Below are 50,641 nucleotides of genomic sequence, written 5' to 3'. Positions count from 1 at the left end.
ACCCGTCACGGGCGGAGGGACCGGCCGACTGCCCGCCGCAGGAGAACTGGCAACCTCAGTTCGAACCGCGGCAGCAGCCGGTCTACTCAGCGGACGGCGCATCCCGCGCCCGCAGGTCTTCTACGATTGGCGGCAGATCCCGACGGCCGACGAACTGCCGGCGGGCGGGCAGCTCGCGGAGTGTCCGGCCGCTGCTCGCGGTTGCGCCGTTGGGAGTCACTGCTCCACCCCGCTGTACGGGAGCAGCTCCCGCAGCACCCGGGCGAGCCCGCAGGGGTAACTGCGGCTCGACGGGGCCAGTTCGACGGGCACCGCCAGCAGGGCTCGGGCCCCCCGGATCGCCAGGCGCGCGTCACGTATGCCCGCCGAGTCCGGCCACTCATCCCGCAGCCGCGCCTCGGTGAGCTGAAGCAGCCTGGTGACGGAGGCATACAGACAGTTGCGCAGACCCCGGGCCTCTACTGCGGTCAGCGGCGCATCGGAGAGGGCACAGTCGATGGCCTCGCGGACACGGACGAGATCGACGGCGGTCGTCATCGGTCGCCGCTCTCTGCCGCTGCCGACACTTGGAGGGTGGCGAAGGTGTGCTTCCCGTCGGCGCTGGTTCCCCAGGTGTCGAACAGCTCCTCGACCAGGATCAGTCCCCGGCCGTGCTCATCATCGAGGGAAGGTTCCAGGCGTTCTGGGCGCGCCGGGGTGCCGTCGCAGACGACGATGTATAGCGTGCCGTCGGCGGCGTACATCATGTAGAGACTGACATCGCCATGGGCCATGGCGTTGGTGACCAACTCGCTGACCACCAGCACCACGTCGTCCGCAACCGCCTCCAGGCCCCAGTGAGCGAGTATGCGGCGGCACGCCTCGCGGTACAGGCGGACCAGCTTGGGGCTGATCTCGGTCGCCAGGATCATCTCCCGAGAACTCCGCGGCCACGTGGCCTCAGCCATCGGCGGTTCGTGCGTCTCCAGGCTCCTTGCGTAGGGGGGTGGGCCTTCCTCGCGGCGGGGAGTGGCGGCGAAGGCGGTTTCCTCCAGTTCCTCCAGCACGGTCATGCGAGGCTCCTCCACGGCGATACGGGTGGCTCCGCCCGAGGCGGGGGTACATAGCGGCCACGGCGCGTTCCTCAACGAGATCGGGTGGCGCTGAGGAAGTTGCTCAGACTCCGCGAAAGTGGTCGGGCAAGCCTGAACAATCGGCACATGCAGCGGGGGTGCTCGCTGGCCGCTGCACGACAGCTTGCCAGCAGAAGCGATACCGTGGGACATCCACCGCAGAATTCTGCATCGGACTTTGAGCGGTGAACTCCGTTATCCCGTGGGAGGGTTCGCGCGAGGCCGGAATCGTTCGCGCTGCTGCGGGATATGCGTTGCCAACGTGGAACATCCCAGGTCAGACTGATAGCTAACACCGGGAGGAACCAAGATGACCGGGCCGATCGAGTCGGCAACACCAGCACTGTGTCGGTTCATTCTCGGCAGCGAGCTACGTCGGCTGCGGATCGAGTCAGCCATGACGGCAGCCGCAGTCGCCAAGCGGTTTCACTGGGGAGCTTCCAAGGTGAACCGCTTGGAGACGGCAGCCAATGGCAGGGTCCCGGTGCTCGATGTCCGGGTGCTGTGCCAGTTGTATGGGGCATCGGCGGAGACAACGGCGATGTTGGAGGGGTATGCCCAGGTCACGACGAGCAATCGGGACTGGTGGCAGTCTGAGGAGTACCGACCTGTCATCAAGCCGGGGTTCAAAGCGTTCTTGACAGTGGAATCCACAGCACAATCCACGCACACCTACGAGAGCGAGTTCGTCCCGGGGCTCTTGCAGAACGAAGCCTACGTTCGCGCGATTCACCAGCGCGGTCACACAGGGCTCGATGAGGAGACCATCGACAAGCTCGTCGCCGTACGAGTAATGCGACAGGAGGCGCTCCAACGCACCCTGGCTCCCCTCAAGCTGACGGCGGTCATCAACGAGGCTGTGCTGCGCCGGAGGGTGGGTGGCCCTCGGGTCATGCGTGACCAGCTCCTACACATGATCGAACTGGCTGCGCTTAGCAACATCAAGTTGCAGGTCGTGCCGTTCTCGATCGGGGTACATCCCGGAATGAACGGTCCCTTCGCCACTTTCAGGTTCCGTGACAGCGCCTTCAAACCGATCGTCTACGTCGAGAACCTGGCGTCGGCAGGCATCAGCCGCCGAGAGGACGACGTGGAGAAGTACGAAGAGGCGTTCAGCGACCTTCAAGCTGTCGCACCGGGGCCCGAAGAGTCCCTGAAAATGATCGAACAGGCAAGCAAGGAGCTTTGATACTGATGTTCACACCCAGGGCCGACAACCTGGCCGGGGCTGTCTGGTTCAAGTCCAGTTACAGCAACAACCAGGGCGGCAACTGTGTCATGGGCGCTCGCATGGACGACGGGATAGCCGTATGTGACTCCAAGAACCCGGCAGGCCCCGCACTGCTGTTCAGCGGATCGGCCTGGGCTGAGTTCGCTTCCGCCCTCAAATCAACGGGGCTGGGCGAACGGCAGTACTAGCCGACGCGCACACCGGCTGTCGGGCGGGGCTCTCTCTATTGAGGGCCCCGTCGTCGTGCGCATGCCGATGGCCCGCGGGTCAACGGCAGGAGCAGGTTGCCCTTCGGCTCGCCCTGCTGGTGATCTGCGACGGCAACCCCCGGCAGCGTCGAGGCGGATCGCTTCGACGCACTGAGTGAGCCCGTGCGCTCTTGCCGCCGTACACGCTCTCAGCGCACAGTGTTTTTGCCAGGCCCGAATTCCCGCTGTCGCGCGGGGCGTTGGCTTGTCCATCCAGAGAACTGGAGGGAGTGCAGGCAATGGAAGATGCACCCGTAGCACCCGCACGTCGTGAGGCTCTGGTTCGGGCGGTGGAGGCCCTGACGAGTGTGCAGGACCGGTTCGACACCAGCCGCTCCGACCCGCCGCCCCATGCGACCGGCGACGCGCAGCCGGACGGTGACGGCCTGAACCACCCCGCCGAGTGAGAGGTGTCCAGGAGCCCCACGGCTCCCCCGCTCGCAGGCTCCTGTACGGACATGCCCCACCGCCCGACATCAGGGAGAGCGCGTGCAACACCGGCTGGTCAGTGCTGTCGAGAAGGCGCTCGGGTGGAACGGGACCGGCCCGCTCGGCACCGGGTTCGTCCGCGGCCACATCAGCGACCCGGGCCTGATCGAACGGCTGCTCACGCCGTCGCGGTTACTGGACCTGATGATGCGGCGCAGCGTCGCGCACCCGCAGATCCGCGCGTTCCGGGACGGCGAGCAGCTGCATACCGACACCTACCTCACCACCCAGACCACGCGCCGTGGCCAGACGGTTCCCATGGCCAACATGCGGCGTCTGGGGCAACTCCTCACGGCCGGGGCCACGCTGGTTCTGGACCAGGCCAACGTCTTCGACCCGACGATGGAGGTCGCCTGCCGCGCCGTGCAGTGGTGGGCGCGCGAGCGCGTCCAGGTCAACGTCTACCTGACGACGAACGACGCATCGGGCTTCAATCTGCACTGGGACGATCACGACGTGCTGGTCGTCCAGCTCTCCGGCGAAAAGACGTGGGAGGTGCGCGGGGCGTCCCGGCCGGTGCCGATGTACCGTGACGCGGCTCGCAACGACGAGCCGGGCCAGGACAGCGTCTGGTCAGGGGTGATGCGGGCCGGGGACGTGATGCACATCCCCCGCGGCTACTGGCACCAGGCCACCCGCACCGGCCAGGGTGCCGGACACAGCCTGCACATGACCCTCGGCATCACCCAGCGCACCGGCGTGTCCTGGCTCGCCTGGCTGGCCGACTGGTCCCGCGAGAGCGAACTGTTCCGCCACGACCTGGACCGCTGGGCAACCGCCGACGCGCAACACCGGCAGCAGCAGGGCCTGGCCGAAGCCGCCGCCCGCCTCATCGAGGCCCGCGGCACGGCGGAGTTCCTGGACGCCGTCCAGCACGACGCCGGCCCGGCCCGGCACGTGCCGTTCGTCGCCGCCTTCGGCCCCCTGGAGGGGGCCGTGTGCATCACCGAGTTCCCGCCCCGGATCCGCGAGCTCGGCGCGGAGGTGGAGGTGACCGCGGCGGGCAAACGCCTGGTCTTCGACCCGAAGGCGGTGCCCGCGCTGCGGCTGCTGCTGAGTGGCCGGCCCGTACGGCTGGAGGAAGCCGCCGCCCGCGCGGTCGCGGAGGTGATGACGGTCGCCGAGATCCTGGTCGAGGAGGAACTGTGCGCACCGCTGACCCCCGAATTGTCCTCGGGCTACACCGGACTCGTCCCACCCGCGCCCTGCTGACCGCAGCTCTGAACCTCGGCGTCACTGCCCTGGACACCGCCTTCAACTACGGCAGCTTCGCCTCCCACACCACCCTGGCGCAGTACAGCGACCTGCTCCCCGAGTTCGGCATCTCCACGAAGGTGGGCTTCTTCCCGGGAGGGTCCGGCGGCGCGGAGCACAGCCTCGCTCCCGAGCGGCTGCGCGCGGCCGTCGAGCAGTCCGCACGGGAGCTGGGGCGTGAGCCCGACACCGTGCTCCTGCACAACCCGGAGCGCGCCCTGCACCACCGCCCGCCGGAACATGGTCACGAGCTGCTGGCCGCCGCGTGCGCCGCCCTGGCCCGCGCGAGGGCAGACGGCCTGTGCCGCTCGTGGGGCATCGCCACCTGGAACCCGGCCCCGCTGCTCGCCGCGTACGGCCGTGACCTGCCTGTCCTGCCCGTCCTCATGGTGCGCGCCGGCCTGCTGGTGGGCATCGCCACACTGGACGCCGCCGACGCCCTGACCAAGCGGTGGCGGCCGACGGCACGGTGGGGGATGAGCCCGTTCGGCGGGGACGCCGGCGCGCCGGTGTGGCAGCGGGTCGCCGCGCACGCCTTCCTCCAGGACCCCAGCGCGAGCATGTCACCTGCCGCGGCCGCCTTCCGGGCGGCCTACCGCCTGCCCGAGGTAAGCGCCATCGCCGTCGGGACCACGAACCCCGAACACCTCAGGGACCTGCACGCCGCGCTGCGCATCCCGGTGGAGGACGCCGCGGTGGCGCACTACCGGAGCCTGCTGCGCGAACGGGCGGTCGTCACCGGAGTTCCGCGATGAGCTGTCGAGCCGCCGTACGGGCAGGTTCCAGCTTGGGGTCAGCCACGTCAGCGTAGGGCCCGGCGATCTTCGCGCAGGCGAACAGCATCATCAGCCGGCCATCCCGACTCCCCAGATCCGCACGCCGCTCGTACCGCACCCGTCCGGCCAGCTCCGGCACCGCCAGCGACGCCGCCCACAGCGAAGCCGCATCCAGCCCCCGCGGCGCCGCGCCCCAGTCCTCCCAGTCGAAGAGGCAGCAGGTCGGGCCGGTGACGTTTGCCCAGTTCAGGTCAGCGTGCGCCGGATGCCAGCGTTCGACGGTCGTATCCACCGCCGCGCCGAAGGCGTCGGTGATCAGGCTGGTGACGCCCTCCTGTGTGATGGTCACGGTGTCCGGCGTCGCCACCCGGGTCGTCGCGGCCCGGGCGAGTGCGTCCAGCGACGAGTTCAGCGTCCGCCACCAGGAGTCCGGCAACGTCGGAGCCGCGGTGAGGGTACCCCCTGCCGGCTTGACCGGCGCGTCCGGCAGCAGCGTCGTCTCATCCGCCCGCCATACCGCCGAGCCGTCCGGGGCGCGCCAGGCCAGTCCGGCAAGCCACTGCGGCATCGCGACCCCGGTCAGCGCAGCCGCGGCCTCGGTGCCGTTCCAGCCCTGCCCGTCAATCCGGCCTGCCGCACGGCGCTCCACCCGGACCCAGGTATCACGCTCCGTCCGCACGCCCACGCTGCGGCGCTTGCGTACCATCGTGCTCCGCTCCAGCCGCGTCCCGAGACCCTGTTCGACTCGGTCGAGGACATCATCGACGGGCTGTCTTCTGAGATCGACGACGGGCTGGGGAGTCACTCGCCCAATGTGACACAGCAGGGGCAGAACGAGCCGCTTGCCGCCGCCGGAGCGAGCGCCGGCTGATCAGCGGAACGCTCCATACGGCAAGCCTCCGCTGGCACATTGCTGGAATACATATGTTCGATGATGGGTCAGGTGGGTCACGACGTAGCGGTGCTGGGTGCAGCTAAGGGCGGTGGCTTCATCGGCGGACACCGCGGCACCGCCCCGGCGCGCGAACCGACGAACAACCGGCGAAACCACGAGCGTTGTTCCTGCCAGATGCCGCACGCCGTACGCTCGGAAGGTTCGTCGGCACTTTGGCGGAAGGGCCCCGATGGGACAGACCGGCGGCCGGTTGCCCAACACCCTCCTGAGCCACTTCATGGACCGGGCCCAGCTCTCCAACGCCCAGCTCGCGCAGGCGGTCACCGCGGGGGCGCGGGCCGCAGGGCACCGGCACATCAACCCGGACGAGAGCCGGGTACGGCGCTGGCGCGCAGGGGAATGCCCGCGACCGCCCGTGCCGCTGCTCATCGCCCAGGTCCTCGGGGCCCGGCTGGCACTGCCGCTCACCCCGGCGGACGTGGGCCTGCCCGGGCCGCAACAGCTCCCCGGCCACGGCGCCGATCTGCCGTGGCAGCCGGCCTCCACCATCGCCGCCATCGCTGCCCTGACCCGGAGTGACCTGATGCTGCCGCACACCCGCACCAGCCACGACGCCGCACAGATCCACAGCGCCGACGCCCTCCTGGAACCGCTGCGCCGCTGGCCCTCCGCGAAGCCTGCCACCCTGCCGAACACCACGGCCCGCCCCGGCATGCTGGGCACCGCCCAGGTCGAATCGATCGAGGCGCTGACCGCCGCCTTCCGCGACGCCGACAACCAGCACGGCGGCGTGCTCTCACGCCGGGCCGTCGTGGCGCAGATGAGCGAGATCAACGATCTGCTCGCCACCGCCTCCTATACCGAAGCCACCGGCCGCCGCCTCTTCCGCGCCGTCGCCGACCTGGGCAGCGTCGCCGGATGGATGTCCTTCGACGCCGGAGCCCACGTCAGCGCCCAGCGCCTCTTCGTCACCGCGGTGCACGCCGCCAGCGAAGGCGGCGACCGCCAACTCGGCGCGCACATCCTCCAGTGCATGGCCCGCCAGATGTCCCACCTCGGATATGTCGAAGACGCCCTCGAACTCGTCGCCCTCGCCCAGTACGGAGCCCGTCGGCATGCCGGTCCCGGCACCCGCGCCATCCTCGCCGCCCTCCACTCCCGCTTCAGCGCCATGCGCGGCGACCTGGAAGAGAGCCAACGGGCCGCCGGGGAAGCCGAAGACGCCTTCGCCCGCATCCGCCCGGACGACGAGCCGCCGCACACCGCCTTTTTCGACGAAGCGGAACTCTGCGCCACCCTCGGCGTCGCCCATCAGATCGCCGCCAAACACGCCTCCGGCCCCCACCGCACCCAACGCGCCGACCAGTCCCTCACCCTGCTGAACAACGCCCTGCGCCTGCGCCCCGCAGGCCGCGTCCGCTCCCGCGCCTTCGACCACATCGGCCTCGCCCGCACCCACCTGGCCGTCGGCGAACTGGCCGGAGCCTGCCAGGAAGCGACCACCGCACTCACCATCGCCGAGGGCCTGCACAGCACCCGCATCGCCGACCGCCTCAGCGAACTCCACGAAGAAACCGAACCCCACGCCGCCAGCGGCGACATCTGCGCCCTGCGCGAGCGCCTGGAAGACGCGGTCTCCACCGCACGTTGAACGGAGACGCTCCCGTCTGCTCGCCCACCTCGGCTGCGTGGAGGCCGAACAGGCAGCCACCGACCTTCGATCCCCGGCACCCCCTGCTGCCCCTGCACCGTGGCCCCACCGGTGACGGGGCGGGGCATGGCGGCGGGCGGCGCGCTGGCTAGCGTGCGCTGCCCCAGGCGCACGGCAGATAGGTGATGTCCTGGATGACTCCGCGTGATTGGCGGGTGGGTGGTGCGGTGGCTCGGATGTCGGGGATGCGGGTGAGGAGTTCGGTGAGAAGTGCGGTGAGTTCCCGGCGGGCGAGGTGGGCGCCGATGCAGTAGTGGGGGTTGGGGGTTCCAAAGCCGACGTGGGGATTGGGTTCTCGCAGGATGTCGAATTTCTCGGGGGCGTTGAAGGCGGATTCGTCCATGTTGGCGGAGGCGAAGTAGAGGATGACTTTGTCGCCGGGCTGGAACGTGTGCTGGCGCAGTTGTACGGGGCGGATGACGTTGCGCCGGGTCCAGGCCGCGGGGGATGTGTGGCGGATGAGTTCTTCGACGGCGGAGGGGAGGCGGGCCGGTAGATCACCGAGCAGGAGCCTGCGCTGTTCGGGGTTTTCGGTGAGCAGGACGAGTGCCTGGGAGAAGGTATTGCGCACTGTTTCGTTGCCGCCTCCCACCAGGGTGAGGAAGAAGGAAGCCACTTCGGTCTCGTTGAGGGTTTCTTCTCCGGGCAGCCCTGTGACGAGCGCGGAGACGAGATCCTCTGTCGGGTGGGTGCGGCGCTCGTGCACCAGGTCGCTCATGAGGGTGCGGAAGGTGGCGAGCGCTTCGGTGAGTTCGTACGGGTCGAGGCGGCTGTCGATTTCGTTGAAGCGTTGGAGCGTGTCGACGGCCCGCAGTGCGTCCGCGCGCGCCGACCGGGGTATTCCGGTCATGGAGCAGATGATCTCCAGCGGAAGGCGGCCGGCCGCGTGCTGGACGAAGTCGCAGGGGCCACGATTCAGGAGGTCGTCCATGATGTGGCCCGCGGTCGCGCGCATTTCGGCTTCGAGCCTGTTGATGGATTTCCGGGTGAAGGCGCGCGCCACGATTTTTCGGAGACGAGCGTGCCGGGGGTTGTCCATGTTGATGAGGGATGCCTCGTCCTGGCGCATCTGCGGTGGCGTGGAGTCCAGGGTGAGGGCGGTTGGTTCGGAGCTGAAGGCTTCGGTGTTCCGGCCGGCTGCCACGACGTCGTCGTAGCGGGTGAGGGCGTAGAAGCCGTCATCCATCTGCCAGGTTCCCGATGCGGGGCGACGCAGGAAGGGCGGGGTGTCCATGGCGCGTAACCGCGCGAAGACCGGGTTCCGGTCGTGCGGCTGACGTTCCCAGAAAGCGGGGGACAGCGGGTTGTCCGCGTCGCGGGAGGGCCGGTATTCCTCCGGGGCGAAGTGGGCGGTCGTGGTCTGACCGCCGTGGTGCGCTGTGCGCTGGTCGTGCGTCATCGGTGCACCTTCCCGCCCGCGTGCATCTCGCGGGCGACGCGGTCGTAGTCGACCCGGCGGAACAGGGCGTGCGCGAGGTCGGGGGCCTGCGCGGCCAGCGACGCGCTGAGCCGTACCGGAAGGGGGGAGACGACGGTCTCCCCGCGGTCGCGCTCGATGGCGCGGGTGGTCGCGCGGGCGATTTCTTCGGGACTGTTCGATCCTCCGGTCCAGCGCGGCAGTTTCACCTCCGGCTTGGTGGAGTGCGGCTCCCGGATATAGCCGGGGAGAATGGAGGAGACGCCGACGTTGTGGGGGCGGAGTTCCTGCCGCAGGGCACGGCTGTAGCCGCGGAGGCCGAATTTCGCGCAGTTGTACATGGAGAGACGCTGGGAGGCGTACTTCCCGGCCACGGAGAGGATGAACACCAGGTGTCCGCTCTGCTGGGCGACCATGTGCTCGGCTGCCAGGCGCGTCAGGTGCACGGGGGATCGCAGGTTGATGTCGAGCAGGTAGTCGACTTCTTCCGCGGTGAATTCGGATAACAGCCCGAAGGCCAGCATCGCGGCGTTGGCGATGACGACGTCGACCTCGCCCGCGGCCTTCATGAGGCGGCGGACTTCCTTGGGGCTGGACAGATCGGCCGCGACGGCGCGGGCGTCGAGTTCTTTGGCCAGCGGGTCGAGGACGTCCGGGCGGCGTCCGGTGAGCACCAGGTCTGCGCCTCGTTCGGCCATCTCATGGGCCAATGCCTGGCCTAGGAGTCCGGTGGCGCCGGTCAGAAGAACGGTGGATCCGTGGATTCGCATGCTTGCTCCATGGGTTGCCGGGGGCCGCGTGCCGGGATCTGCTCCGCGGCAAGCGGCCCGTCCGATCAGGGAATCTCCACTCCGACCTGGCGGAGCAGCGACAGCATGTCGTAGTACTCGTAGCACTTCACGACTTTGCCGTCACTGTCGTACTCGTAGGTGCTCGAACCGTGCAGGATGACGCTGCTCCCTCGTTTTCCCTTACTGACGAGCGGGAAGGGGGAGAAATCTCCTGTCAGCGTGGCTTTCATCCACCAGCGGTGCACGCACGCACGGTCCGTCGCGATGATGTCATCGTTCCCGAACGTCATGTCGGAGAATGCCGCGAACCACTCCGTGGCGTATTCCATGAACTCGTCGGCGGTGGAGGACGCCTTCCCGGTGCCCCAGTCCTTGTAGTCCAGCCGCTCGTCTGTGAGTGAGGCCGGGAATTCTTTTCCGGTGTTGAACGCGTCGACGATTTGTTTGACTTGCTCGATGTGGTCTTGCGCTGTTGCCATGTGCCCTTTCCTCGCTTCAGGGGAGGGTGCGCAGAAACTTCCGCAGCGCGTGGAGATAGTCGGCGGTGCGGCTGTGGTGGATGGTGTGGTCTGCTCCGGGGACCTGTGCGAGACGGCCGTGTTCGGGCAGGTACCGGCGGGCACGCCCCCAGGCGAGCGGGTCGATGCCGGGGCGGACGGCCGGGTCGGCGCGCAGCACGAGAACGGGCGCGGTGACGCGGGCGAGCAGTGGCAGCAGGTCACCGGCGGCGGCGCCGTCCGCCATGATGCTGTGAAAGATCTCAGGGGTGGTGTGGCGCAGGCCGTCCAGGGTCGCCTCGGCCGCGGCGGAGTTGTGGCATGGGGACATGCCGCGCACGACGGTGGCCCGGCGATGGTCGGGCAGGCCCATCAACTCCTCTCCCGCTGTGGCGAATTCGCGCAGGAGCGGTGAGGCGAACGAGGACGGCGGCTCTTCGAGGACCAGGCCGGACAGGGCGCTCGTGTCCGGGGTGTAGTTCGCCCGGGCAGCCAGGGCGAGGGCGACGGCGGCGCCCCAGGAGTGCCCGATGAGGACCGGGCGGATCAGGCGAAGTTCCCGGAGGAACGCCGCGAGGTCGTCGGCGGCCTGACGGAAATCGTAGTGGCCGCGAGGAGGGTGGGGGCTGGCGCCGTGCCCCCGCTGGTCCAGGGCGAAGACCTCGGCGTGCCGGGCCAGTTCAGGCCCGATGCGGTGCCAGGTGGCGGCGGAGTCGAGGGCTCCGTGCAGCAGGACGAGCGGGGGGCGCCCCGCGCCCGGCCCCGTCCAGTGCCGGCAGTGGAATCGTCCGGCGGGCAGGTCGACGTACAGGCTCCTCACGGGGCGCTCCCTGGGAAGGACGGGGCGGGCGGTGCGGGGCGGCGGTCTACTCGGCGATCATCGTGCGGTAGCTCCACCTGTAGACCGGGTGCCGGGAGGCGCGGGTGGCGGCCTCATCGAGCTCGTAGTGCTCGTAGCCGTTGCGCCAGCGGATGGTCAGCCGTTCCGGGTCCTGCCGGTCGGGCGGTCGCGGGTGCCGGACCAGTTCGGGAGGGCCGTCGACGAGTCGGTAGCGGGCCGTGCGGGTCATGGTTCACCTGCCCAGATGGTCGTTGAGGTTGGTCAGGATGTTCTCCACGAGGGCCTCCACGGTGGGCGAGGTCCAGATGACGATGCGCGGGATGGCGGCCTGCAGCGTCCGCTCCAGCCGTACGCGCAGTTCCAGGGCCATCAGCGAGTCCAGACCGAGCGAGGAGAGCGTCGTGGTGGGGCCGATGGCGGCCGGGTCACGGCGCAGGATGGTGCCCAGTTCCTCGGTGATGTGGGCGCCCAGCACCTCGTACCGCTCGGCGGCCTCGTCAGCGGTGCGCAGCGTCCGCAGCAGGGAGGCGTCCGCGCTCGCGCCGTCGTGGGCGTCGTCCATCAGGTCGGCGAAGAAGGAGTTCCCCGCCAGGGCGCTGAAGGAGGCCAGCCAGTCGGTGAACGAGGTCGGCGCGTAGCCGGTACGGCGCCGGGCGTGCGCCAGGAGGTACTCGAAGGCGGCGACGCCCTCGGCGGGAGGAATGGAGGCGTAGCCGCGCTGTTCCAGCGCCACGCCGCGCCCGTATTCACTCCAGATCCCCCAGTTGATGCCCTTGGTCTCGACGTGTCCCTGTGCGGTGCGCCAGGTGAGGAATTCATCCAGCCAGGAGCTGGCAGCCGCGTAGGAGCCCTGTCCGGGCGCGCCGAAGAGGGAGGCGATGGAGGAGAAGCCCACCCACCAGTCGGGAGTGTGCTGCCGGGTGGCCTGGTGCAGGCGCCAGGCTCCCAGGGCCTTGGGCCGCCACACCCGGTGCAGGATGCGGGGGTCGAACCGGTCGACGGTGATGTCCTCGACGACGGCGGCGCCGTGCAGCACCCCCCGCAGTACGTATCCGCCGTCGGTGGCCGCGGCCACCAGGCGCTCGGCCACGTCTTCCTCGGCGATGTCGCCGGTGACCACCGTGACGCGGGTGCCCGCCTCGCGGAGCGGGTCGAGGACCTGGCGGGCGTAGGGGCTGGGTTCGCGGCGGGAGTTGAGGACGATGTGGCCCGCGCCGCGTTCCGCGAGGTGCGCGGTGATCAGCAGCCCGAGTCCGCCCAGCCCGCCGGTGATGATGTAGCTGCCGTCCGGGCGGGCGAGGGGGATCTCCTCGGGCGGCAGCACGGCCGTGGCCGTACCGTCCTCCGGCCAGGTGAGCACGACCTTGCCGATGTGCTCGGCGTTCGCCAGCGTGCGGAAGGCGGTCTCCGCGTCGTCGACGGGGAAGGCGGTGCACGGCAGTACGGGCAGACGTCCGGCGGAGATCTCGTCGAGGACCTCGGTGGCCAGGCGGTGGACCAGGCCCAGGTCGACATGGCACAGCAGGGCCAGGTCCACGCTGTGGAAGGTGATGTTGCGGCGGAAGGGGTACAGGCCCAGGCGGGTGTCGTTGTAGATGTCCTTCTTCCCCACCTCCACGAAGCGGCCCTGCGGGGCCAGCAGATCCACGCTCGCCTTCTGGGCCGGTCCGGCCAGCGAGTTGAGCACCACGTCCACCCCGTGCCGGCCGGTGGCCTGGCGTACCTGGTCGGCGAAGTCCAGCGAACGGGAGTCGAAGACCGTCTCGACGCCCAGCGAGCGCAGGTAGTCGCGCTTGGCAGGGGTGCCGGCGGTGGCCAGGACGCGGGCTCCGCGCGCGCGGGCGATGTGCACCGCGGCCAGGCCCACCCCGCCGGTCGCCGCGTGGATGAGGACGCTCTCGCCCTCGCGCAGGCCGGCCAGGTGCACCAGCCCGTACCAGGCGGTGACGTACACGGTCGGCAGCGCCGCCCCGGTGGCGGTGTCCATGTCGTCGGGCAGGGCGAAGGCCCAGTCCTGCGGAACGGTGACGAACGAGGCGTGCGCGCCCCCGAAGCCCAGCATGGGCGCCACCACCCGCTCGCCCACCCGGTGCCGGTGCACGCCGCTGCCGACCGCGGTGATCACACCGGCGCACTCCATGCCGGTCAGCTCCATGGTGGGCTCCCGGCCCGGCAGCATGAGCTCGCCCAGGGCCGGGTCCTCGGTCGGGTAGATGCCCATCGCGATGAGGGTGTCGATGAAGTTCAGGCTGCTGGCCAGGACCTGAATCTGTATCTCGTCCTCACCCGGCTCCCGCCGGGGGCGCGAGACCATCTCGAAACTCGCCAGATCGCCGGGGCGGCGGATGTCGAGCGCGAAGCCGTCGCGGCCGAAGCGCACGGAGCGCGTCTGCCGTTCGTCCTCGGTCAGGGGCGCTTTGCACAGCCGAGCCCCGTAGCGGCGCCCGTCGCGCCAGGCCACCTCGTCCTCGCTGCGCGGGCCGGTCAGCACCTCCGCGGCCAGTTGGTCGGGGGTGGTGTGCGCGTCGATGTCGACGCTGGCCGGGGCGAGTTCGGGATGCTCGTAGCCCAGGACCCGTATCAGCCCTTGCAGCCCCGAGTGATGCAGATCCACCACGTCCGCGTCGAGGATCTGCTGGGCGCCGGCGGTGAAGGACCACAGCCGCGGCGGATCGTCCACCTCCGCGTCGGCCAGGGCCTTGCACAGCATCGCCAGGCGGCGCACGCGCGCCTCGGACTGCTCAAGGGTGAGCGTGTCGACCTCGGTGCGGGCCGCGCCCGGCAGGACCACCACGCCCCGCCACTGCGGCTGCTGGGCCAGGGTCCGGGTGAACAGCGCGGTCTGCTGTTCGGCGGTCAGGTCCAGGCCGCAGGCCAGCGTGTCGCACTCCGCGCCGTGCTGGTGCAGGCGTTCGGCCAGTCCGGTGGCGCGCGGGTCGGGTCCGTCCTCGGTGACCAGCAGCCAGCGGCCGGACGCCTCCAGCGGCTCCTGGGGCAGGGGGGCCTCCGGCCACTGCGCCTCCAGCAGGCGGCTGTTGAACATCTCCCGGTCGCCGCGTGCGTCGGATCGAGCGAAGCGCACGCCGGTGGCGTCGGCCAGCACCGTGCCGTCCGCGGCGAGCCACTGGACGGAGCCGGTGCACCCGTCGGCGTCGGCTTCTTCCAGCCGCGCCAGGCAGTACCGGCCCGAACCCGTGGCGTCGTGGACGCGGACCTCGCCGATGGCGGTGGGCAGGGACAGCCCGCCACCGTGCTTTCCGGAGGCCGTCCAGGCGGCGGCCAGGGTCTGCAGGCACGCGTCGAAGACCACCGGGTGCCAGTGCATCCGGGACGACGCGGGACGCGCCTCGTCCGGCAGCGTGATCTCGGCGAGGGCCGAGGTGCTCCCGGCGTCCAGGTGGAGGGAGCGCAACGCGGCGAACGCCGGGCCGTGCTCGACGCCGTGCCCGCGCAGGGTGGCGTAGAACTCCTCCACCTCCAGCGGCGTGAGGTGGCTCTCCCGGAGCCCGGGAAGATCCGCCGGCGCGGGGCGTACGACCGCCTCCGCGTCCTGCCCGGTGCGGCGCAGAGCGGCCGTCGCGTGCGTGGTCCGCATACCGCTGTCGTCCCGCGTCACGAGGTTCCAGCGGGCGTGGTCGGGCGAGCGGGGCGTGGCCGTGGCGGTGACCGGCGCGTCGTCGGCGACCCGCAGCACCGCGCGGAGCCGCACATCGGTGACGCGGACCTGTGCGGGCTCGGCCTCGTACAGGGCGCAGGCAGCGGCCAGGGCGCTCTCGCAGTAGCCGGTGGCCGGGAACACCGGTACGTCCTCCACCCGGTGATCCGCCAGCCAGGGGAGCTGTGAAGGGCTCAGCCGGGGTTGCCACCACCGCAGCCCTTCCCCGTCCGGATCGGCCAGGTGGGCTCCCAGCAGCGGATGCTCCCCCGCGGAGTCATGGGCGCCCGCGACACGGGTGGGCTCCAGCAGGTAGTGCTCGCGCTCCCAGGTGGTGGGGGGCACCTCGACGAGCTGCCCCTGCCCGTAGCAGCGGCTCCAGTCCACCGGGTGGCCGGCGCAGTGCACGCGGCCCAGCTGAGCGGCGAAGACGCGGCGTTCGTCCTCGTCACGCCGCAGAGTCGGCAGGACCACCGCCTCCGCCGCGGCGGAGGACAGGTTCTGCTGCACCGTGGTGAGGACCACCGGGTGCGGCGACACTTCGATGAACAGCCGGTGGCCGTCCTCGACGGCGGCCGCGACGGCGTCGGCGAACCGCACCGGGCGGCGCAGGTTGTCCACCCAGTAGGCGGTGTCGAAGGCGGGTACGGCCCGCGGGTCCTCGCGCACGGTGCTGTAGAAACCCACCGCCGGAGCAGCGGGCGACAGCTCGGGCAGTTCCGTGCGGATGGACTCCAGTACCGGATCCATCTGCGGTGAGTGCGAGGCCACGTCCACCGCCACCCGGGCGGCCGGCACCCCCGACTCCTCCCAGCCCCGCACCAGTTCCTCGACCTGGTCCCGGTCTCCCGCGATCACGGTGGAGCCGGGGGATGCGTGCACCGCGATGTTCACGCCGTCGGCGCCGGCTGCCGCGAGCGCTGCGGCCGTCTCGTCCTGGCCGAGCTGGACCGAGGCCATCGCCCCGCCGTCGGCGGTCCGCGCCACCAGCCGCGAACGGCGGCACACGATCGCCACACCGTCCCGGAGGGGGAGGGCCCCGGCGACCACCGCCGCGGCGATCTCCCCCATGGAGTGCCCGATCACCGCCGCCGGCTCCACTCCGTGCGCCCGCCACATCGCCGCGAGCGACACCTGCATGGCGAACAGCACCGGCTGCACCCGGGCGAAGCCCTCGACCACCTGCCGGTCGGCGAGCGCCTCGCGCAGTGACAGCCCGGTCTCCGCCGCGATCAGCGGCTCCAACTCCTCGACGGAGGCGGTGAACGCCGCGTCCGACCCCAGCAGGGAATGACCCATCCGGGCCCACTGCGACCCCTGCCCGGAGAAGACCCACACCGGCCCCGGCCCGGCTTCGGCGGCCGCCTGCCCGGCCACGACGTTCTCCGCCTCCTCGCCCTGCGCGTGCGCGCGCAGAGCGGTCGCGAGCTCCTGCGGCTTCGCGGCGACCGCGGCCAGCCGGTGCCTGCCGGGCGTGCGCCGAAGCGCCAGGGTGTGGGCCACGTCCAGCGGCGGCGCCGAGCGGCCGCCGTCCTCCAGCCAGTCCGCGACCCGCCCGGCCGAGGCCGCCAGCGCCGCGTCCGACCCGGCCGAGAGTACGAACACCTCCGGCCGGTCCGCCCGGTCCTCTCCCGACAGCGACTCATCCGTGCCTTCTGCGGCGGGCAGGGCCGGGGCGGGCGGCTCCTCCACGATGACCTGGGCGTTCGTGCCGCCCACGCCGTAACTGGACACCGCCGCCAGGCGCCGCCCGGAGGTCACCGGCCAGTCGGTCACCTCCTGCGGCACGAACAACCGCGTCCCCTCGGGCGACATCTGCGGATTCCACGAGCCGAAGTGCAGCGAGGGCGGCACCTGTCCGTGCCGGACCGCCAGGATCGCCTTGAGCAGGCCGGCGACTCCCGAGGCGGGCTCCGTATGCCCGATGTTGCTCTTGATCGACCCCAGGGCGCACCGGTCGCGCCCCTGCCCGTACACCGCGGCGGTCGACCCGAACTCGACAGGGTCCCCCACCGGGGTGCCCGGCCCGTGCGCCTCGACCATCCCCACCTCGGCCGCGTCCACGCCCGCCACCTCAAGCGCCTGCCGGAACACCTGCTCCTGCGCCGCCTGGGACGGCGCTGTCAGCCGGGTCGACTGGCCGTCCTGGTTGACCGCCGAGCCGCGCAGCACAGCCAGCACCCGGTCGCCGTCGCGCTGGGCGTCCGCCAGCCGCTTCAGGATCAGCACGCCGCACCCCTCGCCCCGTACGAAACCGTCCGCGTCGGCGTCGAAGGACCGGCACCGGCCATGCGGCGACAGCATCTCGATACGGGCCTCCGCCACCGTGAACTCCGGGGAGAGCAGCAGCTGGACCCCGCCGACCACCGCCAGGTCCGACTCCCCCCGGTGCAGGCTCTGGCAGGCCAGGTGCGCCGCCACCAGGCTCGACGAGCACGAGGTGTCCACCGCGAGGCTCGGGCCCCGCAGATTCCACAGGTACGACACCCGCCCCGCCAACGTGCCGTGCATGTTCGTCAGTCCGTAATACGCGTTCAGCTCCTGCGGCTGCGGGCGGATGCGCAGCAGATAGTCGTCGCTGTAGACACCGGCGAAGACCCCCGTACGCGAACCGCTCAAGCCCGCTAACCGGATACCCGCGTGTTCGAACGCCTCCCAGGTCACCTCAAGGAACAGCCGGTGCTGCGGATCGACCCAGGCGGCCTCCTCCGGGCTGATCCCGAACGAGGCCGGATCGAAGGCGCCGACGTCGGACTCCAGGAAGCAGCCCCGCCGCACGCGCTCGAACGTCTCCGGTTCGAGATCGGCGAGATCGCTCACCGACCAGCGGTCCTCCGGCACCTCCCCGACGGTGTCCGTTCCCTCGCACAACATGTTCCACAGGGCCGCCGGCGAGTCGGCCCGACCCGGGAAACGGCACCCCGCACCGATCACCGCGACCGGTTCCTGGGACATGCTGACGGGCGAGTGTGCAGTGGACGGTGGAACCATGGCGATGACTCCTCGCGCTCTGGGAGCCGCTCGCAGGCGGCCCGTTAGAAGGTCTCCTTCCAGAAAGCGCCACCGGGCCGAAGCGGGAAAGGGAGCCATCGCCACGGAAGCGTGAACGTGTTGAACGCTCGCGCGATTGTGAACCGGGATCTCTTGGTGTTCTTTTGCGAACTACGACTGAGAGGAACGCCGAGCGAGTGGCCGTCCGGCATTGCTTGACCTGCGGTGCCCAGGCGTGAGCATCGACGCCGAATGCCTGGTCAGCCGCCCGCCATGCGTGAGCGATGCGTGAGCGGACGGCGTGACACAGGCTGGTCCGGAGCTGGAACCGGCGTCAGCCACATGTCCCGTGACCAGGGAAAACGAGACTCCGGGGGACTACGCGGGATCGTCAGTCCCGTGTTCGCCGGGTCTTTTAATCCATTGGTTCAGGGTTCGAGCCCCTGATGGCCCACCGCGAACACCGCAGGATCGGCCGCCCGGCCTGCGGTTCGGCGCCTCTGTGGGCGAGTCGTGGGGCGGCGGGGACGCGACTCGCGGCGGCGCGGGAGACGACGTTCATCCCCCTGTCCCCCCGTGCGTGTCGCGGCCTGTACGTGCACCCGTCACTCCGACGTGCGCCGGTCCAGTTGCTCCAGCACCATCGGCCACGCGTCTGCCATCCCGTCGCGCGCCTTGTCGTGGGGGAAGCCCGCCTGGGTGAGCCGCAGGTGCGTACCGCTCGTCGCGCCAGTACCTTCCGTACTGCCCGTGCCGCCCGTCCCGCCCGTACCGCTTCCGCGCGGGGTGAGTTCCACCGTCACCACGGTCTCCGCGCCCTCGGTGCCGCCGGCGCCGGTGACCCAGGTCAGTTCGACGAGTTCGGGCCGCTTGAGCCGCAGGAACCGCCCGTAGTGGGGGTGGCGGCGCACCCGGTCCTGGGATTCGGGCTTGTGCTCCGTCTCGAAGAAGAACGGCGCGTTCACCTCGGCCGCCGCCATCAGCACCGACCCGGGGGCGGCGAACCAGCTGTCGAAGCGGTCGGTCCAGGCGCGGTAGAGCGTTTCGGGCGATGCGCCCATGGTGCGCTCGGCGGTCAGGCGGTAGGGCCGGTCCGACAGGTCAGGGGGACGGATCGGGTCATTGCTCATGAAAGCTACGTAACCATGGCGAATGGTGGGGCGCGTGCCGGGGCGGAGCGCGCGGTCCGTGTGCCGGGCGGGCGGCGGCGCCCGGAATCCGGCCGATGCGCTCCCACGCGCCCCCTGAACCCCGTCTGACGTGCGCGGGCAGTACGTATGCGGTACGGGAGCGACGTAGATACGGAGGCACTTCGGCCGAATCCGGCCCGTGGTGCGTGTTCGCGCCGCTACCGTAAGTGCGCGAGACCAAGTGCGCGGGGCGGGTTCGGCGAGAGCCGGGAGGTGCGGATTCATGGAGAACTCGCGAGTGGGCGAGGGCGGCGGCGGGTGCGGCGCGCCCGCGGGGCAGCTGTCGGAGTTGCTGGCCCGTGCTCAGAACGGGTTCGAGGTCGACGAGCCGGTGCTCGCGCGCCTCGGCACCGCGCTGATGCACCAGGCCGAGCTCCGCTCGTACCGGCAGCGCAACGAACTGCCCCGGCCGCTGCGGTGCAACACGTACCGGCACATCTTCCTGCTCGCCGACGGCAGCAGCCTGCTGCTGTACGAGCTGGAGCACGACGCCGGCCCCGACGAGCGGTATCTGTACGAGGTGTACACCGACGAGGCGGCGCTCGACCGCGCCGAGCGGCGCGTGCACGAGTGGATCGGCGGCAGCGGCCCGGCCTCCGAGGCCGAGGAGCTGCCGCCCTGGCTGGCGGAGGAGCTGCTGCTGGCCATGGTGCCGACGCAGCCGCGGCGGGAGTACGCGGCCGAGGACTCGCCGGACCACGCGCGCCGGCTGCTGCGCCGCGCGGAGAACGAGGACGGCCCCGGCGAGGTTGTCCGCGAGCTGCTCCAGGCCGCTCAGGGGCACCACATCTCGCTGATCACCAAGCCGCGGCGGCGCGGCTGCGGGCGGGACACGACCTGGTGCCGGTTCTACGAGCACGCCTTTCTGCTGGAGGGCGGCGGCGAGGTCAGCTTGTGGGAGCTGGAGCACAACATGACCGAGGGCGGCCGGCTGGTCTGCGAGGTCTATCTGGACGAGGCGGAGGCCGAGGTGGCCGCCGACCGGCACGCCCGGGCCAAGGGCGTCGAACTCTGATCCGAATACCCCGATCCCGGCTCGTGGCGCGAGCCGGGCCCGAGATGTGCTACGGTTGTTCGAGTTGCAGTTGTGGTACCCATGAACTCGTGTGCGCCTGACGGTTATGTAGCCGAAGGCGCATTTTTGTTTTTCGCCGGTCTATTCCGGTGTGGGGCCCACCCCATTGAAGGAGATAGACATGGCATCCGGCACCGTGAAGTGGTTCAACTCGGAAAAGGGCTTCGGCTTCATCGAGCAGGACGGCGGCGGCCCCGACGTCTTCGCCCACTACTCGAACATCGCCTCCTCCGGCTTCCGTGAGCTGCTTGAGGGCCAGAAGGTGACCTTCGACGTCACGCAGGGCCAGAAGGGCCTGCAGGCCGAGAACATCGTCGCCGCCTGATCGCTCGATCAGACGTTGCACCACCGCCATGGGGCCCGCACCGCTGGGTGCGGGCCCCATCGCTGCGTCCTCATCCAACGGCCTCATCGCCGTTTCGATCGCTGTCCCGGCGCTTCACCGCTCCGGAAAAGCTTCATCGCTCCACCGCACCACCGCCCAGTTTCTCCCCGCGCGCCCCGGCTTTTTCCGCGCCCGTCCGTCTCGGTACGGGCTCGCGACGCGAAGTCGTTCCTGAGGCGTGCCACCCCATTGAGGGAAGGTCCTCTCGAATGACCCGCTCCGAACGCCCCGCCCGCACGCCCCGCTCCCGCCCGCAGTCCGGCGAAGGCCGCCAGTTCGGCGGCAGCCGGCAGTCCGGTGGCCGCCAGTCCGCCGGCCGGCAGCCGAACCGGCGGCCGGCCGCGTCCCAGGGCGGCGAGTTCGCCCTGCCCGTCAGCACCACCCCGGCGCTCCCGCCCGTGGAGACCTTCGCCGCCATGGACATGCCCAACGGGCTGCTCGCCACGCTGGACAGGGAGGGCGTCACCGAGCCGTTCCCGATCCAGGCCGCCACGCTGCCCAACGCGCTGCACGGCCGGGACGTCCTGGGCCGCGGCCGTACCGGCTCCGGCAAGACCCTCGCCTTCGGGCTGGCGCTGCTGGCCCGTACCGCGGGCCGGCGCGCCGAGTCCAAGCGCCCGCTGGTGCTCGTACTCGTCCCCACCCGCGAGCTCGCGCAGCAGGTCACGGACGCGCTCACGCCGTACGCCACCGCCGTCAACCTGCGGCTGACCACGGTGGTCGGCGGCATGTCGATCGGCCGCCAGGCGAACAGCCTCGCGCGCGGCGCCGAGGTGCTGATCGCCACGCCCGGCCGCCTCGCGGACCTCATCCAGCGCGGCGACTGCGCGCTCGGCGACGTGTCCATCACGGTCCTCGACGAGGCCGACCAGATGGCCGACATGGGCTTCCTGCCGCAGGTCACCCGGCTCCTCGACCAGGTGCGGCCGGACGGCCAGCGGATGCTGTTCTCCGCGACCCTGGACCGCAACGTCGACCGGCTCGTACGCCGCTTCCTGAACGACCCCGTGACGCACTCCGTCGACGCGTCCGTCGGCGCGGTCTCCACCATGGAGCACCACCTGCTGCACGTCTCGGACGACGGCAAGCGCGACGCCGTGACCCGGATCGCCGCCCGCGAGGGCCGCGTGATCATGTTCGTGGACACCAAGCGCGGCGCCGACCGGCTGGTCAAGCGGCTGCTGGCGAGCGGCGTACGGGCCGCGGCGCTGCACGGCGGCAAGAGCCAGCCGCAGCGCAACCGCACGCTGGACCAGTTCCGTACGGAGCAGGTCACGGCGCTCATCGCGACCAACGTCGCCGCCCGCGGCATCCACATCGACGGCCTCGACCTCGTCGTGAACGTCGACCCGCCCGTCGACCACAAGGACTACCTGCACCGCGGCGGCCGCACGGCGCGCGCGGGCGAGTCCGGCACCGTCGTCACGCTCGTACTGCCGGAGCAGCGGCGCGAGATGAGCCGGATGATGGTCACGGCGAAGATCACCCCGCAGGTCGCGAAGGTGGGCCCGGAGGACGCCGAGCTGGTGCGCATCACGGGGGCCCGCGTCCCCAGCGGCGTCCCGGTCGTCATCACGCCCCCGGCTCCGGCGCAGCCCCAGGGCAAGCCGAAGTCGCGGACCTCGCGGCCGGGCACGGGTACGGGCTCGGGCTCCGGTTCAGGTTCCGGCGGTCGCGGCCGGGGCAGCCGGGGCGGTCGCGGCCGTACGTACCAGGGCTCGGGTTCGGGCTCGGCCGGTGGCGGCGGGCGCGGCGGCAGCGGTGGCAACGGCGGCTCGGGGCGCGGGCGGGGACGGACTCCGGCGGCCTGACGGCTGTCTCTGTCTCTGTCTCTGTCTGTCTCTGGCTGGCCCCTGTCTGACTCTGGCTGATCCGCCCGGCCTTCTGTCTGACCCTTGGCTGACCCCCGTCTGTCCACCGTTCGTTTCTGCCCGTCCTTGACCGTCCTCGCTCGGCGCCCGTCCTTTCCTGCCCGTCTCTGCTGTGACGTGCTGGGGGCGGGCGCTGCCTGGTGCGGGGTGCTTCCGGGGGCGGGGGTGTCGCCGACTGCGGGGCGCGCGGTGTTGCGGCGCGCCTGGCCCTCCTGACGCGCGCGCCCGCTGCGGCGGCTCGCGCGCTCCCCGCCTCACCACTCCCACCAGCGCTCACGCCTGTACCTCGCTCCGATCCGCCGTCGACGGCCCCGTTTGAGGGGGCGGGCAGCGGCCACCCGATTGGATGAGCAGCGGTCGCCGGGAGCGGCGTCGGCCGGAAGCCTGGGAGGGGCGCCGCGCGGGACGGACCGGTCAGGAGAGAACGGTGGGGAAGCGAGGTCCCGGAGGCCGGGCACGCGGGGGCACCCGCGCACGAGTGCCCGCGGGAGCGCCCGCGAACGGGCTCTCGCGCCGCGGCGTCGTCGCGAACTGCCTGGCGCGCTGGGCGCCCGCCGTACTCATCGTCGGCGGCGTCCTCTTCGACCTCCTGACCCCGCCGAAGTACACCGGGGCCCCGTTCCTGTCGGCCGCTCCGCTGGTCGCCGCCCCGCTCTTCGGGCGGCGCGGCACGGCCGCCACCGCCGTTGCGGCCGTCGCCGCCGCGGCCGGGACCAACGCCTATCACCGCGCGGTGAACTCGTTCGAGTCCGCGACCAAGGTCGCCACGGTCCTGACCGTCGCCGTGCTCGCCCTCGGCATCAACCGCATCGTGCGCCGCAGCGACCAGCAGCTGGAGTCCGCGCGCGGCATCGCGGAGGCGGCTCAGCGGGCCGTGCTGCCCACGCCCCCGGACCGAATCGGCGAGGGGCTGAGCGTCGCGGCGCGCTATGTGGCGGCGCAGGCGGACGCCCGTATCGGCGGCGACCTGTACGCGGTACAGGACACCCCGCACGGCGTACGCGTCATCGTCGGCGACGTCCGGGGCAAGGGCCTGGAGGCGGTCGAGGCGGTCGCCGTCGTGATCGGCGCGTTCCGGGAGGCGGCGGAGCAGGAGCCGACCCTGGAAGGGCTCGCCGCGCGGCTGGAACGGGCGTTGCAGCGGGAGGGGGTGCGGCGGGAGGGGCTGGACCAGTTCGAGGGGTTCACCACGGCCGTACTCGCGGAGGTGGAGGTGGCGGCCTCGGACGGCGCGGTGTTGCGCGTGGTGAACCGCGGCCATCCGCCGCCGCTGCTGCTGTACGCGGACGGCAAGGCGGTGGAGGCGACACCGGAGGTGCCGGCGCTGCCGCTGGGCATGGGCGACCTGGGCGTCTGGCCGGACCGGGTGGACGTATGGGACTTTCCGGCGGGGGCGACGCTGCTGCTGTTCACGGACGGGGTCACGGAGGCCAGGGACAAGCGGGACGTCTTCTACGACCCGCAAGCCCGGCTGAACGGGCGGCTGTTCGACGGGCCGGACCTGGTGCTGGAGGCGCTCGCCGCGGACGTGGCGCGGCATACGGGCGGGGGGACGTCGGACGACATGGCGCTGCTGGCGATTCGGCGCTGCGGGGATGGGGTGGCGGCTGTGCCGGGGGAGGAGCCGGAGGGGTAGGGCGGAATTCCGGCGCGTATAGGCGCGTATAGGGGGCACGGCGCTGACCGGGAACACGGCGCGGGTCGGAACACGGTGCGGGTCGGAACACGATGCTGACCGGGAACACGGTGCGTAGTGGATCTTGATCCCTGTGCATAACGACTGGCGCACGATCGCCGCCGAGGGGTTTCGGCAGGCGAGGCGACTCGACCGCTTTCGCCGACGCGTGTCCATAAAGTCCTCGCCAAAGCCTGCGCGGATTACGGGCAACAGCTTGGTATCCGGGTCTCGCTTCTATTAACGTTCGATAACGCAGCGCGGTCGTCACAACCGCCGCAAGAGGCGGCACCGTGCGCCTTCGCCGAATCCCGCAGGCACCAGCAACACCGGCCACACCGTACGTACCCAGCACCATCGGCAGCACCGGCAACACGAGGCACCAGGGAACCGGGGAACCACCAACCTTGGGGTGAGTCGGGCGCCTTCGCGAGAAGGGGCCCGTAGGAGACCTTCCTGCTCCGAACCCGTCAGCTAACCCGGTAGGCGAGAAGGAAGGAAAGGAGTGCGCCCCCGTGGCGTCCAACAAGCCTGCCCTCGACGAGCCGACGTACGACCCGGCCTACGACCCGTCGGTCTACGACCAGTCGGCCTTCGACCAGTCGGCCTTCGACCAGTCGTACGCCCCTTCTTACGCCCCTCCGTTCGAGCCGGCTCCCGGCACTCCGTCCGGCGTTCCCACCGGTGCGGAACTCGGCTCCGGCCCTGAGGCCGATGGAGCCCACTCGGGCGCCGGCCTCGGCCTCGGCTCCGGTATCGACACCGGTCCTGGTTTCGACATCGGCCCCGGTATCGACATCGGTCCTGGTGACGGCCTCGCGTCGGCCGCCGGAGCGGACTTCGTGGCAGGCCCCGCAGGCGGCCCCGCGGACCTCGCCGACTTCGTAGATCCCGCAGATCCCGCAGATCCCGTAGACCCCGCAGACCTCGTAGACCCCAACGAGGGCTGGTCGGGGGAGCGGGGGGCGGAGCTGTGGGAGGAGTGGAATCCCACCGAGGACTCCGCGGGCCCTGTCCGCGGCAAGCACCGGATCGGCAAGCAGCGCGGCGGCACGATGGCCCGTAGCGGAGCGGTGCTCGGCGTCGGCGTCATCGCGGCGGTCGGGGCGGGCGGGATGGCCAGCGCCAAGGACCGCCCCGCGCCCCCGATATCCATGCCCGACCTGGCGCATCTGGCCGACCAGATGGGCGAGTTGCCGGGGAAGCTGCCGGCCGTGGAGGACCTGCCGGGCATCGGCTCGCTCCTGGCGGACGACTCCGCTCCGGAGGCTGCCGAGGCCGCCGAGGCTCCCGGCGCGGACCAGCCGCTGTCCCGGATCGGCCTCTCCGCGGAAGACGCGGCGAACGGCGTCGCCGACGCGGGCGAGGCGCTCCGCGCCCGCATCCTTCAGCAGGCCGAGCACCAGCAGTCCGCCGCCGACAGTGAGGCGCGCGACGCGGTGGTCCGGGCGGCGGCGGACAAGGCCGCCGACGAGGCGGCGAAGCGGAAGGCCGAGGCGGACGCCGGGGAGAAGGCGAAGGCCGAAGCGGCGGCCAAGGCGAAGGCCGAGAAGGAGGCCGCGGCCAAGGACGCGGCCGACAAGAAGGCCGCAGCGGCCGCCCAGGAGAAAGCGTCGGAGAAGGGGCTCGTGAAGCCGGGCGCCGCGTACACGCTGCCCGTAGGTTCGTACACGCTTACCGCCGGATTCGGCCAGTCGGGCGACATGTGGTCCGCCAACCACACCGGGCAGGACTTCGCGGCGCCGACGGGTACGCCGATCAAGGCGGTGCACGGCGGCACGATCACGCAGGCCGGGTGGGCGGGCTCGTACGGCTACCGCACGGTGCTCACCCTGGACGACGGCACTGAGCTGTGGTTCTGCCACCAGTCCTCGATCGCCGTGAACTCAGGGAAGGTGCAGGCGGGCGACGTCATCGGCCGGGTCGGCGCGACCGGCAACGTCACCGGCCCGCACCTGCACCTGGAGGTGCGGCCGGGTGGGGGCACGCCGGTGGACCCGATGGCGTGGCTGCGGGAGCACGGGATGAAGCCGTAACGGGCGGTGGCGCCGGGCCACTTGAGGCCACAGCGGCCGCAGTGATCATAGTGACCACAGCGACCGCAGTGGCCAAAACGGAACGGGTGAATCCGTCCAAGCCGTTAACGCGTCCGTGCGAGGCGTTAAATGGGCTTATGGCTGAGAAGCGCAAGAAGATCGGCAATCTGTCCGTCCATCCGCTCTGCCTCGGCGGCAACGTCTTCGGCTGGACGGCCGACGAGACGGAGTCCTTCGCCGTACTGGACGCCTACACGGCGGCCGGCGGCAACTTCATCGACACCGCCGACGTCTACTCCGCGTGGGTCCCCGGCAACTCGGGCGGCGAGTCCGAGACCGTCCTGGGCGACTGGTTCGCCACGCGCGGCAACCGCGAGGACGTCGTCCTGGCCACCAAGGTCGGCGCGGGCGTTCCGGAGCGGCGCGGCCTGGCGGCCAACGCCATCAAGGCGGGCGTGGAGGAGTCCCTGCGCCGCCTGCGCACCGACTACATCGACCTCTACTACACGCACTACGACGACCCGTCCGTACCGGTGTCGGAGTTCATCACGGCCCTCGACGAACTGGTGCGGGAGGGCAAGGTCCGTGAGATCGCCGCCTCCAACATCACGGCGGACCGGCTGGCGGAGGCGCTGGCCTTCTCCGACGCGGAGGGGCTGGTCAAGTACGTGGCGGTCCAGCCCAAGTACAACCTCGTCTCGCGCGATTCGTACGAGGGCGACCTGGCCGCGACCGCCGAGAGCCACGGGCTGGCGGCGGTCCCGTACTACAGCCTGGCGTCGGGCTTCCTGACCGGCAAGTACCGCCCGGGCGCGGCCGTGGACAGCGCGCGGTCGGGGACCGCCGCCGAGTACGTACGGACCGAGCGCGGCCTGCGCGTACTGGAAGCGCTGGACAAGGTCGCGGAGGCCCACGACGCCGAGCCGGCCACGGTGTCCCTGGCCTGGCTCGCCGCCCGGCCGACGGTGGCGTGCCCGCTCGCGAGCGCGCGCAACACGGCGCAGCTGCCGGCGCTGCTGGCGGTGGCCGACCTCCAGCTGACGGCCGATGAGGTGGACCTGCTGACGGAGGCGTCGCGGTAGCGGCTCCGCCCGGGCCGTGCGGAAGACGGCTGTACGGCCCGGGGCCCTCCGCCTCCCGTCCCCCCCTCGTCGCCCGTCAGGCCTGGCCCCGCCGCTCGACGGCCCAGGAGGCGAGGGCGACGCCGCCGGCCACCACGAAGACGGAGGGCCAGGAGCCGACCTTCTTGGCGAGCGGGTGCGAGCCGGCGAAGGCGGCCACGTACAGCCCGGTCAGCGCGGCGGCGGCGCCGGTCCCGGACCGCTGCTGCCACTGCCGCGCCGCGACGGCGCCGGCCGCGGCCAGCGCGGCCCCGCCCAGCGGCCGCTTCTTCGTCCAGCGGGCCACCCCGTAACCACCGACCAGCCCACCAGCGGCCACTACAGACGTCGGAACCCCAGCCATTCCCGCAACCTCCACGATCCGTGACAAGACAACCTGACAAGACAACGTGACAAGACAACTCGAACGTTTCCTCGACCCTACGCCTGGCGGGGGCGGCGGCGGTGGGCGGCTGACGCGCCGCGGAGGAAGCCGCCCGATGACGTGGCGCGAACGTCCGCGGGGCTCCGGGGCGGGGCGCGAGGAACTTCGCGAGGGACTCGGGGAAGAGGCACCGTTCCTGCTGGGCAGCAACGGGCCATGCCTACACCGCTCTCGTACGACCGGGCGCCGCTGTCCCGGTTGGTGAGCCGCCAACGCGGCCTCGCGACCCACGCTCAACTGCGCGCCCTGGGCGTCTCCCAGGGCGCGATCTGGAACAGGGCGCGCGAGAACGGCCCGTGGCAACGCGTACTGCCGCGCGTATACCTGCTCCACCCCGGCGTGCCGGACACCATCCAGCGCCTGCTGGCGGCGGTGCTGTACGCGGCGGGGCAGCGCGCGGCGGCGGCGCCGCTCTCGGGCAGGTCGGCGCTCCTTACGGGCCGGGCGGCGCTCCATATGGCCCCGGGTTCCACGACGCGACACGAGGCGGCGCGGCTGGCACCGGTCGAGGTCCTCATTCCGGACGGCCGCCGGGTCGTCGACGCCGGATACGTCCGCGTCATCAGGACACGCCGCTGGCCCGCCCGGCACCTGCTGGTCGACAGCATGCCCATCACCGGAGCGGCCCGCGCCGCGGCCGACACGGCAGCCCGCTGGACCGGCCGCCCGAACGGCCTGCGGGCGATCCTCACCGCAACGGTCCAGCGCGACTTCTGCACAGCGGGCGACCTGATCGACGAACTCTCCGCGGCCGGCCTCGACCGCAGCCCCACGGTCACCCTGGCAGCGGAGGAACTGACGGCATGCGTCGCATCGTCGGCGGAGAACCAGGCGAGAACGGTGATCGCAGGGTCACCCCTCCCGCCCCCACTGTGGAACCCCGACCTCTACACCGCCGCCGGCGAATTCATCGCCAGCCCCGACGCGTACTGGCCCCGCGCGGGCGTAGCCCTGGAGGTCGACTCCTCAGCCCACCACTTCCGCCACCCCAACCCCTGCCACCCCCGCCGCCAACGCCTCGAATCCCACGCCGTCCACGTGTTCACCAGCACGCCCGCAACGCTGCGCGACAGCCCGACGACCCTGGTCGCGGCGCTGACCGAGGCCCTGGCGGCGGGGAACCGGGCGGGGCCGCCGCGGGGGGTGCGGGTGGAGACGATGTGATCACGAGGAGCCCGGGGGCAGGACGGGATTCCTGGCCTGACCTGGCCTGGTTTGGCCCGACCCGCCCCGCCCTGTCAGCTCACCGCACCTCGCCGCACGGAGTCGACGAACGTTCCCCAAGCCTGCCGTGAGAACCCGAGTACGGTCCCCTCCCGGTCCTTGGAATCGCGTACCAGCATCCCGTCGCGGGGACCGCGGGGGACGGCTATCTCAACGCAGTTGCCGCCGGAGCCATTGCTGTGGCTGCTCTTGCGCCAGCGGAGAGGTATTGAACCGGTCATCAGGAAAGTCCTTGCATCGCGTGTCTGATCAGGTCACTCGAACGCCGCGGACTCAAAGACAACGCACGCAAGTTGTCGAAAGCCGTCGTGTACCGAGCGATGTCTTGTGAGCTTTCCAGGTAGACCGCGTCCGAGAGACCGTCGCGGTACACGACATCGGGGTCCTCCTGCTCGGGAAACCCCAGGAGCGTGAAGGCTCCGGTAGCCGGATAAGTCCCGGCATCGAACGGCAGCACCTGGACCGTGACGTTCTTCAACTGGGTCATGCCCAGTATGTGCTGGAACTGCTCACGCATCACCTCGGCGTCCCCGACGACATGACGCAACACGCTCTCGTGCACGATGGCCCACAGCTCCAGCGGCACGGGAGCGGTGAGCAGGGCCTGACGCTCCATGCGCACGGCGATCATTCGCTCCGTGTCATCCGGGTGCGACTGCGTCGTCGCACGGTGCAACTCCCGCGCGTACTGCGCCGTCTGAAGCAGCCCGGGAACAAACTCGCATTCGTACGTGCGGAGGCCTGAAGCCGCCTGTTCCAACCCGACATAAACGGAGAACCAAGCCGGCACGGCATCGCCGTACGCATGCCACCACCCGCGGGTCTTCGACTCCTTGGCGAGAGCCTTCAGCAGTTCCCGCAGCTCGTCGGAGGTCTCGTAGTAACGGCAGAGAGCATCGATGTCCGACGGCTGCACTCGCCCTTGCCCCGTCTCCAGACGATTGACCTTGGAGCCACTCCAGTCGAGCGCCTCCCCGACCTGGGCGCAGGTGAGTCTGTTGTCCTCGCGGAGCTGGCCTGGGAGATTCCCTTCCTGGCCGAGCCCAAGGAAGTGGCCGCCCTGCGGCGAATCATCCGCATGCGTCTGACGACATGGAGGCTGCAGGCCCTCATCGATGCGGCCTAGCTCCGCACCAGCGAACTCGTCACCGACGTCATCACACAAATGAGGCCTGGAACGCCCACCACCTTGGCCCTGTCCATGAACGGCCCGAACCTCCGCATCGAGGTCCGCGACCCGGACCGCCGAGCCCTCCCCACCCTCTTGGCTGCGACTCCCAACTCAGAAAAAGGCCGCGGCCTCGGCCTCATCAGCGCAGTGGCCGAACGCTGGGGAGTCTGGAATCCAGTGACCTAATTATTGGCGACGGGATTATTCTCCTCGTGGTGCTCGCGATGGTATGCGAGATGCCTATCGTCTATGAGGTGTTGTGGGTGCTCACGCAATACATAACCATGATGTGCTGATCCGTGTTCAATTACTCTTCTGTTTGAATCAATTGTGATCATTCCGAAATCGAATGCTACGTGATGATTTGGGCAGAGGCAGAGGACGTTGTTGGTTCTGTCTGGCCCATCATGTGGGCGCCCTAGCGGGCGGATGTGGGCGGCTTCGGAGTAGGCTCCGGTGGGGGTTTCAATGCGTGTTCCGCATACTTGGCACGTATGGTCGTGTAGTTGCTTTACATGGTTCGCCACTTCCGTGCTTCGAACTATGCGCTGAGTGATCGTTGCTTTGCGCTCCGGGGAGTCTTTTCCTGGGTTCTTCTCTTGGCTGGGTGGGTCTATGTGAGAAGCGTTGATTGCTGCGTTTTCATCTGTCGACTTGACCGCGCTCAGGTGATATCGCCAAACGAGGAATCCGGACTTTCCTCGCTGGCTCCAGTGCTGTTCCACACGGAATAGCCCGTCGTACCTGAGGCCGGATTTTGGGGAGTGGTCTGGGTTGCCTCGGGCGCCTCGGATGACTCGAATGGGCCTGCCTGTCGCGATACTGTTGACCAGCGCGGCATTCCCGCGTGTGAGAGTCTGGTCTCTTACCTGGCGCCCGGACTCGTCTTGTCCGCCCTGTCCCGTATAGATGATTTTATCGCCGTAATCTTGGTCGTCCTCGTAGCCTCCAGATACGACGATAGATTTTGCTTCTTCCTTTTCTTTTCCCCAGATCCCTGACTGGATCGGGCGGTGCACATCCGCTGCTGCAAGGGCTTTGCGGTTTTTGAATTCTGCCCCTTTGGGGATGCGTGGGGGGTGGCCGTATCCGTCAAACTCGACCTTTGCTAGCCGAGTGGCTTTGAGTAGATCTCTGTGGGTGTCACTCGAAAAATACGTGTCTAGCAGTACTTCGACTGCTTGATCGCGAACTGTTTGGTTCGACGCGAGCAGCTCATAGGCGGCCGACTCAAGCCCTGCCTTGGGGTCTTGTTTTCCCAACCAACTACGGAGTGATGGCCCATGCGTTACGGGGATTTCTCCTTGAGCTCCAGAGAACTCCCCCAAGCCGGACTGGCCGAGTGCAACAAAGGGGTACTCGGGGCCGGAGGCGAAGCCATGGCGGCTATACGTCTCGAATAGCGGTTGTAGTTCTTGCTGAGCTTCATGCCAGGAAACGAGGCGATTCTGTTGGTTAGCCGCACGGCCGATTGCCCACAGCAGGGCGATCGGTAGATGCCGCGCAGGCTGCCCTGATGAGCGATCAACTCGGAGTGAGCTGAGGGCGTTCAAGAGGCTGGCTGCGGGGTCTCTCGCATCATCCGGCACAGTGCTGCTCCCTCGCTGATCGTCTGGGGTCTACAAGACAGTAGAACTCTCCAGCCGTTCATGCACGTGGGTTCCTGCCACTGTGGTCTTGCGCGCTGGCTGGTATCTCTTCCACCTGGCGGAGAGGGCATCCACCGTGTCGTGTGTTGTCCTGGAGCCGACGTCAGCGAGGACTGTCAGGCGGGGGATAGATCGGGGGCGCGTACTGGGCCCGGGGGTGACCGTTCCCAAGATATGGCCCAGGCCACAGAGGCTGCGGCATCGCATGAGCCAGAGCCGGCTGGGCTGTCGACTTGCGTTGCCACAGGTGGTGGAGGAGTTCCTGTTCCCTGGCCGTGAAGTCCGGGCCCGTCGCGCCGCGGTAGGCGCGTTGGCGGAGGAAGGCGAGGGAGGTGGCGAAGGAGATGTACTCGGTCACGGCTCGGGCCGCCTCGGGGCCGCCGGTGCGGCGGGCCAGGTGGCGGGCTATGCCGCGGGCGCGCATCGAGGAGAGGGCGATGGGCTCGGGCGGGGTGAGCCAGCCGGCGGCCTGGTAGGCGGGGAGGTGGGTGCGTATGGTCCGTAGCTCGTTCTGGCGGGACCAGACGGTCAGCCAGGTCAGCACGCCGAAGACGGGGACCATGAAGAGCCCGTAGACGATGAGGAAGCCGAGGCCGGGGAGGGTCGAGGCGCCGTTCCAGACGCCGTGCAGGACCATCGCGGTCAGCAGGGCCGCCAGCGGCACCAGGACGCGGAGGAGGCGGCGCCGCGGGGCGAACGTCGCCGCTATGCCGAAGCCGATGCCCGTCATCGAGGTGAAGAGCGGGTGCGCGAACGGCGACATCAGCACGCGGATGAAGAACGTCGCCATCGTGGTCGACTGCATGCCCGAGTAGCCGAAGTTCTGGTCCGAGGCGAAGGCGTTGCCGAGGTAGAGGATGTTCTCGGTGAACGCGAAGCCCGTCGCCGTGATGCCCGCTATGACGACGCCGTCGACGATCCCGTTGAAGTCCCGGCGGCGGAAGAGGAACAGCAGCAGTACGGCCGCGGCCTTCGCCGACTCCTCGATCACCGGCGCGACGAACGTGGCGCCCCACGTATTCGCGTCGGCATGCCGCGACACGTCTATGGTGCTCAGCAGCCATTTCGTGGCGAAGCCGTTGGCCAGCAGCGCGACAAGGGTCGCCGCGCACGCGCCCCAGGTGAACGCGAAGACCAGGTCGCGCCACGGCTTCGGCTCGACCCGGTCCATCCAGCGGAACGCCGCCACCAGCAGCGGTACGGGCAGTACGGCCAGGGCGAGGCCCACCAGGAAGCCCTCGGTGCCCGTCTGCTCGCGTACGAGCGCCAGGATCACCAGTCCGGACAGGGCGAGCAGCAGGATCAGGGCCGTCGCGCGCAGCGCCTTGTTCTCCCACAGCGCCCGGCGCGGCTTGTAGCGCCAGCCGGACGGCGCCGGCACCGCCGCGAACTGCGGGCGCTGCTCGTACGCCGGTATCGGGAGCGGAGCCGCCGGGTACGCGGCCGGTCCGGCACTCGTTCCGGCACTCGGCCCCGGGCCCCAAGAGGTACCCGGGCCCCAAGAGGCACTCGGGTCCTGAGAGGCACCCAGGTCCCGAGAGGCACTCGGGTCCCAGGAGGCGCCCGGGCCCCAGGACGGGCTCGGGCCCCAGGACGGGCTCGGGCCCCAGGGCGGAGCCGCGGCGGAGTGGTCGGTCGGCTGTCGGGGAGGCGGGGACTCAGGCACTCGAAGACCCTAACCAGGGGAGAGTGGGAGATAGTCGGATTATGGCCGACAACCGGGCGATCAGTGCTCAGCGGCGACGGAACAGCAGGTCATGGACCACATAGCCCTTGTCCAGGCCCTGGCCCTCGAACCGGGTCAGCGGCCGGAACTCGGGGCGCGCGGCGTAACCGCCCTCGGGCTGCACGTTCTCGAAGTGCGGATCGGCGTCGAGCACCTCCAGCATCTGCTCCGCGTACGGCTCCCAGTCCGTCGCGCAGTGCAGCACCGCTCCCGGGGCCAGCCGCGTCGCGGCCAGCGCCAGGAACTCCGGCTGGATCAGCCGCCGCTTGTGGTGCCGCTTCTTCGGCCACGGGTCCGGGAAGTACACCCGCATCCCCGCGAGCGCGTCCGGTACGAGCATCTCGCGCAGCAGGATGATCGCGTCGCCGTTGGCCACCCGCACATTGGACAGGCCGTTCCGCTCCGCCAGGCTCAGCAGATTGCCCTGGCCCGGCGTGTGCACATCGCAGGCCAGGATGCCGGTGCCGGGGTCGGCCGCCGCCATCTGCGCCGTCGCCTCGCCCATGCCGAACCCGATCTCCAGGACCACCGGCAGCTCCGGGTCGCCGAAGAGCTCCCCGAGGTCCAGCCGACGCAGCCCGTCGATGTCCAGCCCCCACTTCGGCCACAGGCGGCGCAGCGCGTCGCCCTGGCCCGCCGTTACGCGGCTGCGGCGCGGCTGGAACGAGCGGATGCGGCGCTCATGGTGCGAGCCCGCCGGGTCCGGCGCGGGGCCGTCGGGGAACATCGGCTCGCGGCGGTCGCGGACGCGCCCCTCGTCGGCCTCGGGCACGGCGGGGGCGGCACTGGGGTTCGCAGTGGGGTTCTCGGACACAATCACTCGATTCTACGGAACCTGGGCGGGAGCGAGCCCTGTAGATGGCATGTCTGCCATGTTCATGGCATCCCGTCCCCATCTCGTGCCCTCCACTCGCCCTCGTGCCCGCTACCCGCCCGCCATCGAGGCCAGCGCCCGTCGCGCCACCTCCCTGCCGATCGGCAGCGACGCCGTTGCCGCCGGCGACGGCGCGTTCAGCACATGCACCACCCGCGGCGACTCGGCGAAGAGGAAATCGTCCACGAGCGTCCCGTCCCGCAGCACCGCCTGCGCCCGCACCCCGGCCGCCGCCGGTATCAGATCGTCCTCGGCCACCTCCGGCAGCAGCCGGCGCACCGTCTCCGTGAAGGCCCGCTTGGACAGCGACCGGCGCAGCTCGCCCGCACCATAGCGCCAGTGGCGGCGCGCTATCCGCCACGCGCCGGGGTACCCCAGCGTCCCGGCGAGCTCCCCCGGCCGTACGGTCCGCCAGTCGTACCCCTCGCGGGCCAGGGCGGGAACGGCGTTGGGCCCGACGTGGACGCCCCCGCCGACGCCTCGGGTGAGATGGACGCCCAGGAAGGGGAACGCCGGATCGGGGACCGGGTAGACCAGACCGCGCACCAGGTCCGTACGGGCCGGGGGCAGGTCGAAGTACTCCCCGCGGAACGGCACGATCCGCATGCCCGGATCGTCGCCCGCCAGCCGGGCGACGCGGTCGCAGCGCAGCCCCGCGCAGTTGACCAGGGCCCGCGCCCGTACGACCTCGCCCGCCGCCGTACGGACCGCGACCGCCGACCCGCGCCGGCCGATCACCCGGACCTCCGCCCCGTAGCGAACCGACGCCCCGGCGTCCGTCGCCAGCTCCGCCAGCCGCCGCGCCACCGAGCCGAAGTCGCACACGCCGGTCGTGCCGACGTGGATCGCCGCGAGCCCGCGGACGTGCGGCTCGAACTCCGCTATCTGCGCGGGGCCCAGCTCCCGCACCGGGATGCCGTTCTCCCGGCCGCGCTGGACCAGCGCGTGCAGCCGCGGCAGCTCCGCCCGCTCCGTCGCGACGATCAGCTTGCCCGTGATCTCGTGCGCGATGCCGTGCTCGACGCAGAACTTGACCATCTCCGCCGCGCCCCGCATCGCGAACCGCGCCTTCAGCGACCCCGGCCGGTAATAGATGCCGCTGTGGATCACGCCGCTGTTGCGGCCCGTCTGATGGCGGGCCGGACCGGACTCCTTCTCCAGCACGACCACGCGGGTCCCGGGCGCGGCACGGGTGATCGCATACGCCGTCGACAGGCCGACGATCCCGCCCCCGATCACCAGCACATCGCACTCGTACGCCGCCACCACGTCACCTCCCGCCCCGAATCCCCCGAGGCGCCGCACCGGCCCCTCTCCCAGCGTTCCCCATCATGGCGCGTGCCACTGACAATGCCGCTGACAATGGGGTGAAATCCAAGGGCCGCCCGGGTTCGGACCGCTGCTGCTGGGCCCTCGGCGGCCACGGTCGGCCTTGCCGCGCCCGCTGCCGCCGGGCCTTCGGCGGTCACGCTCAGCCTCGTCGCGATCTCCGTCGCCGGGCCCCCGGCGGCTACGGTCAGCCCCGCCGCGACCACGCCCGCCGGGCTCTGCGCGGCTACGGTCCGCCCCGCCGCGACCACGCCCGCCGGGCCCTACGCGACCCCGGCCGACCGCGCCGCAACCGCCGCCGACCCCGTCGCAACCTCCGCAGCCCATCCCGACGGCCCCCGGCCGCAGCCTCACCCAGCCCGCCCGTCCCGGCAGAGCCCCGCCCCGCACGCCCCGGCCGTCCCGCCTGGGCAGCACTCAGCCACACCCATCCCGCCCGGGCGGCATCCAGCCACGCACACCCCGCCCGGGCGGCGGCACCCAGCCACGCCCGCCAATCCCGTCCCGCCCCCGCAGCACCCAGCCCCGCTCGCCGTCCTCACGCCGGCGTGACCAGCAGCGGCCGCGCCCGCTCCCGCAGCTCGACGACGCGCGGCTCGTCCCCGTACGGCTCCAGCCGGTGCAGCAGGTCGCGCACGTACTCAGTCGTACGGGCCGACGAGATCCGCCCCGCCACTTCCACCGCCCGCGTCCCGGCCGCGCACGCCGCGTCCAGATTGCCCGACTCCAGCTCGGCGACGGCCGAGACGACCAGCCGCAGCCCGTGCGAGCGGACGAATTCCTCCGTAGGCCGGGACAGCGCCTGTTCGGTGAAGCGCTGCACCTGCCGCGGCATTTTCAGGTCGCGGTAGCACTCCGCCGCGTCGGCGGCGAACCGCTCATGGGAGTAGAAGTCGAGCCACGACGGGTCTCCGTCGCCCTGCCGGGCCCGTTCCAGCCACCCCTCGGCGGCCTTCAGCGCCGTGCCGCAGGCGGGGCCGTCGTTCGCCTTCGCGTGTGCGCGCGCCTCGACCAGCCGGAAGAAGCTCATGGTGCGCGCCGTGGCGAGGCCGCGGTTGCGCTCCAGGGCGGCCTGCGCGAGGTCCACGCCCTCGTCCGCGAACCCCCGGTACGTCGCCTGGAGGCTCATCGACGCCAGTACGTACCCCCCGAGCGGCACGTCCGCCGCCGCCCGCGCGAGCCGCAGCGCCTGGATGTAGTAGCGCTGCGCGGCCTCCTGCTGGCCGGTGTCGAAGGCCATCCAGCCGGCCAGCCGGGTCAGTTCGGAGGTGGCGCCGAAGAGCGAACGTCCCACGTCGTCGCTGTACGAGCCGAGGAGCAGCGGCGCGGCGTCGACCCGCAGGCACTCGGGCACCATGGAGGAACGCCAGTCGCCGCCGCCGTACTTGGAGTCCCAGCGGCGCGCGTCGTCCGCCGCCTCGCGCAGTTTGGACACGTCGGAGTGGCCCACGCGCTGGGGTAAGCCGTCCGAGCCGCCGCCCGCGTCCGCCTCTTTGGCGGCCTGGTGCGCCTCGCGCGCCACCGAGCCGTCGGCCGGGGTTATCAGCCAGCGGGACGCCGGGGTGGCGTACGCGCTGACGGAGAAGGAACCGGCCAGGCTCTGCCAGATCCCGCCGCCCCCGCGCCGGCCGGCCAGGTCCAGCCGATAGAGGTCCGTGGCGGCCCGTACGGCCTGGCCGACGTCGCGCGGGAAGGCGAGGCCGACCTCGGGTGCGGGGTCCGCGTCGGCGAGGCCGATCTCGTGCAGGGGCACCGGCCGGCCGAGTTTGCTGCCGATCGCGGCCGCGATCAGGTGGGGCGCGGCCCCCTGGGGCACCATGCCCTTGGACACCCACCGGGCGACCGACGTCTTGTCGTACCGAAGCGTCAATCCGCGCTGCGCGCCCAGGTCGTTGACCCTGCGCGCGAGACCCGCGTTGCTGATCCCCGCGAGGGCGAGTACGGTCCCGAGCTTCTCGTTCGGCCCGCGTAGCTCCCTGGACATACGCACCCCTCGCCAGCACCGACGGCCGCCCCGGCATAGGCGCGAGGCATTCGTAAACCCAGCGTAGTTCCCCGCATCCCGACCGTTAAGAGGTCAAGGCTCGGATGGCGGGAATCTGGTCCACATGCACGTGCAGAGAGGGGCATGTGCTCCGCCTGTGTGTGGCCGTGCGCCTACCGTGCGCTCTGCCCGGGTCGTCGCGGGAGCGCTTCCATGGAAGTTGCGTGGGTCGGCCCGCTGTACTGGATCGAGTGGGCTGGGGGACACCGTCGCCTCATTCCCCGCGGGCGGCGGAACGGTCCGGGGGGCGGAGTCCGCCTCCCGGACTGTGACATCGCGGTCCGGGCATCGGGGACGCGCGCGCCCAAGTAGGGCGCGGCCGAGTTTGGCTGAATATGGCGCATGCCGTTGTGGCCGGCATGCGCGTACGAGCCGAACTCCCGCCCGGGCCGGGGAGGGGGCGGTCCGGCGGGTGACGGCCTGGTGCGCATCGGCCCAATGGGTCGGACCGGGTGTGCGGCAGTCCGGCGCACGGCAGCCCAGTGCGCGACAGCCCGGCCGCCCCTTCCTTTCTCGCGCCCGCATCTTCCGTTCTTATGCGTCTTTTTCGGCCTACTGGCCATTCTTGAGCCCGCGCGGCCCCCATGGACACCCGCCCTCCGTAACCCCAGGGCTACCCGCCCCGCTCCCGCACGCCCCGCGCGCCGCCATCCGGCGCACGCCTCCTACGTGCCTCCGGTGCGCCGCTCACGCGCCCCACTCATGGCAGCATGGACCCAGCACGGTCCATGGCGGTGCGGCATTTCGCCCCAGTTGAGGCCGAGTTGGGTGATAAGGCGCGATCAACACGCTGACCGAGCGATGCCGAAACTGTCAGCCTCTTGTGCATGATGACTGCAAACTGTTGATTGTCCACACCCTGTGGAGGCGGCGATGCGGTGGTTGGTGGGGTGGAGCAGTGCCGCCTCCGGGACCGGTCCCCGTGCTACCCGGCGAGGCGCCGGGGCCGACGGTTCCACGGTGCATCCGGTCGGCGCGCAGCTCCTGTGGGGCGACCCCGACCCGCTGTGGGCAGTCGGGGACTGGCGGCCCGACGAGGTCCGCGTCGTCCAGGCCGACCCCTTCACCCGCCTCGCCGTCCTCGGCTGCTGCGGCGCGAGCGACGAGGAACTGCGCGTCGGCCTGCTGGCGGCGCGCGGGGGCGCACTGCGCCACCTGACGGCGTGGAGCGGCAGTTACACGGCGGTCGCCCAGGTCGGCCGCCGCATCACCGTCGCCGGCGACCTGGCGGGAGCGCGCCCCGTATTCCACACCGAATGGGACCGCGGCACCGCCTACGCCACCGCGGCCCTGCCGCTGGCCGACCTGGCCGAGGCGCAACTGGACGTCGGCCACCTCGCGGCCCTGCTCGCCTGCCCCGACTCCCCGGAGGCGCTCGGCGACGGCACGCCCTACCTCGGGGTGCGGCGCGTGCCGCCCGGCCACGCGCTCGTACTGCGGGACGGCGCCCGCGACATCATCGGTTACGAGCCGACGGCCTCGCTCGCCGTCGCGGCGCCCCAACTCGCCGCCGACGACGCGGTGGCCGGCGTCCGGGAAGCTCTCGTGGAGGCCGTACGGGCGCGACTCGACGCACCGCGGCACGCGCCGGAGACCGAGTTCGGCGACCTCGACCCCGGTCCCGTACCGGGCATGGGCCCGGCGTACCGGCGCGCCTCGCGCGGCGGGCCGGCGCCCGGCATCGGCGCCGACCTGTCCGGAGGCAGCGCCTCCGCGACCCTCGCGCTGCTGGCCGCCGGGCTGCCCGGCGTCCCCGGCACGCTCTTCGGCCACGGCAGCGGAGCGGGCGAGCGGCTGCTCGCCGTCACCTTCAACGACCTCGCGACCGGCAACGGCCGCTCCCGCCAGGCCGAGTTGGAACGGGCCCGCGCCATCGCCGACAACCCCCGGCTGCACCACGTCGTCGTCACCGCGGGCGAAGAGGCGCTCCCCTACGCCGACCTGGAGTCCGGGCCCCTCACCGACGAACCCGGCCCCTCCCTCGTCACCGCCGAACGCCACCGCCGGCGCCTCACCGCGGGCAGCGCCGACCATCTCGTGGGCCACGGCGCCCGCCAGGTGCTCGACGCCCACCCGGCGCGCCTCGCCGACCTGCTGATGGACCGCCGCCGCCGGCATCTGCTGCGCCCCGTCTCGGCGCTCGCGCGCGCGGACGGGCCCGCCGCGCACTCCTTTTTCGTCCCGTTCACCGTCTACCGCGCGGCGCGCAAGCTGGCCCGTACGTCCTACAAGGACGGTCTGGAGGCCGCCGCCGGGCGGCTCCTGGAGGCCGGCCATCCGGGCTCGGAGCTGGAGCCCGTCGTCCCCGGGGCCGTGGGCGCCTCCCTGGCCGCCCTCACCTGGTTCCGGCCGGGCCCCGCCGCGCGCTGGCTCACGGGCGAGGCGCTTGCTGAAGTATCGGTTCGCCTGGGGACCGCCGCGGCCCGCCCCGGCGGCCTCCGGCGCCCCGGCGAACGCCGCGCCTCCGCCGCCCTGGCCCGGCACGCCGCCGACCACCGGATCTTCGAGCAGGCCGCGGAGGTGCGCAGCCAGCGCCTGCACGCGCCGTTCCTCGACAACCAGGTCGTACGGGCCTGCCGCGCGCTCCCCGAGTCGCTCCGCGTGCAACCGGGGGCGCGCGCTTCCGTCCTACGCGCCGTCCTGGCCGGCTCGGGCATCCGCGAACTGCCGCCCGGCTGGGGCGCCACCTCTCACGCCTCCCATGCGGCAGCGGTACGGGCGGGGCTGCGGATGTCCGTGGGACGCCTGGTGGAAATATTTGAGACACCGCTGCTGGCCGACGCCGGGCTGGTCGAGGCGCGAGTGGTCCGCAAGGCCCTGCGCGCGGCGGCCGAGGGCGAAATCCTGCCGCTCGACGGGCTGGCGGAACTGGTCTCCACCGAACTGTGGCTGCGCCGCCTGCTCTCCCGCCGCGGCAGCTGCTGGACGGGCTCGGAAGCGCCCCGGCAGCGGGCGGTCGCGGGCGGGGTCATGCCGCGGCCCACCTTGTGAGCGGTTTCTGATACGAGCCGGGGGCGGGCTCTGACGCGGGCCGGGGACGGGGCGGGGCGCGGCACCCGCCGCCGGGGGCGGACGAGCCCTCTCGCGTACGTCCGCCCGCATATCGCGTCCGCCCGAACCGGGCCCGTCCGTCCTCCGCCCGCCCCTACCGGCAGTTGAGCCGGGACTGAGCCCAGTCGGCGACCGCGACCGTGCTCATCGCGGACGTCGACTCCACGACCAGCCGTATCGTCTTGCGGCCCGTCAGCGGCACATGCACCGGCACCGCCGGGTCCCCGCCGTGCACCACACCCGACCGCCACAGCCGCGCCGCGTCCCCGAACACCGAGAACCGGACCTCGCCCAGGCCCAGCGTCATGTCGTCCACCCCGGCCACCGCGTCGTACGACGAGCAGGGGCGGTTGAGGTCGATGGTCACCGACGACGGGGCGTGCACGGTGACCCCGTGCCCGTACTTCGTGTCGTTGATGCGCAGGCCCCAGCGCTGCCACAGCCAACTGCTCGCGCCCGGCCGCACCTCCGGCTTCGTGCCGTCGCCCAGCCCCGCGTACCGCAACGTGTTGAGCTGGTAGGCGGCCGGAGCGGGCGCCGGGGGAGTGGGCTTGGGCGTCGGCTTCGGTGACGGCGGCTCTGGTTTCGGCGTCGGCTTCGGGGGCGGTGGTTTCGGCGCGGGCGGCTTGGGCTCGGGTTTCGCCGGCGTCGGTTTCGGGGGTGGCGGCTTGGGTTTCGGCGATGGCTTCGGCGGCGGCGGTTTGGCGGCCGGAGGCTTGGGCTTGGGCGTCGGTTCGGGAGCCGGTACGACCGGTGCCGCGGTGGGCTTGGCCTGTGGCTTCTTCGGCGGGTCGGGGTGGCCGCTGGTCAGCGCGTAGGCGAGGACCGCGCCCGCGGCGACCACCGCTGCCGCCCCGATCCCGATCTTCGCGGGCGCGCCGAGCCCCTCGCTCGCGGCGGCGCCGCCCGCCACCCCGCCCGCCGAACCTCCTGCCACCCCGCCCGCTGCCCCGCCCGCCGAACCTCCTGCCGCGCCGCCCCCGGTGGCGGCGGCCGCGACCCCCGCGCCCGCGGCGGCACCGGCGCCGGCCAGCCCCACGGCGGCGCCGGCGGCGGCCTTGACCGTGTACGCGGCGGCGAACCACCCGATGACGGCGACCGGCAGCAGCAGGCGGATGCGCTCGTTGACGTCCGCGACCTCCAGGGCCGCGGTGCGGCACTTCGCGCAGTCCTCCAGATGCTTGCGCAGCCCCCGCTCGGCGCGCATCCGCAGCCCGCCGCGCGCGTACGCGCCGAGCCGGTCCGCGTACCGGGCGCAGTCGCCGCCCGACGTCAGGGACGTGTTCACATGGGCCTGGAGATACGCCTGCTTGAGGCCCTCGCGCGCCCGGTGCGCCAGTACCGCCGTCGCGTTGGCCGTCAGCCCGAGCAGCGGCGCCACCTCGCTGGGCGACTCCTCCTCGACGGTGGTGTGCCACAGCACGGTCTGCCAGCGCGGCGGCAGGCTGCGGAACGCCTGCACGGCCAGCGACGCCTCGGCCTCCTGCATGGCCCGTACGTCCGCGCCCAGGTCGAGCGTCTCCTCGTCCGAGGCCGAGGTGCGGGCCGAGGACGAGGCGAACACCGCGAAGTCCTCGACCAGTTGCTCCCGCTTGGCGGTCTTGCCCCACGCCGCGGCGACCCGCCGCACCGTGGTCAGCAGGTACGCGCGCACGGCGGAGTCCGGGCCCGCGCCGCGCTGCACGGCCTGCAGCGTCCGCGCGAAGACCTCGTTGGTCAGGTCCTCCGCGGTGTGGTCGTCCCGGCAGCAGCTACGGGCGTACCGGCGGACCGAGTCGGCGTGCCGCCGGTACAACTCCTCATACGCCGCGTTGGCGTGCGCGGCGTCCGCGTCCAGCGCGCCGCCCCGCATACGGGCCACCAACTCGGTGTCCGACGGCGGTGCTGCCGAGCCGTCGCCGTCCTCACCGTCGATGCCGCCGCCGACGCCACCGCCGACCGCGCCACTGCGGCTCGCGCCATCGCGGCCCGTACCGCTGCCGCTGCTGTCTGCGCCGCCGCTACGTGCGGGGTCACCACTACCTGCGGCGCTGCCGTCCGAGGCGCTACGGCCCGCAGTGTCGCGGTCCGAGGCGCTGCGGCCCGTATCGCCGCCCGTGTCACCGCTGCCGGCGGCGTCCCCGAGGGAGCCGCCGCGGTTCCGCTGCTGCGGCACGCTCGGTTCGGCGTTGCCTGCGGTGCCCTCCGTGCTCTCGGACGCGCCCGAACTGCCGGACGAGCCCGAGCCGCTCGGAACACCCGAACCACCGGACACGTTCGAACCGCCAGGCGCGCCCGAGCCGCCGGGAGCTTCCGAGCGACTCGGTCCGCCCGCGAACGGGCCTCCCTGGCTCGGCACTTGAGGAGCCGAACTCGCGCCCGGTTCCCCGCTCCCGCGCGGCTCGTCCCGCCCGTCAACACCCATCGCGGAGGCCCCCGTACACGCCGTCGCTCCCGAACACCGGGCAAGCGTGCCATACGGTCGGTCACCACAACCCCGCCTGGGAAAGCAACCACTCATCCGGGGTGTTTTCGCACACCGGAGCAGTAACCATCACCCATTCGGGGCAGGATCGTCGGACGGGCTGGGCGCGAGCACTACCCCACGGGGCCATGTGCATGAGCCCACAGGCGCGAGCACTACCCCGCGGGCCATGTGCGCTGCGCCCGTGGACGCGAGCATGAGCCCACGGGCGCGAACATCACCTCGCGGGCCGTGAACGCAGACCTTCCAGCAGGATGTCCAGCAGCCGTGCCGACGCCGCCGCCTGCTGCGCCGCGTCGGGCAGCGAAGGCGCTGCCGTGGCGATCACCAGCAGAACGTCCGCGACCGTCACGTCCGCGCGCAGTTCACCCGCGGCCCGGGCCCGGTCCACGAGCTGCCCCACGACCTCCAGCAGCGCCGCCGCCCCCGCGTCGTCCTGTTCCTCGACGACGACGGGCCGCGGTTCGACGAGCCGCAGTTCGTGCAGCTGGTTGATCGAGGACCCCGGCTGCCGCTGCTGCGGCACCCGCGCCTCGACCGAGTGCGCGGCCCTGGCCTCCTCGGCCGCGGCCTCGGAGTCCACGTCGACGCCGACCCGCAGCACCTGCGGCGGCAGCAGCCGCCCGGCGCCCGACGCCACCGACGTGCGCAGGAAACGGGACAGCGCCGACCACGGCTCGTCCTCCTGCCCCAGCGCGGCCCGCGCCTGTTCGGTCAGGCGCGCGGTCTCCTCCTCGGCTATCCGCCGGACCAGCACGTCCTTGCTCGGGAACCTGCGGTACACGGTCCCGACGCCGACTCGGGCGCGGCGTGCCACGTCCTCCATCGGCGCGCCGTACCCGAGCTCGCCGAAGACCTCGCGAGCTGCCCGGAGTACGTGTTCGAGATTGCGCTGTGCGTCCACACGCAAAGGCGTGTGACGGCTGCCATTGGCGTCGGACGACGCGACAGCAGCAGCCGACCAATGAGATCCCTGAATGTGCATAAGCATTCCCCCGGTAATGACGTCTCCCCCCGGAGACTCCCCGCCCTGACTGTCGAGGCGTGTCTCACCACCCCGACCAGGTACGAACATAGTTGAGCCCGCGTCAAGAAAGAAGGGGGAGTTCCGCACGGACCGCCCCACGATCGGCGTACCGAACCGATCAGTCCGGATTCGCCGCTCACCAACCGCCCCATGGCCTGCTGCTGACCTGCGGGCTTTCCCGACGGCGCGGCGGCCGGACGCCGGACCGCGCCCCTCCGGCACCGGTCATACATTTCGCCGGGCCTGTGGACAAATTCTTGTTGCCGGTGCGTCATGGGAGGGTGCTGTGCTTTCCCGGGGTCACAGCATCCGATAGCGGCCGAGCCGCGCCGGGCCCGTCGGCCGGGCACCCCCTCGGGCTGGGCGACATCGCGAGGAGATCCTCTGTGAAGGAACCGGCGCGCATTCTCATCGTCGGCGGCGGCTACGTAGGGATGTACACGGCACTCCGCCTCCAGCGGAAGCTGAAATCGGGCGAAGCGCAGGTCACCGTGGTGGACCCGGAGCCGTACATGACGTACCAGCCCTTCCTCCCCGAGGCCGCGGCCGGCTCCATCTCCCCGCGCCACGTCGTCGTCCCACTGCGCCGCACCCTGCCCAAATGCCAGGTCGTCGTCGGCGAGGCCACGGCCATCGACCACGCGAAGCGCACCGCGAGCGTCAAGACCCTCGCCACCGACGAGGAGGGCACCGGCGCCGTCGAGCTCCGCTACGACGAGCTGGTCCTCGCCCCCGGCTCCGTGTCGCGCACCCTCCCGATCCCGGGCCTGGCCGAATTCGGCATCGGCTTCAAGACCGTCGAAGAGGCCATCGGGCTCCGCAACCACGTGCTCGAACAGCTCGACATCGCGTCCTCCACCCGCGACCCCGAAGTCCGCGACGCGGCCCTGACCTTCGTCTTCGTCGGCGGCGGCTACGCGGGCGTCGAAGCCCTCGCCGAGCTGGAGGACATGGCGCGCTACGCCGCCCGCTATTACCACAACATCCACCCCGACGACGCGCGGTTCATCCTCGTCGAGGCCACCGGCCGCATCCTCCCCGAGGTCGGCCCGGAGATGGGCGAGTACGCCGTACGGGAGCTGCGCGGCCGCAACATCGACGTGCGGCTCGACACCCGCCTCGACTCCTGCGAGGGCCGGATCGCGGTGCTCAGCGACGGCTCGCGCTTCCCCGCCCGCACGGTCGTATGGACGGCCGGCGTCAAACCGCACCCCGTCCTCGCCGCCACCGGCCTGCCGCTCGACGGCCGCGGCCGGCTCGCCTGCACCGCGGCGCTCCAGGTGGCGGGCGTTGAGCACGCCTGGGCCGCCGGGGACGCCGCCGCCGTCCCGGACCTGACGGCCGACGAGCCGGGCAAGGAGTGCGCGCCCAACGCCCAACACGCCGTACGCCAGGCGCGAGTCCTCGCGGACAACCTCGTCTCCTCCCTACGGGGCGAGCCCGTCCGCGACTACGCGCACAAATACGTCGGCTCCGTCGCCTCCCTGGGCCTCCACAAGGGCGTGGCGCGCCTCTACGGGCGGCAGCTCAAGGGCTACCCCGCCTGGCTCATGCACCGCGTCTACCACCTCAGCCGCGTTCCCACTTTCAACCGCAAGGCGCGCGTGCTCGCCGAGTGGTCCCTCGCCGGGCTCTTCAAACGTGAGATCGTCTCGCTCGGCTCCCTGGAGAACCCGCGCGCCGAGTTCGAGCTCGCCGCGGGCACGGGGCGCCACCCGGAAGGCACTTGACCCCACCCGGCCGGAGCCGGGAACTCCACCCGGACGACCGGCGTCTGACGGATGTCAGTCCGGTCGGTCACACTGGACGTGTGACCATGGGTGGGCTCGTACCTGCGAAGAGTGACAACCACGAGGACAGTGACAAGCACGAGGATTCGGACGTTTGCTGCCTTCCCTTGGAGAACTCCCCCCCCCCCCCACAACCCCGGCCGGGCCACCGTGCAGGTGTGCAGCCCAGTAACGACACCACGAGGTAATCCTCTGTGAACTTCACCCGCTGGAGCGCCCGGCTCCCCGGAACCCAACGCCGCGCCGCGGCGCGCACCGACCGCGGTACGGGGCCGTCGCAGACCCCGAACACGACGAGCGGCGGCGCCAACGGCTCCGTGCCCGCCGCCAGGGCCGAGACCGTGCCGAGGACCCGTCCGTCCGCCGTCGACGGGGCCGCCGCCGGCGCGACACGCCGGACCGCCATCGCGACCGCGGACGACCCCGCGGCCGAGGGCCCCGTCCCCACCCTCGACGGGCTCTCCGTCCACGACGTCCTCGGCCAGGTCCCCGCCCTCGTCGCCGTCGTCTACGGCCCGGAGCACCGCGTCGCGTACGTCAACGACGCCTACGCCGCGCTCTTCGGCCACCGCGCCCCCGGAGCCCCGGCCCGTACGGCCCTCCCGGAGCTCGAATCGCTCGGGCTGCTGCCCCTCATGGACCAGGTCCTGCGCAGCGGCAAGCCGCGCACGGTCAAGTCCCGCCGGGTCACCGCCGAAGGCGGCGACACGCCGCGCCACGGCTACTACACGTTCACCTGCACCCCGATCGAGGTCGGGGCCGCCGGCGCCGCTCCTGCCCCGGCCACCGCGCGCCCGCCCGACCCGGCGACCGGGAACGGCGCCCTGCCGCATGAGCGCAATGGGGTGCACGGGAAGGGTGAGGCGAGTGATTCGTACGAGTCCACCGAATCGCATGGACCTCATGAGCCGCATGGACCCCACAAGTCGCACAGCTCACCCGAATCGCACAACTCGCCCGAGTCGCACGACGGACGCGAGTCGCACGGCCCGAGCGAGCCCTACCAAGGGGTGCTCGTCTTCGCCGCCGACGTCACCGACCAGATCGAATCCGCCGAGCGGCTGCGCGCCAGCGAGCGCCGCCAGCGCGAGGCCGCCGTCACCCTCCAGCGCAGCCTGCTGCCCCAGGAGCTGGAACAACCCGACGACCTGCGCGTCGCCGCCACCTACCAGCCCGGCGGCACCGAGGCCGCCGTAGGCGGCGACTGGTACGACGTCATCACCCTCGGCGCCGGCCGTACCGCCCTGGTCATCGGCGACGTCATGGGCCGCGGAGTGCGCGCCGCCGCCGTCATGGGCCAGCTCCGTACGGCCGTACGGGCCTACGCCCGGCTCGACCTCCCGCCGCACGAGGTCCTCCAGCTCCTCGACGGCCTCGCCGCCGAGATCGACGCCAGCCAGATCGCCACCTGCGTCTACGCGGTCCACGACCCCAACGAAGGCCGCCTCGTCTACGCCTCCGCGGGCCACCTGCCCATCCTCGTCCGCGACCCCGACGGCACCGTCCGCCGCGCGGCCGAGCCCACCGGCCCGCCGCTCGGCACCGGCGGCTGGGTGCACACCTCCGGCTCCGTGCCGCTGGGCCCCGGCGCCAGCGCCGTCCTCTATACGGACGGCCTGGTGGAGCGCCGCGACGAGGACATCGACACCGGCGTCGCCTCCCTGGAGCGCGCCTTCGCCGGCGCCACCGGTTCGCCGCAGGTCATGTGCGACCGGCTGCTCCGCGCCCTCGGCATCACCGCGGAGCACGACGACGACGTCGCCGTGCTCGTGCTCCAGCACCCCGCCCGTACCGGCCACGACGCCGAGCTGTTCCACAACGCCGCGCTGGAGCTGCTGGGCGGCATCGAGGCGGCCCCGCGCGCCCGCGCCTTCGCCTCGGGCGTACTGGCCAGCTGGCGCTTCCCCACCGAGCTGCGCGACCTCGGCGTACTGGCCGCCAGCGAGCTCGTCGCCAACAGCCTCCAGCACGGCACCCCGCCCATGCGGCTGAGACTGCGCCGCACGGACCGCCGCCTGATAATCGAGGTCACCGACGGAGACGACCACCTGCCGCGCCGCCGCAAGCCCGAGCCGGCCGACGAGGCGGGCCGCGGCATCTCGATCATCGCCACCATCGCCTCCTCCTGGGGCTCCCGCCGCACCCCGGGCGGCGGAAAAGCCGTCTGGTGCGAATTCGCCCTCCCCACGGGGTGAGCGGGGCGGCCGGAACAGCGGCCCGTACGGGCGTACGCGCACACGACAGTGGCCCGGAAGCGTCGGCTTTCCGGGCCACGAGGCCGTACGTGCGGCAGGGGCCGCGTCAGGCGGCCACGGCGACCGACTCCGGCGACTCCGCCGCCTGGGCCTGCGCCGCCTGCGCCCGCAGCGGGTTGTCCTGCCGTACGGACAGCCGCCGCCCCAGCCGCAGCGCGAGCGCGCTGATCCCGAGCGAGCAGACGATCAGCATCCCTATATAGGCGACGTACATGCCGCCCCCGGCCATCAGCCCGCCGACGGCCGGGCCGAGCGCCAGCGCGAGCTGCTTCACCAGAGCGAAGGCCGAGTTGTACTGACCGACCAGCCGCGCCGGCGCCAGGTCGGCCACCAGCGGCGCCATCGTCGGCGACAGCATCGACTCGCCCAGTCCGAAGAGCGCGTACGTCGAGATGAGCAGGGTGGTGGCGACGGCCTGCGCCCCGTGCACCAGGCCCGAGACCCCGGCCGCGACCCACGCCACGGTCCAGACCAGCCCGACCAGCGCGATGACCCGGCTGCGCCGCCGCCGCTCGACGAGCTTCAGCACGACGAACTGCGCCAGCACGATGGCGGCCGTGTTGGCGGCCAGCGCCACGCCCAGCGTCGCGGGGGAGATCCGGGTGACCTCGACGGCGTACGCGGACAGGCCCGACTCGAACTGCCCGTAGCAGGCGAAGAACATCACGAAGCCCAGCACGCACAGCTGCACCATCGCCCGGTCCGAGAGCAGCGTCCGCCAGCCGCCCGTGGCGGCCTCCTGCGACACCGAGTCCTCGACCTTCGCCGTGTTCGGCAGCTTCACGGTCGCCAGGATCGCGCCCAGCACCAGGAACATCGCGGACTCGATCGCGAACAGCCGCACGAAGCTCGACGGGTCCGAGGTGTCCACCAGCTGACCGCCGAGCAGTCCGCCGACGCCGAGCCCGAGGTTGTTCAGGAAGAACTGCATCGCGAAGGAGCGCGACCGGGTCGCCGGGGTGGAGCACCACACGATCATCGTGGCCAGCGCCGGCTGGATGACCGCGATGCCCGCGCCCAGCAGGGCGGCGGCGGCGATGGCCAGCGGCTCGGTCTCGGCGAGTCCGAGGCCCAGCGATCCGATGGCGGCGGAGACCGTACCGACGACGGCGACCGGCAGCGGACCCCGCCGGTCGATGGCGGAACCGGTGAAGGGCAGCACGGCGAGCGCGGCCACGGCGAACGTCGCGAGCACGATGCCTGCCGTGCTCGCGCCGAGATCCCGCACCTGAGAGACATAGATGAACAGGAAGGGGACGGTGAAGCCGTTGCCGAACGCACTCAGTGCGTTGCCCAGCTGAATCCGGCGCAGCGCTGCGCCCATCGCGGTGGTCACGCTCACCTCCTAGGTAGGTGAGGAGTGGGGGAAGAGGGGGAGGAGTCCACAGTCCAAGCCTGAAGACTTCAACACTAAAGTTCGAAGCTAAAGAGTACATATCAAAGGGCTTTAACGCCAATCACTCGTGTCATACTGCGGCGCATGGCTGACACCCCCGGCCCACCAGAGCCGAGCCTCGACGAACAGATCGCTGCCTACCAGCGAGAGTTCCATGACCTAGATCCGCAGGTGGAGAAGGTCGTCTCGGCCCTGAGCCGCCTCAACCGCCGCATGAACGTCGCCTACGGGCGACAGACCGCCGACCTCGGCATCAGCAACACCGAGTGGGAGGTGCTCAAGGCCCTCGTACTGGCCGGCGAGCCCTACCGCCTGGGCCCCGGCGAGCTGGCGAAGCGCCTCGGACTGACCCCGGCCGCCATGACCCACCGCATCGACCGGATGGTCGGGGAGGGGCTCGTCACGCGGGAGCGCGACGAGAACAACCGGGTCCGCGTCATCATCGGCATCACGAGCGAAGGCCGCGGCAAGTGGCTGGAGGCGATGCGGCTGGCGACCGTCTTCGAGGGCGATCTCCTCCAGGACCTCTCGGGCGACGAGCGCGCGATGCTCGGCGAGATGCTCACCCGGCTGCTGCGCCGCGTGGAGGACGCCCAGCCGGACGCCGGCGGGCGCCTGACCGACCTCGACTGAGACCGACTGGGGCGGGTTGACACGGCTGGGGCCCGTCCGTAGTGTTCTCCGAGTTGCCACGGAGCCGTAACGGTTCTTCGGCAGCCACCTCAGCCGCACCGGCGGCAAATCACTACAGCACGGCCCCTGAACGGGACAGATTTCGGCATGCCGGAATTCGGACCACGGACTCGATTATGAGTCACCAGGGAAATCCGCTAAAGTAGTGACCACGCCGGAAGGCGCGAGAAACCCCCTCCAACGGGGACCGGAGAAAGAATTCCGACCGGAAACGGAACGGAAAACGGATCTGGTAGGGTTGGAAACGCGAAGAAGCCGAAAGG

At 71.4% G+C, this 50,641-nt stretch carries 37 protein-coding genes and 1 riboswitch; of the genes, 16 read left to right on the top strand and 21 right to left on the bottom strand.

Annotation, left to right across the window (positions count from 1 at the left end; translation table 11 throughout):
* Window positions 1-216: 216 nt before the first annotated feature.
* Complete coding sequence (locus AB0I22_RS35940; RefSeq protein WP_363135220.1) at window positions 217-537, bottom strand: DUF6415 family natural product biosynthesis protein; 321 nt, start codon at window positions 535-537, stop codon at window positions 217-219.
* The gene (locus AB0I22_RS35935) at window positions 534-1,052 is read right to left on the bottom strand and encodes an ATP-binding protein (RefSeq protein WP_363135219.1); all 519 of its coding nucleotides are present in this window, start codon (window positions 1,050-1,052) and stop codon (window positions 534-536) included. The genes AB0I22_RS35940 and AB0I22_RS35935 overlap by 4 nt, the downstream gene beginning before the upstream one ends.
* Before the next feature lie 370 nt (window positions 1,053-1,422).
* Here AB0I22_RS35935 and AB0I22_RS35930 point away from each other — a divergent pair, with 370 nt between their 5' ends.
* The 4 genes from AB0I22_RS35930 to AB0I22_RS35915 all read left to right on the top strand — a co-directional run bounded on the left by AB0I22_RS35930 (window position 1,423) and on the right by AB0I22_RS35915 (window position 5,089).
* Window positions 1,423-2,301: a helix-turn-helix transcriptional regulator gene (locus tag AB0I22_RS35930; RefSeq protein ID WP_363135218.1), complete on the top strand. Its 879-nt coding sequence runs from the start codon at window positions 1,423-1,425 to the stop codon at window positions 2,299-2,301.
* A 5-nt stretch (window positions 2,302-2,306) separates the two neighbouring features.
* Window positions 2,307-2,531, top strand: coding sequence for a DUF397 domain-containing protein (locus tag AB0I22_RS35925; RefSeq protein WP_363135217.1), 225 nt, complete (start codon window positions 2,307-2,309; stop codon window positions 2,529-2,531).
* Between the two features lie 549 nt (window positions 2,532-3,080).
* Window positions 3,081-4,292, top strand: a complete 1,212-nt coding sequence (locus AB0I22_RS35920; RefSeq protein WP_363135216.1) for a cupin domain-containing protein — start codon at window positions 3,081-3,083, stop codon at window positions 4,290-4,292.
* Window positions 4,226-5,089 carry an aldo/keto reductase gene (locus tag AB0I22_RS35915; protein ID WP_363135215.1) on the top strand — a complete coding sequence of 288 codons (864 nt, stop codon included), beginning with the start codon at window positions 4,226-4,228 and terminating at the stop codon, window positions 5,087-5,089. Before AB0I22_RS35920 ends, AB0I22_RS35915 begins: the two co-directional genes overlap by 67 nt.
* Here AB0I22_RS35915 and AB0I22_RS35910 read toward each other — a convergent pair.
* Window positions 5,070-5,924: a hypothetical protein gene (locus AB0I22_RS35910; RefSeq protein ID WP_363135225.1), complete on the bottom strand. Its 855-nt coding sequence runs from the start codon at window positions 5,922-5,924 to the stop codon at window positions 5,070-5,072. The two genes, AB0I22_RS35915 and AB0I22_RS35910, sit on opposite strands and share 20 nt — an antisense overlap.
* Window positions 5,925-6,234: 310 nt before the next feature.
* Between AB0I22_RS35910 and AB0I22_RS35905 the strand changes: the two genes are divergently transcribed.
* A complete protein-coding gene (locus tag AB0I22_RS35905; protein ID WP_363135214.1) occupies window positions 6,235-7,656 on the top strand; it encodes a transcriptional regulator in 1,422 nt (473 codons plus the stop codon).
* A 148-nt stretch (window positions 7,657-7,804) separates the two neighbouring features.
* Here the strand turns inward: AB0I22_RS35905 and AB0I22_RS35900 are convergent, their stop codons facing one another.
* From AB0I22_RS35900 to AB0I22_RS35870, 7 genes are all read right to left on the bottom strand, one after another.
* Window positions 7,805-9,115 (bottom strand): cytochrome P450, encoded by a 1,311-nt coding sequence (locus AB0I22_RS35900; RefSeq protein WP_363135213.1) that lies wholly within the window; start codon window positions 9,113-9,115, stop codon window positions 7,805-7,807.
* Window positions 9,112-9,903 carry an SDR family NAD(P)-dependent oxidoreductase gene (locus AB0I22_RS35895; protein WP_363135212.1) on the bottom strand — a complete coding sequence of 264 codons (792 nt, stop codon included), beginning with the start codon at window positions 9,901-9,903 and terminating at the stop codon, window positions 9,112-9,114. The genes AB0I22_RS35900 and AB0I22_RS35895 overlap by 4 nt, the downstream gene beginning before the upstream one ends.
* Before the next feature lie 65 nt (window positions 9,904-9,968).
* Complete coding sequence (locus AB0I22_RS35890; protein WP_363135211.1) at window positions 9,969-10,403, bottom strand: ester cyclase; 435 nt, start codon at window positions 10,401-10,403, stop codon at window positions 9,969-9,971.
* 16 nt (window positions 10,404-10,419) lie between these two features.
* Window positions 10,420-11,241 carry an alpha/beta hydrolase gene (locus tag AB0I22_RS35885; RefSeq protein WP_363135210.1) on the bottom strand — a complete coding sequence of 274 codons (822 nt, stop codon included), beginning with the start codon at window positions 11,239-11,241 and terminating at the stop codon, window positions 10,420-10,422.
* A 46-nt stretch (window positions 11,242-11,287) separates the two neighbouring features.
* Window positions 11,288-11,491, bottom strand: coding sequence for a DUF5988 family protein (locus tag AB0I22_RS35880; RefSeq protein WP_363135209.1), 204 nt, complete (start codon window positions 11,489-11,491; stop codon window positions 11,288-11,290).
* A 3-nt stretch (window positions 11,492-11,494) separates the two neighbouring features.
* Complete coding sequence (locus tag AB0I22_RS35875) at window positions 11,495-17,872, bottom strand: type I polyketide synthase (protein ID WP_363135208.1); 6,378 nt, start codon at window positions 17,870-17,872, stop codon at window positions 11,495-11,497.
* 641 nt (window positions 17,873-18,513) lie between these two features.
* Window positions 18,514-19,038 (bottom strand): SRPBCC domain-containing protein, encoded by a 525-nt coding sequence (locus AB0I22_RS35870; RefSeq protein ID WP_363135207.1) that lies wholly within the window; start codon window positions 19,036-19,038, stop codon window positions 18,514-18,516.
* 283 nt (window positions 19,039-19,321) lie between these two features.
* Between AB0I22_RS35870 and AB0I22_RS35865 the strand changes: the two genes are divergently transcribed.
* From AB0I22_RS35865 to AB0I22_RS35840, 6 genes are all read left to right on the top strand, one after another.
* A complete protein-coding gene (locus AB0I22_RS35865; protein ID WP_363135206.1) occupies window positions 19,322-20,113 on the top strand; it encodes a DUF6227 family protein in 792 nt (263 codons plus the stop codon).
* A 181-nt stretch (window positions 20,114-20,294) separates the two neighbouring features.
* Window positions 20,295-20,498: a cold-shock protein gene (locus tag AB0I22_RS35860; RefSeq protein ID WP_363135205.1), complete on the top strand. Its 204-nt coding sequence runs from the start codon at window positions 20,295-20,297 to the stop codon at window positions 20,496-20,498.
* 269 nt (window positions 20,499-20,767) lie between these two features.
* On the top strand, window positions 20,768-22,369 hold the full coding sequence (locus AB0I22_RS35855; protein ID WP_363135203.1) for a DEAD/DEAH box helicase: 1,602 nt from the start codon (window positions 20,768-20,770) through the stop codon (window positions 22,367-22,369).
* A 595-nt stretch (window positions 22,370-22,964) separates the two neighbouring features.
* On the top strand, window positions 22,965-24,065 hold the full coding sequence (locus tag AB0I22_RS35850) for a PP2C family protein-serine/threonine phosphatase (protein ID WP_363135223.1): 1,101 nt from the start codon (window positions 22,965-22,967) through the stop codon (window positions 24,063-24,065).
* Between the two features lie 393 nt (window positions 24,066-24,458).
* Window positions 24,459-24,608, top strand: a riboswitch (cyclic di-AMP (ydaO/yuaA leader).
* 11 nt (window positions 24,609-24,619) lie between these two features.
* Window positions 24,620-26,140, top strand: a complete 1,521-nt coding sequence (locus AB0I22_RS35845) for a M23 family metallopeptidase (protein WP_363135202.1) — start codon at window positions 24,620-24,622, stop codon at window positions 26,138-26,140.
* 137 nt (window positions 26,141-26,277) lie between these two features.
* Window positions 26,278-27,222 (top strand): aldo/keto reductase, encoded by a 945-nt coding sequence (locus AB0I22_RS35840; RefSeq protein WP_363135201.1) that lies wholly within the window; start codon window positions 26,278-26,280, stop codon window positions 27,220-27,222.
* Window positions 27,223-27,298: 76 nt separating this feature from the next.
* Here the strand turns inward: AB0I22_RS35840 and AB0I22_RS35835 are convergent, their stop codons facing one another.
* A complete protein-coding gene (locus AB0I22_RS35835; protein ID WP_363135200.1) occupies window positions 27,299-27,604 on the bottom strand; it encodes a hypothetical protein in 306 nt (101 codons plus the stop codon).
* A gap of 237 nt (window positions 27,605-27,841) precedes the next feature.
* Between AB0I22_RS35835 and AB0I22_RS35830 the strand changes: the two genes are divergently transcribed.
* On the top strand, window positions 27,842-28,849 hold the full coding sequence (locus tag AB0I22_RS35830) for a hypothetical protein (RefSeq protein WP_363135199.1): 1,008 nt from the start codon (window positions 27,842-27,844) through the stop codon (window positions 28,847-28,849).
* Between the two features lie 74 nt (window positions 28,850-28,923).
* Here the strand turns inward: AB0I22_RS35830 and AB0I22_RS35825 are convergent, their stop codons facing one another.
* The 7 genes from AB0I22_RS35825 to AB0I22_RS35795 all read right to left on the bottom strand — a co-directional run bounded on the left by AB0I22_RS35825 (window position 28,924) and on the right by AB0I22_RS35795 (window position 37,642).
* The gene (locus tag AB0I22_RS35825; RefSeq protein ID WP_363135198.1) at window positions 28,924-29,130 is read right to left on the bottom strand and encodes a DUF397 domain-containing protein; all 207 of its coding nucleotides are present in this window, start codon (window positions 29,128-29,130) and stop codon (window positions 28,924-28,926) included.
* Window positions 29,130-30,074: a helix-turn-helix transcriptional regulator gene (locus tag AB0I22_RS35820; protein WP_363135197.1), complete on the bottom strand. Its 945-nt coding sequence runs from the start codon at window positions 30,072-30,074 to the stop codon at window positions 29,130-29,132. The genes AB0I22_RS35825 and AB0I22_RS35820 overlap by 1 nt, the downstream gene beginning before the upstream one ends.
* Before the next feature lie 188 nt (window positions 30,075-30,262).
* Complete coding sequence (locus AB0I22_RS35815; protein WP_363135196.1) at window positions 30,263-31,669, bottom strand: YDG/SRA domain-containing protein; 1,407 nt, start codon at window positions 31,667-31,669, stop codon at window positions 30,263-30,265.
* 163 nt (window positions 31,670-31,832) lie between these two features.
* On the bottom strand, window positions 31,833-33,110 hold the full coding sequence (locus tag AB0I22_RS35810; RefSeq protein ID WP_363135195.1) for a PrsW family intramembrane metalloprotease: 1,278 nt from the start codon (window positions 33,108-33,110) through the stop codon (window positions 31,833-31,835).
* A 352-nt stretch (window positions 33,111-33,462) separates the two neighbouring features.
* Window positions 33,463-34,227 carry a tRNA (guanosine(46)-N7)-methyltransferase TrmB gene (trmB, locus tag AB0I22_RS35805; protein ID WP_363135222.1) on the bottom strand — a complete coding sequence of 255 codons (765 nt, stop codon included), beginning with the start codon at window positions 34,225-34,227 and terminating at the stop codon, window positions 33,463-33,465.
* 153 nt (window positions 34,228-34,380) lie between these two features.
* Window positions 34,381-35,595: an L-2-hydroxyglutarate oxidase gene (gene lhgO / locus AB0I22_RS35800; protein WP_363135194.1), complete on the bottom strand. Its 1,215-nt coding sequence runs from the start codon at window positions 35,593-35,595 to the stop codon at window positions 34,381-34,383.
* A gap of 601 nt (window positions 35,596-36,196) precedes the next feature.
* Window positions 36,197-37,642, bottom strand: a complete 1,446-nt coding sequence (locus AB0I22_RS35795; RefSeq protein WP_363135193.1) for an MFS transporter — start codon at window positions 37,640-37,642, stop codon at window positions 36,197-36,199.
* Between the two features lie 933 nt (window positions 37,643-38,575).
* Between AB0I22_RS35795 and AB0I22_RS35790 the strand changes: the two genes are divergently transcribed.
* Window positions 38,576-40,693 carry an asparagine synthase-related protein gene (locus tag AB0I22_RS35790; RefSeq protein ID WP_363135192.1) on the top strand — a complete coding sequence of 706 codons (2,118 nt, stop codon included), beginning with the start codon at window positions 38,576-38,578 and terminating at the stop codon, window positions 40,691-40,693.
* Window positions 40,694-40,847: 154 nt separating this feature from the next.
* Here the strand turns inward: AB0I22_RS35790 and AB0I22_RS35785 are convergent, their stop codons facing one another.
* Window positions 40,848-43,157 (bottom strand): sigma-70 family RNA polymerase sigma factor, encoded by a 2,310-nt coding sequence (locus AB0I22_RS35785; protein WP_363135190.1) that lies wholly within the window; start codon window positions 43,155-43,157, stop codon window positions 40,848-40,850.
* A 277-nt stretch (window positions 43,158-43,434) separates the two neighbouring features.
* On the bottom strand, window positions 43,435-44,202 hold the full coding sequence (locus AB0I22_RS35780) for a helix-turn-helix domain-containing protein (RefSeq protein WP_363135189.1): 768 nt from the start codon (window positions 44,200-44,202) through the stop codon (window positions 43,435-43,437).
* Between the two features lie 428 nt (window positions 44,203-44,630).
* Here AB0I22_RS35780 and AB0I22_RS35775 point away from each other — a divergent pair, with 428 nt between their 5' ends.
* Both AB0I22_RS35775 and AB0I22_RS35770 read left to right on the top strand, forming a co-directional pair.
* Window positions 44,631-45,974: an NAD(P)/FAD-dependent oxidoreductase gene (locus AB0I22_RS35775; protein WP_363135188.1), complete on the top strand. Its 1,344-nt coding sequence runs from the start codon at window positions 44,631-44,633 to the stop codon at window positions 45,972-45,974.
* A gap of 254 nt (window positions 45,975-46,228) precedes the next feature.
* Window positions 46,229-48,229, top strand: coding sequence for a SpoIIE family protein phosphatase (locus AB0I22_RS35770; RefSeq protein ID WP_363135187.1), 2,001 nt, complete (start codon window positions 46,229-46,231; stop codon window positions 48,227-48,229).
* A gap of 106 nt (window positions 48,230-48,335) precedes the next feature.
* Here the strand turns inward: AB0I22_RS35770 and AB0I22_RS35765 are convergent, their stop codons facing one another.
* Window positions 48,336-49,625, bottom strand: a complete 1,290-nt coding sequence (locus AB0I22_RS35765; RefSeq protein WP_363135186.1) for an MFS transporter — start codon at window positions 49,623-49,625, stop codon at window positions 48,336-48,338.
* Between the two features lie 144 nt (window positions 49,626-49,769).
* On the opposite strand from AB0I22_RS35765, the gene AB0I22_RS35760 reads away from it, so the two are divergent.
* Window positions 49,770-50,318: a MarR family transcriptional regulator gene (locus AB0I22_RS35760; RefSeq protein ID WP_363135185.1), complete on the top strand. Its 549-nt coding sequence runs from the start codon at window positions 49,770-49,772 to the stop codon at window positions 50,316-50,318.
* Window positions 50,319-50,641 lie beyond the last annotated feature (323 nt).

Origin of the sequence: Streptomyces sp. NPDC050610 (assembly GCF_040654875.1) — a bacterium.
Lineage (GTDB): Bacteria > Actinomycetota > Actinomycetes > Streptomycetales > Streptomycetaceae > Streptomyces.
Note: the sequence above shows the minus strand (reverse complement) of the source record. Positions and strands in the feature narration are given on the sequence as shown.

Bases quoted from the DNA above. Each gene is read 5' to 3' on its own strand.
- AB0I22_RS35785 (WP_363135190.1), bottom strand. From the start codon at position 43,157: ATGGGTGTTGACGGGCGGGACGAGCCGCGCGGGAGCGGGGAACCGGGC.
- AB0I22_RS35935 (WP_363135219.1), bottom strand. From the start codon at position 1,052: ATGACCGTGCTGGAGGAACTGGAGGAAACCGCCTTCGCCGCCACTCCC.
- AB0I22_RS35930 (WP_363135218.1), top strand. From the start codon at position 1,423: ATGACCGGGCCGATCGAGTCGGCAACACCAGCACTGTGTCGGTTCATT.
- AB0I22_RS35895 (WP_363135212.1), bottom strand. From the start codon at position 9,903: ATGCGAATCCACGGATCCACCGTTCTTCTGACCGGCGCCACCGGACTC.
- AB0I22_RS35880 (WP_363135209.1), bottom strand. From the start codon at position 11,491: ATGACCCGCACGGCCCGCTACCGACTCGTCGACGGCCCTCCCGAACTG.
- AB0I22_RS35780 (WP_363135189.1), bottom strand. From the start codon at position 44,202: ATGCACATTCAGGGATCTCATTGGTCGGCTGCTGCTGTCGCGTCGTCC.
- AB0I22_RS35760 (WP_363135185.1), top strand. From the start codon at position 49,770: ATGGCTGACACCCCCGGCCCACCAGAGCCGAGCCTCGACGAACAGATC.
- AB0I22_RS35855 (WP_363135203.1), top strand. From the start codon at position 20,768: ATGACCCGCTCCGAACGCCCCGCCCGCACGCCCCGCTCCCGCCCGCAG.
- AB0I22_RS35870 (WP_363135207.1), bottom strand. From the start codon at position 19,038: ATGAGCAATGACCCGATCCGTCCCCCTGACCTGTCGGACCGGCCCTAC.
- AB0I22_RS35905 (WP_363135214.1), top strand. From the start codon at position 6,235: ATGGGACAGACCGGCGGCCGGTTGCCCAACACCCTCCTGAGCCACTTC.
- AB0I22_RS35900 (WP_363135213.1), bottom strand. From the start codon at position 9,115: ATGACGCACGACCAGCGCACAGCGCACCACGGCGGTCAGACCACGACC.
- AB0I22_RS35940 (WP_363135220.1), bottom strand. From the start codon at position 537: ATGACGACCGCCGTCGATCTCGTCCGTGTCCGCGAGGCCATCGACTGT.
- AB0I22_RS35830 (WP_363135199.1), top strand. From the start codon at position 27,842: ATGCCTACACCGCTCTCGTACGACCGGGCGCCGCTGTCCCGGTTGGTG.
- AB0I22_RS35925 (WP_363135217.1), top strand. From the start codon at position 2,307: ATGTTCACACCCAGGGCCGACAACCTGGCCGGGGCTGTCTGGTTCAAG.
- AB0I22_RS35890 (WP_363135211.1), bottom strand. From the start codon at position 10,403: ATGGCAACAGCGCAAGACCACATCGAGCAAGTCAAACAAATCGTCGAC.
- AB0I22_RS35865 (WP_363135206.1), top strand. From the start codon at position 19,322: ATGGAGAACTCGCGAGTGGGCGAGGGCGGCGGCGGGTGCGGCGCGCCC.
- AB0I22_RS35860 (WP_363135205.1), top strand. From the start codon at position 20,295: ATGGCATCCGGCACCGTGAAGTGGTTCAACTCGGAAAAGGGCTTCGGC.
- AB0I22_RS35840 (WP_363135201.1), top strand. From the start codon at position 26,278: ATGGCTGAGAAGCGCAAGAAGATCGGCAATCTGTCCGTCCATCCGCTC.
- AB0I22_RS35790 (WP_363135192.1), top strand. From the start codon at position 38,576: ATGCGGTGGTTGGTGGGGTGGAGCAGTGCCGCCTCCGGGACCGGTCCC.
- AB0I22_RS35825 (WP_363135198.1), bottom strand. From the start codon at position 29,130: ATGACCGGTTCAATACCTCTCCGCTGGCGCAAGAGCAGCCACAGCAAT.
- AB0I22_RS35795 (WP_363135193.1), bottom strand. From the start codon at position 37,642: ATGTCCAGGGAGCTACGCGGGCCGAACGAGAAGCTCGGGACCGTACTC.
- AB0I22_RS35835 (WP_363135200.1), bottom strand. From the start codon at position 27,604: ATGGCTGGGGTTCCGACGTCTGTAGTGGCCGCTGGTGGGCTGGTCGGT.
- AB0I22_RS35875 (WP_363135208.1), bottom strand. From the start codon at position 17,872: ATGTCCCAGGAACCGGTCGCGGTGATCGGTGCGGGGTGCCGTTTCCCG.